This window comes from Qaidamihabitans albus (assembly GCF_016464705.1).
Lineage (GTDB): Bacteria > Actinomycetota > Actinomycetes > Mycobacteriales > Pseudonocardiaceae > Qaidamihabitans > Qaidamihabitans albus.
Genome location: NZ_JAEHOB010000001.1, coordinates 113,836 through 169,824 on the forward strand (window position 1 = coordinate 113,836; position 55,989 = coordinate 169,824).

Genomic DNA, 55,989 nt, shown 5'->3' on the forward strand with positions numbered 1-55,989 from the left:
CCAGTTCGTCTGGGAGCTGGCCGTTCAATTGAAAGGTCAGGCGATACATCACACGTTGATGCAATGGTGCCGGCCTCGGTACCACCGAGAGAACCCCCTCGACGAGCTCGTAGCGGAGCGACTCGTCCTGAGGTAGGTCGGCCCACTCCTCGAGGGTCAGGAGATGGTCGGGCCAGTGCACGGCACTCATCGTCTGCCCTTCATGCGGCGTTTGGTGTTGTCACCGACTGTATCGTGCCGCTCAGCTGAGCAGGTCCACGAGCTTGTCGACGGCGAGGTAGGTGAACAGCGCCAGGCACAGGGTCAGCAGCCCGTTCGACAGCCACCGCGAGCGGCACTCCCGTGGCAGCCGCCTCGAGTTCAGCATCACCAGCAGCGTCCCGGCGAGGAACGGCATGAACAGCGCGCCGAGCACGCCGTAGGTGACGGTGAGCTGGAACGGCTTGTCGAGGAACAGCAGTGCCATCGGCGGGAACGTCAGCCACAGCACGTAGCCGCGGTAGACCGGGCTGCGCACCCCGGCCTTGCGCTCGTAGTCCGCGCGGTCGTCCTCGACCTCCCTGGGCAGCCGCCAGGTGCGCCACCAGTCGGCGAACAGCAGGCTGACGCCGTTCCAGACGCCGACCAGCGAGCTGAACGAGACCGCGAAGAAGCCGACCAGGAAGGGGATCCGCGCCCACTGCCCGTAGTCGGCGGCCAGCGTGTCTCCGAGCATCAGCAGGCCCTCGTCACCGGACACGACGTCCTGCCCGAGCAGGAGTTCCGAGCCGACGATCAGCATGGCGATGACGAAGATGCCCGTGGTGACATAACCGGCCGCGTTGTCCAGCCGCATCATCGACAGCCAGCGCGCCGAGTGCCAGCCCTTCGCCATCGTCCAGTACCCGTACGCCGCCATCGTGATCGTGCCGCCGACGCCGCCGACCAGGCCGAGCACGTAGACGAGCGAACCGTCCGGGAGCCGCGGCACGAACCCCTTGCCGACGTCCAGCAGGTTGGGCGCCACGAGGATCGCGGTACCGACGACCGTGACGAACATGATGCCGACGAACGCGGTCATCACCTTCTCGATCAGCGCGTAGCGGCCGAACCACACGAGCAGAAACCCGAGCAGGCCGCACAGGATCGCCCAGTACCGCACCGAGATGTCGGGGAAGAGCGCATTGAGCGGCAGCCCCGAGGCGGACATCGCCGTGGCGCCGTAGACGAACCCCCAGACGACCGCATAGGCGCCGAAGTAGACCAGCACCCACCGGCCGAGCGTGCGCCAGCCGGACAGCAGCGTGTGTCCCGAGGTGAGGTGCCAGCGACCGACGGCCTCGGCGAGCGCGATCTTGACGACCGTGCCGACGATGACCGCCCAGAGCAGCACATACCCGAAACGGGAACCGGCGACCATGGTGGCGACCAGGTCGCCGGCGCCGACGCCCGTCGCGGCCGCCATGATTCCCGGTCCGATCTGGCGCAGCCGGGCACGCCACCCGACCGGAACGCCTGCCACGTCGTCGTGGCCGACCTGATTCGACATGCCGGGGAAGGTAACGCAGCTCACGTCCGTCGCGGAACACGGCGGTCCGGACCTTTACCTTCCCTTAGGACTGGCGCTGCTTCTCCACATCGCGCGGGCGCGAACTTTCAGGAGACCTGCGGCAGCTCGGTGCCCGGTGGTGCCTCGACGGCATCGCGCAGCGTGTCGAGGGGCAGGTCCACCGCGTCGGCGACGGCGGCGACCGTGAAGAACGCCGGGGTCGGGATCCGGCCGGTCTCGATCTTGCGCAGCGTCTCCACCGAGATCGCCGCCGACGCGGCGACCTCCACCATGCTCCGCGCGCCACGTGCGCGGCGGAGCACGGCGCCGAGCCGCTGCCCGCGTTCCCGCTCGGCCTCGCTCAACGGCACTCGCACCACGAGCCGATAGTAGTACCGCCGGCGGGAACGCGGGAGTTGCGCACAGCCTGTGGACAACTCTGTGCACAGGCTGTGGACCCCCGCTACGCGCCGGGGGGCACGGGCAGCGGTGTTCCGGGGCAGGTCGTGTCCTCCGGCACGACGCCGTCCACCAGATAGTTCTCCACAACCCGGTCGGCACAACCGTTGCCGCCCGCGTAGATGCCGTGGTCCCCCTCACCGGTGATGGTGAGCATCCGGGAGCCCTCGAACGCCCGGTGTGCCCGCCGGGCGCCCTCGATGGGCGTCGCCGGGTCGTGCACCGACTGCACGATCAGCACCGGCGGCACGCCCTCGCCGTCGATCTCCGGAAGCTCGATGGGCTTGTTCTTCCAGAAGATGCACGGCTGGACCAGCCAGCCCCAGCCGAGCAGCGGGTAGTGCCTGCCGAGCACCTCGGACTGCCGGACGACGCTGCCCCGGTTGCCGTACCACGGCCCCTCGTTGCACGGGATCGTCCAGAAGCTCGCGTCGTAGGCGTCGTCGTAGTCGAGCGGCACCAGCAGCGGCTGCGGTCCGAACGCCTCGACCTCGGGAATCCGCGCCTTGACCTTCTCGGCGGCCGAAGCCTGCTGCTCGGCGGAGGCCTCGGCACCGGTCAGGGTCCGCACGCTCACCAGGTATTCCGCGAGTCCGGGGAACGAGCGCTTGTTGTAGAGCATCCCGGCGATCGCGTTGTCCAGCTCGTTCGGGCCGACCTGCTCGCCGTCGAGCTCCACCGGCTGCTTCGCCAGCGCCGCGCGGACCCGCTCGTAGGTCTCCCTCGCCGCGTCGCCGGTGGGGCCGAAGTGGTACAGCGAGTCGTACTTGGCCATCCACGGCAGGAAGTCCGCGCGCCAGCGCCGCTCGAATCCCAGCGGCTGCCAGTCGAAGGAGCGCTGCCATGTGGTGGTGAACTCCGTCGCCGAGTCGAGCACGAACCGGCCGGTGTGCTCCGGGAACCGCTGCGCGTAGTGCGCGCCGAGCCACGTGCCCGCCGAGTAGCCGACCCAGTTGATCTTGTCGCGGCCGAGCAGCACGCGGAGCAGGTCCATGTCCCGGGTCGTCTGGTAGGTGTTGATCAGCGGGCCGAGCTCGCCGGAGTGCTGCTGGCAGGAGTCGGCGGCGTACTTCGTGGCGTCCAGGATGAGGTTGAGGTTCTTCCGGTCCCGGTCGCGCGGGTCGAGCGAGTCACCAGTGCCGATCGCGCCGCCGCACGTGATGTTCGTGCTCTTGCCCGTCCCGCGCGGATCGAAGCCGATGACCTCCTGGTGCTCCCGCAACGTGTCCTGGTTGCGCAGCCGCGCCGGGAAGATGCGGCCGGGTGCTCCTGGACCGCCGGGGTTGGTCAGCACGCTGGCGGTCGCCTCGCCGCCGGTCGCCTTGAGCCTGCTGACCGCGATGGTGATGTCGACGCGGTCCTCGGTGCGGTCCCAGTCGCGCGGCGCGGCGTAGGTCGCGCACTCCATGTCCTCCGCACCCGCCGGTGGCTGGGACGGCAACTCGTCACCTGAGCAGACGTGCCAGTCGAGCACCTGGTCGGCGTAGCGGGCGGGAATATCCGCGGAGCCGGCGGGCCTACTGCCCGCCGGCTCCGCGAGGGCCGGGGTGAGCCCGGCCAGCAAGGTGCCCGCCGTCGCCGGGATCACCACGGCGAGGCGAAGTCGTCTCATCTGGTTGTCCTCGTTCCTGTCGGCCGGAGGGAGCCCGGGGTCAGCCGGGGTAATTGAAGCGGGCCGCCGCCGCCGGGACAACCCGCCTTCGGTAGGCGAGTCGGGCGTCAGCGGGGCAACGGCGCGGAGCCGATGTCCCGCAGTGACGCCGTGACCGGGTCGGCGGTCTCCGCGTAGCAGGTGAGGTTGGTGAAACCGTGCCGCCAATTGGTCTGGTCCGGCCACCGCCAGGACGCGAAGACATCGTCCCTGGCACCCGTACCGAGATACTGGGCCAGCATCGTCCGGCAGGCCGGCCGGGCGGCGGCGTCGAACTCCTCGGCCGAGGGCAGCGGATCGGTCGGCTTGCCCATCGGCAGCACGCCGATGGCCTCGCCGACGTGGGGTTCGGCACAGGGCACGCGTTCCGGGGCCGACCTCGACGGCTGCACCGCCGAGCAGATCTGGAACTCGTAAAGGTTCTCACCGGCCAGGACGCCCTTCGCCGAGCCGGTACGGGGCATCGCCTCGCCGTCGACGCTCAGTTGCGCAACCCCGCAGCGGTACCAGCGGTCGCCGCGGCGCCAGTCGTCCTCACCGGCCCACATGAGCCAGGCGCCGAGCGTCGTGGCGTCGTAGCCGTCGTTGCCGAGATAGCGGGCGGCCACGGTTCGGCAGGTGGGGAACACCGCCTCGAACACGGTCGCCTTCTCCGGCGGTGTATCGCCGAACTCGCCGCCGAACCTGCCGACCTCGGTGATCTCCACGGTGTGTTCTTCCGCGCAGTCCACCGCAGAAGGGTCGTTGCCGGACACACATTCGCCTGGCTGGGCCAGTTCGCGGGCCGGATCGCCGGACGCGGGCGGCGTGGTGGTGGCCGACGCCGAGCCGCGGTCCGGACCGGACGCCGCCGTGCCGCCGACCTCGGTGGTGCACGCCGCGAGCGTGACGGCGGCGAGTGCGGCGGCCGCGAATCCTGCTACCCCATGTCTGGACATCGGGGATGACCCTACCGAGGGACCACGGACACCACTTAAGGTCGACGCCGCGTTACCCGCAGGTTACCTGAACGACGGCGAAGGAACTGGTGAGGCGACATGTCGGTACGAGGCGGCGGGAAGGGCCAGGGGCTGCGGTTCAGCCCGTGGAACCTGCTGTTGATCATTCCGTTCTGGATCCTGATCACCCCGATCTACAACCGCGAGGGGCCCGCGCTGTTCGGGATGCCGTTCTTCTACTGGTTCCAGTTCGTGGGCATCGCGGTAGGCGTGATCTGTACCGCCACCGTCTACCGGATGACGCGCGACAAGCCGACGGTCCCTGCACCGGGCCGGGACCTCGACGTCGACGACCTGGATGAGGGGAGCGCCCGGTGAACGAACTGCAGTGGCCCGAACTCATCATCTTCGGCGGGCTCTTCCTCCTGGTCACCGTGCTCGGCTTCGCGGCGTCCCGCTGGCGCGCCGGCCGCACGCTCGACCACCTCGACGAGTGGGGACTCGGCGGCCGCAAGTTCGGCACGTGGATCACCTGGTTCCTGATCGGTGGTGACCTCTACACCGCCTACACGTTCGTCGCGGTGCCCGCGCTGCTGTTCGGAGCCGGGGCGATGGGCTTCTTCGCGATGCCGTACACGATCATCGCCTACCCGCTGGTGTTCCTGCCGCTGCTGCGCCTGTGGTCGGTGTCCCGCTCGCGCGGGTACGTCACGCCCGCCGACTTCGTGCGCGGCCGGTACGGCTCGCGGGTGCTGGCCACGCTCGTCGCCGTCACCGGCATCGTGGCGACGATGCCCTACATCGCGTTGCAGCTCGTCGGCCTCGAGTCGGTCCTGCGCACGATGGGCTTCAACGCGGGCGGCCTGCTCGGTCATCTGCCGTTGCTGATCGCGTTCGTGATCCTGGCGGTCTACACCTATCAGTCGGGGCTGCGCGCTCCCGCGCTGATCGCGTTCGTCAAGGACACGCTGATCTACGTGGTGATCATCGTCGCGGTGCTGTACCTGCCTGCGAAGCTCGGTGGCTGGGACAGCATCTTCTCCGCCGCCGAGGCGAAGTTCGCCGAGACCGAGTCCACGAGCGACGGTGTCCTGCTCAACCCGAACAACCAGCTGCAGTACGCCACGCTCGCGCTGGGCTCGGCGCTCGCGCTGTTCCTCTACCCGCACGCGGCCACCGGCGTGCTCGCCTCGCGCGGCCGCAACGTGCTCAAGCGCAACATGTCAGCGTTGCCCGCGTACTCGGTGCTGCTGGGCCTGCTGGCACTGCTCGGCTTCGCGGCCGTCGCCGCGGGGACGGAGGCACTGACCAACGCGGCGACCGGCCGGGTCGACACGAACACGATCATGCCGAAGCTCTTCGACGACATGTTCCCGTCCTGGTTCGCCGGCATCGCCTTCGCCGCGATCGGCATCGGCGCACTGGTGCCCGCCGCGATCATGTCGATCGCCGCGGCGAACCTGTGGACCCGCAACGTCTACAAGGAGTTCCTGCGGCGCGACGCCACCCCGGCGCAGGAGGCGAAGCAGGCGAAGCTCGCCTCGCTGATCGTGAAGTTCGGCGCGGTCGCGTTCATCCTGTTCATCGACCCGCAGTTCTCGATCGACCTGCAGCTCATCGGCGGCGTGATGATCCTGCAGACGCTGCCGGCCGTGGCGATCGCGCTCTACACGCGCTGGTTCCACGTGTGGGGCCTGATCGCCGGCTGGTTCGTCGGGATGTTCTGGGGACTGTCGCTGCTCTACGGCATTCCGAACCCGGCGGCGGGCAAGGAGCACTTCGGCGGCTCGGCGCTCGCGCTGGACAAGCTGAACATCCTCGGCTGGCAGCCGTTCGCGGGTTCGCAGGTGCAAATCTACGTCGGCATCGTGGCGCTGGTGGCGAACCTGGTGGTCGCGGCGGTCGTGACCCCTCTCGCGCGGCGGGCGAAGGTGTTCAACGGCACCGACTCCACCGAGCCCGCCGACTACCACGCCGACGAGGGAGACAAGGACCTCCGTCCCATCGCCTCCGCCGGCTGACGCTCGTGAGTGCGCACACGAGTTCTAACTCGTTTGCGCACTCACGAGTCGGGCCGGGTGCAGGCGGCGAGGCGGCGGCGCAGGAACCGGTGCCGTGGTTCCGGTCCGGGCAGCGCGAGTGCCCTGCGGTAGTAGTCCGCGGCCCGGTCCAGCCGCCCCGCTCGCAGCCACAGCGCGCCGAGCGCGGCGGGCAGCGGTGGGTACCCGGCGAGCTCATCCTCGGTCTCGATCAGTTGAAGTTCGGCGATCCCCGCGGCCGGCCCGTTGGCCATCGCCAGCGCGATCGCCCGGTTGAGCCGGGTGACCGGCGACGGGCGCAGCGCGACGAGCTGGTCGTAGAGCCCGAGCACGCGTTGCCAGTCGGTGCCGTCCGCGCCGCTCGCCGCGTGACACAGGGCGATCGCGGCCTCGACGTGGTAGGCGGACAGCTCCGGGCCGGTACAGGCGACGGCGAAGATCCGGGTGCCCTCGGCGATCAGCGTCCGGTCCCAGCGGGCACGGTCCTGCTCGTCGAGCAGCAGCACGTCACCGGCCTCGTCGGTCCTCGCAGGCAACCGGCTCGCCTGTAGCAGCATCAGGGCCACCAGTGCCCTGGCGCGCGGCAGGTCGGTGCGCCGGTCGGCCAGCAGCAGCCGGCCGAGCCGGATGGCCTCACCGCACAGCTCGCCGCGCACGGCGACGTCCCCGGCGCTCGGGTCGTAGCCCTCGTTGAACAGCAGGTAGAGCACCGCGAGCACGCTGTCCACGCGAGTCTCGATCGACCCCGTGGGCGGCAGTTCGAGAACGTGGTCGTTCTCGCGCAACCACCTCTTCGCCCGGGTCAGCCGTTGCGCGATCGTCGCGGGCCTGGCCAGCAGGGCGGCGGCGATCTCGCCGACGCCCAGGCCGCCGACCGTCTTCAGGGTGAGCGCCACCTGTGACGCCTGCGGCAGCTCGGGGTGGCAGCAGAGCAACATCATCGCCAGCTCGGCGTCGCCGGTATCCGGTTCGCCCGAGAGGTCGAGGTCCGCGAGCGCGGGCAACTTCGCCCGCAGTGCCCGTTCGCGGCGGAGCAGGTCGAGCGCACGGTTGCGCGCCGCGCGGAACAGCCAGCCGCGCGGATTGTCCGGTACGCCGGTGTGCGGCCACGTGCGCAGCGCCTGCTCCAGCGCGTCGGCCACCGCCTCTTCGGCCAGGTCGAGCCGCGCCGGGCCGAGAGTGCGGGCCAGCGTGGCGATCATCTGCCCGGCGCTGTGCCGGAACAGATGCTCGACCACACCGGCCGCACGCACGCTCAGTCCTCGCAGCCGTTCTCGCCGACCTTGCGCACCTCGATCGGCCCGAACCGCAGATGCGGATGCGTGCCGAAGATCTTCTCCGCCTGGTCCAGATCCCCGGCCTCGATCACGATGAACCCGCCGACGACCTCGGTCGCCTCGGTGTGCGGACCGTCGGCCGAGGCCAGCACACCCTCGGTCAGCCGGACCACCCGGCCACCGCGGGCCAGCCCGTTGCTGATGACGAGCCCGCCTGCCTTGTCCATGTCCTCGCTCCACGCGAGATAGCGTTCGAGGGTCCGCTGCGCCTCGTCCGGGCCGAGATGTGCGTGCGAGTCGGCCGTGCCACGCAGGAATCCGACGTAGTTGGGCATATCTGCCTCCAATCCTCGGTGTACGCCACACAGACGAACGAGGACGCCCGGAATCGACACGGTTAGCGTGGCAGACATGAATGAGGATGTGAGCAGGTTCGGCACGGTCGAACCGGATGAGCTGCCCGGTGACCTGCGGGAGCGGATCGAGGTGATCGCGGAGAAGTCGGGCTTCGTGCCGAACATCTTCCGCGCGCTGGGCCACCGCCCTGCCGAGCTGCGGGCGTTCCTGGACTACCACGACGCGCTCATGGACCGCTCCGACGGGCTGAGCAAGGCGGAGCGGGAGCTGGTGGTCGTGGCCACGTCGGGCGCGAATCACTGCACCTACTGCGTGGTGGCACACGGCGCGATCCTGCGGATCAGGGCGAAGGACGGCGAGCTGGCTGACCGGGTGGCCAGCAACCCGTGGCAGGCGGAGCTGGACGAGCGGCAGCGTGCCATCGTGGATCTCGCGCTGGCGCTGGTCCACGACTCGGCGCGGTTCGGCGAGCGGGAGCTGGCGGCGGCCCGCGAGGCGGGGCTGACCGAGGACGAGATCTGGGACGTCGGCGCCATCACCGCGCTGTTCGCCATGTCCAACCGGCTGGCCCATCTCACCGCGCTGCGGCCGAACTCCGAGTTCTACCCGATGGGCCGCTAGCCGGCCGCTGAACGGCGGGTTGCCCCTTCGGCAGGTCCCTCGCCCGAGCCAACGTGCTCGACCAACGGCTACCCGGAGGACCGGTCCTCAGCTCGCGGTGCTGGTTTGATGAGCGGCGTGTCCCGCGTGAACGGCCGGAACCCGACGCTGTAGTATAGCTCGCGCGCCTCGGGATGTCCCGGCGCACCGAGGCAGGCGACCGTCACCTGAGTGGCCCCGGCCGCCCGCGCCAGATGCATCCCGTGCAGCAGCATCGCTCTGCCCAGCCCCAGGCGCCGGTAGCCCGGATGCGTTCCGACCGGCTCGAACTCAGCGGTCTTGTTCGCTTCGTCGAGCCACATGATCGTCGAGGATGCCATCGCTCCGTCCGGCGTCTCCACCAGGATGTGCAAGTCGCCGCGGTACGCCGCCGTCTGCCGGACACCCTGGTAGCTCTCGGCCGTGTACGTCGAGGGAGCCCAGGCGTCCACATGGGCCTGGACCGCGGCCTCCGGCCCGGCCTCGTCGGCGGTGCGGAACCGGAAGCCGTCCGGCAGTGCCGGCTGGTCCACGTCGGTGAGGTCCCGCTCGTTGAGCTGGGTCCAGGACCCGGCGTCGCCGAGTGAGGCCGGGTCGGTCTCATAGCCGTGCGCAGCCCATCGGTTCAGGGCGAACTCGTCGGCGGCGCTCGGCATCACCGTACGCTCGACGTCCGCGGCCCTACCGTCGTACCAGTCGATCACCTCGTCAACCAGTCCGGCGTGGTCGGGATGGACCTGATACGCCAGGTAGGCGCCGGTGACGTCCTTCACCGACCCGTCGCTCCGCCTCACCCGGTGCGGAAGAAGGGCCCAGCTCCACGCCACCAGATCCCCGCCGGAAAACCACAGCCGACGCGGCCGGCTGGCGCCGTCGCCGGCGTGCCCTTTGCCCCAGTTCCAGGCCAGCTCGCCGAACGACGCGTCACTGTTCACCAGGTCCGGGCGGATGGCCGTGACACGCTGCGCCAGACCCTGCATGAGCTGCACGTCCGCGGCCGTCACCAGCTCGAAGTTCGCCATAGTGGCCACCGTGTCAGGACTCCGGAAAGCCGTCGAACCGTTTTCCTGGGCCGCCGACGCGGCGGCCGACAGCACTAGAGCTCTTTCCGCCAGGTCTCGGCGACCAGGTCGTGCCCCCAGCTGTGGTGCGGTTCGCTGCCGGTCAGCTCGAAGCCGGCCTGCTGGTAGATCCGCCGGGCGGCGGTGAGCACGCTCTGCGTCCACAGCTCCATCGCCGTGTAGCCGCGGCCGCGGGCGAACTCGACGCATTCGGTGACGAGCCGTTGGCCGACGCCGAGGCCGCGCGCGCCGGGCTCGACGAGAAGCAGCCGCAGTTTCGCGGTCTTATCGTCGCTGCCCGGGGTGCAGAACACCGACCCCACCGGCTCGCCGTCCAGTTCGGCGATCCACCCGGCCTGGCGCGTGGAGCCCTCGTCGGCCACGTAGTCGGCGATGATGCGGGCGACGAGCGCCTCGAATCCGGTGTCCCAGCCGTACTCGTGTGCGTACTGGACACCGTGCCGGTGGACCACCCAGCCGTAGTCGCCCGCTCGCGGTGGGCGGAGCACCAGCGGCCGCTCCCCGGAGCGCTCGCCGACGAGTTCGGTGATGGTGCGCATCGCGCCGAGCAGGCGCCGCTGGTCGTCCTCGGCGAGCGTGCCCAGCAAGTCCGCGATCTGCCTGCGCGTGCGCTGTTCGAGCGAGTCCTGTGCGAGCCTGCCTGCCTCGGTGAGGCTGACGGTCTGCCGTCGCGCGTCGGTCTCCGAGCGTTCACGGGCGAGCAGGCCCCTCGATTCCAGCCTGCTCAGCAGCCGGCTCGCGTAGCCGGCGTCGAGGTCGAGCCGGCGGCGCAGCTCGGTCACCTCGCGCACGCCCTGCTGCGCCAGTTCGTAGAGCATCCGCGCCTCGCTCAGCGTGTACGGCGTGCCGACAAGCCCCTCGTCGAGGACTCCGATGAGCCGCGTGTACTCGCGGTTGAAGGCACGAACGGCCGCGACTCGCTCGACCACCGCCGTATTCATTGACCACCCCAACAAATTGGTTGACTCAGTCAAGAGTACCGGCACAGTTGAGCCGAGGCCAGGAAAAAGGGGTGGCAGAAATATGGAAACCCCGTGATGCTGCCAGGTCGGGGGTCCGCCAGCATCACGGGGTCATGAGGGGTATCGACGCCGGAGCCGGCGGCGTTACACCCGAGCCAATTGTAATCTAGATCACACGAGAGTCCTGCCCGCGACGCGGGCGAGTCTGGGCGATCGCGATCAGTTCCTGGCGAACGGTCGCGGTGGCCGCGTTGTCGATCGCCCGGTTCAGTGCCCGGCGGGCACGCATCTCGGCACGGCGGGCGCGGAGCTTGGCGGCGATGTTGTTCATCGGTTTCTGCATCCCCTTGGGGGTCTCGATGGCTGTGCCTCCAGTATGCGCCTTTTTTCACAAAGTCTCCAATGATCGTCCGGTGATGCTGCTTACTGACCGAAGGATCATCGGATATTTCGGCGATATGCCGGGCATAGTTCGTGGCGCCGGTCACTCTCGCTGGCTATTCGGGAATATTTTGCTGAAGCTAGACAGTGCTAGACAGCGGCAGAAAGCTCAATCTTCGCCGCGGCCGAGCAGGTAGCTGCCGAAATGCGGCACCGTGAACGCGATGTGCCCGCGCTCCGCCGAGTACACGAGCCCCTTCTTCATCAGGCTGTCGCGGGCGGGCGAGAGCGAGGACGGTTTGCGCCCGAGGTAGACGGCGACGTCGGAGGTGCCGGCGCTCTCGTCCCTGCCCTGTGTCAGTTCCGCCATCGCGACCAGGTACTCACGCTCGGCCGGGGTCGCCCGCTCGTAGCGTGAGCCGAAGAAGCCCACCGCGAGCTCGGCCTCCGCCTCCGGCGCGGCGACCCGCACGTCCTCCGCGGTGATCGGGTCGGCGGGCGCGGCGTCCCAGGCCGCCTTGGCGTAGGCCTGGATGAAGTAGGGATAGCCGCCGGACGCGCTGAACAAGGTGTCCAGCGCGTCCGGAGCGATCTCGGCGTCCTCGCGCTCGACGGGTGCGAGTATGGCGCGGTCCGCCTCCGCCCGCTGCAGCCGGTCGATGCGCGCGTAACGGAAGAGCCGCTCGGAGTACGACTTCGACGCCGACAGCACCGCGGGCACGTGCGGTAGTCCGGCGCCGACCACCACCAGGGGTGCGCCGGACTGGGACAGCTCGTGGCACGCCGCGCACAGCGCGGATACGTCCTCCGGGGCGAGATCCTGCATCTCGTCGATGAGCAGCGCGACGCCGGTGCCGACATCGGCGGCGAGTTCCGCCACGTCCGTGAACAGTTCCACCAGGTCGATCTCGATGTCCCCGGAGTCGGCGCGGCCCTGCGCGGCGGGCACATCGATGCCCGGCTGCCAGCGGTCGCGCAATTTGGCGTCCGGGCGGTTGGCCCGCAGCGCGAACGCCTTCAGTACCGCGAGCACGTCGTCCACCCGGTCGGGTGCGCGATGCCGGACCGCGAGATCGCGGATCGCCCGGTGCAGTGCGGCAGACAACGGCCTGCGCAGTTCGGCATCGGGACGGGCCTCGATCTTGCCGGAGCCCCAGCCGCGGCGCAGCGCCATCGAGCGCAACTCGCCCAGCAGCACGGTCTTACCCACGCCGCGCAGCCCGGTGAGCACGAGGCTGCGTTCGGGCCGCCCACGCGAGACCCGTTCGAGCACCACCTCGAAGGCCTTCAGCTCACGTTCCCGCCCGGCGAGTTCGGGCGGCCGCTGTCCTGCGCCGGGCGCGAACGGATTCCGCACGGGGTCCATCACTACGACACTATTGGGTTTTCTAGCTGCAGCCCGATATTGCGGCAGAAAACGCTACCGGCGTGTCCCGGACATGTCCGGTTCTCCTGGCCGTCACCCACAGGTGTCAGGGTCCGTCCGGGAGGTCTCACTGATGACGAAACGTATGTCCACCGCGATCGCCGCGGTACTGGCGATGGTGCTGATCGGCACCGCAACCGCCGAGGCGGGCACCAAGGTGCACCGCAAGGAGCTCGACATCCAGGCCCATCGGGGCGGGATCGGGCTGACCGTCGAAGGCACGCTCGCGGCGTTCGGGCGCGCGATGGAACTGGGGGTCACCACACTCGAACTCGACATCCAGATCACCGCCGACGGGCGTGAGGTGATCACGCACGACCGCAAGATCAACCCGGCCAAGTGCGCCGACACCTCCCCGGTGACCGTGGGCGACCCCGACTTTCCCTACGCGGGCAAGTACGTCAAGGACCTGACGTTCGCCCAGGTGCGCACGCTGGACTGCGGGTCGCAGCGGCACCCGGGTCACCCGAACCAGCAGCTGTCCCCTGGTGCCAGGATGCCGACGCTCGCGGAGTTGTTCGACCTCGCTCGCAGGCACCACGCGTGGCACCTGCGCTTCAACATCGAGACGAAGGTCGAGGCGGGGGCGCCGGAGGAGACCGCGCCACGTGAGCAGTTCGTCGACCGGGTCATCCGGGAGGTGAGCCGTTCCGGTTTCGCCCGCAATGTCACGGTCCAGAGCTTCGACTGGGGCGCGCTCATGCTGCTGCGGGAGAAGGCGCCGTGGTTGCCGGTGGTCGCACTGACCGAGCCCGGCTTCCTGCAGGTGGGTCAGCCCGGCAGGTCGCCGTGGCTGGGCGGCATCGACATCGACGACTTCGGTGGCAGCCCGGTGCAGGCGGTGCGCTCCTTCGGTGCCGATGCGCTCTCGCCCGTGCACGGCAACCCGCAGGGCGGCACCGTGCACGACCCCGGCTACGTGCCGTTCACCACGAAGGCTCTCGTCGAGGAGGCACACCGGGCCGGGATCGAGGTCATCCCCTGGACGATCAACGATCGGGCGACGATGAACAAGCTGATCGACGACGGGGTGGACGGGATCATCACCGACTATCCCGACCGGCTGCGCGAGGTGGCGGCAGATCGGGGCTTCAAGCTGCCCAAGTCGTATCCGGCGAAGCGCTAGCGAGTTCTACCCTTGTCTAGTGCTTGCGCTAGACAAGGGTAGACGCTGCTAGCCTGCCGAGGAGTGAAGACGGCCGAGAACGGGTAGCTTCGGGGGCGCAACGATTCCCGGCTAGTTCAGGAAGGTCGCGATGATTCTCCGCCGAGTGGCGCGCCCGCTCCTCTCCGCCATCTTCATCTCGGGCGGCATCACCGCCCTGCGGGATGCCGAGGGCCACGCGCAGGTCGCCAAACCCCTGGTCGACAAGGCCGTCGCCCCGAACGCCGATGCGCTGCCGGATGCGGTGCCGACCGACCCCGTGAATCTGGTCCGCATCGACGGCGCCGTGAAGATCGCGGCCGGATCGATGCTGGCCCTGGGCAAGTTCCCCCGGCTCTCGTCGATACTGCTGCTCGGCAGCCTGACGTCCACCACGGCGGCCGCGCACCGCTTCTGGGAACACCAGGGAGAAGAACGGCAGCAACACATGGTGCACTTCATCAAGAACGCCGGGCTCGCCGGTGGCCTGCTGCTCGCGGCCGCCGACACCGAGGGCAAACCGTCGGTGGGCTGGCGCGCCAAGCGGACCGCCCGTGATGTCGGCAAGCAGGTGCAGGGCACCACCGGAGCCGTGCAGAAGCGCGCCGCCAAGGCCACCGGGAAGGCGAACAAGACCCTGGAGTCCGCCCTGCCCCGGTGACCCGGCCGGCCGTTCGCTACTTGCTGGCCACCCGGCGGTACTGCGCGGTGGCCAGCGGCGCGAAGATCGCGATGATCGCCACGCAGCTGAGGATCGCGTAGAGGGCCGCGTTCTCGGCCGGCCACCCGGACGGTTCCGGCCAGCCCGCCGGGCTGGGGTTGTTGAAGAGGTCGCGGGTGGCGTTGACCGCCGCCGTGAACGGGTTCCAGTCGGCGATCGGACCGAGGACGCCGGGCAGGCTCTCCTGCGGGACGAACGCCGACGAGACGAACGTCAGCGGGAACATCCAGATCAGGCCCGCGCTGTTGGCGACCTCGACGCTGCGTGCGATCAGGCCGATGTAGGCCCCGATCCACGACATGGCGAACGCGAACAGCAGGATCATCAGGTATCCGAGTACCGCGTCGAGGAAGCTGCCGCGGATCCGCCAGCCGATGAGCAGGCCGCAGGCCGACATGACCACGAGCACGACCACGCTGAGCACCTGGTCGGCGGTGGTCCGGCCCAGGATCACCGCCAGCCGGGACATCGGCAGCGAACGGAACCGGTCGATGATGCCCTTCTGCAGGTCACTAGCGAACCCGATCACCGTGTAGGAGGAGTTGAAGGCGACCGTCTGCGCGAAGATCCCGGCGATCAGGAACTCGCGGTACTGGCTGCTGTCACCGCCAGGACCGCCGATGGCGCCGCCGAAGACATACGCGAACATCAGCACGAACATGATCGGGAACGCGGTGGCACCGAGCAGCCACTCGGGATTGCGCCGCACGTTCATCACGTTGCGCCAGGTGACGACACCGGAGTCGGTGAATACCTTGGCGACGCGCGCCCTCGTCGAGATGTGCTCGGTACTGGCGGGTTTCGCCTGTATCGTCGCGGTCACTGTTCCCCCTCGCTCTCCGCGCGCGACCCGGTCAGCGACAGGAACACGTCGTCCAGCGTCGGCCGGTGCAGCGCCACGTCCTGCACCACGACGTTCTGTGCGTCCAGCAGGCGCAGGGCCTCCACGAGTGCCTTCGGACCGGTGTCCACGATCACGTCCACCCTTCGGGTGTGCTCGTCGATCGCCGGCTCCGCCGCACCGACCTCCGCGAGCACCTTCGCCGTCGCGGGCAGTTCGTCGACCGTGGACACCACGAGTTCGAGCCGCTCACCGCTGATCTGACTCTTCAGCTCGTCGGCCGTACCGCGGGCGATCACCCTGCCCTTGTCGATCACCACGATCGAGTCGGCCAGCTGGTCGGCCTCCTCCAGGTACTGCGTCGTGAGCAGCACGGTGGTGCCGTCGGCCACCAGCTCCTTGATGACCTCCCACATCTCGATCCGCCCGCGCGGGTCGAGCCCGGTGGTCGGCTCGTCGAGGATGACCACGGTCGGCTCCGCCACGAGTGCTCCCGCCAGGTCGAGCCGCCGCCGCATACCGCCGGAGTATCCCTTCGACGGCCGGTCGGCGGCCTCGTCGAGCTGGAACCGGGCGAGCAGCTCCCGGGCCCGCGCGCGGGCCGTGGCCTTGTTCTGGCCGTAGAGCCTGCCGACCATGTAGAGGTTCTCGAAGCCGGTCAGATTCTCGTCGACGGCCGCGTACTGGCCGGACAGCCCAATGACGCGCCGCACCGAGTCCGGCTCGGCGAGCACGTCACGGCCCGCCACCCAGGCCTCCCCCGAATCGGGTTTCAGCAGGGTGGTCAGGATGCGCACCGTCGTCGTCTTGCCCGCGCCGTTGGGCCCCAGCAGGCCCAGCACCTTGCCCGACGGGACCTCCAGGTCGACCCCGTCGAGGGCGCGGGTGGAGCCGTAGGTCTTGACGAGGTCGCGCGCCCGCACGGCGACCTGTCTGTCGTTCTCGGACATGGCGCCAGCCTAGGAGCGAGCACCGACAAAAGTCGCTCGATTTAGCGATCGGCGGAAATTACCTCTCCAGGATCGCTGTGACACCCTGGCCGCCTGCCGCGCAGATCGAGATCAGCCCGCGCCCGGAGCCCTTCTCGTGCAACAGCTTCGCCAGCGTGCCGACGATCCGGCCGCCGGTCGCGGCGAACGGGTGCCCCGCCGCGAGCGAGGAGCCGTTGACGTTGAGCTTGGCGCGGTCGATCGAGCCCGGTGGCGAGTCGAGGTCCAGCTTCTCCTTGGCGAACGTCGGGTCCTCCCACGCCCGCAGCGTGGCGAGGACCTGCGAGGCGAACGCCTCGTGGATCTCGTAGAAGTCGAAGTCCTGCAGGGACAGGCCCGCCTTCGCCAGCATCCGCGGGACCGCATAGGCGGGCGCCATCAACAGACCTTCCTCGCCGTGCACGTAGTCGACGGCCGCGGTCTGCGAGAACGTCAGGTATGCCAGCACCGGCAGCTTGCGCTGCTTCGCCCACTCCTCCGTGGCCAGCAGCACCGTGGACGCGCCGTCGGAGAGCGGAGTGGAGTTGCCCGCCGTCATCGTGCCCTCCTGCCCACCGAAGGCGGGCTTGAGCTTGCCCAGCTTCTCCGCGGTGGAGTCCGGCCGCATGTTCTGGTCCGTGGTGAGCTTCAGGTACGGCGTCACCAGATCGTCGAAGAAGCCGCGGTCGTAGGCGGCCGCGAGACGCTGGTGGCTCGTCGCGGCGAGCTCGTCCTGTGCCTCCCGGGGGATGTCCCACACGCTCGCGGTGAGCGCGGCGTGCTCGCCCATCGACAGCCCCGTGCGCGGTTCGGCGTTCTGCGGGATCTCCGGCACGATGTGCCCTGGCCGCAGCTTGGTGAGCAGCTTGAGCCGCTGGCCGACGGACTTCGCCGCGTTCAGCCGGACGAGCAGCCTGCGCAGATCGTCGTTGACGGCCAGCGGCGCGTCGCTCGTGGTGTCGACCCCGCCCGCGACGGCCGAGTCGATCTGGCCGAGGGCGATCTTGTTGGCGACGTTGATGACGGCCTGCAGGCCGGTGCCGCAGGCCATCTGCACGTCCGCGGCGGGTGTTGCCGGCGAGAGGGCGCTGCCCAGTACGCATTCGCGGGCGAGGTTGAAGTCGCGCGAGTGCTTGAGCACCGCGCCCGCCGCGACCTCGCCGAGCCGCTCACCCTGTAGCGAGAACCGGCTGACCAGGCCGTCGAGTGCCGCGGTGAGCATATCCTGGTTCGACGCGTCGGCGTAGGGTCCGTTGGATCGCGCGAACGGGATCCGGTTGGCGCCGACGATCGCGACCTTGCGGACACCCCGGGTGGATCCGGCCCTGCTCCTGCTCGACCTGGTCCGGCCGCTCGCCGGCTTCTGCGCTGAGGTCATGGCTCCTCCTGGTCAGCATTCTCGCATCCGCTGGCGAGTGTAACTTACTCGCCAGTAGGTTATGGTGTGCAGTGGCACAATCGGCACGGGAGGCATCCGATGGCGGACAGGTACCAGCAGTTCACCAAGACACCGATCGGCAGGTTGGTCGTGCCGAGGCTCGGCCTGCCGGACCCGCCCGTGCTGCGGCGCTACCGGCCGGGGCAGCCCGCTCTCGATGGTCCCGCATTCGTGGGCGCCGCGCCGGGTGGGCGGCTGGAGAAGACGCTTCGGTCGCGGCTGGCCGACGCCGGCATCGAGGTACTTGCCGGCCCGGCGGGCGACGACACGCGCTACGGCGCTCTCGTGTTCGACGCGACCGGCATCACCGATCCCGCCGCGCTGCGTGAGCTGTACGCGTTCTTCCAGCCGGTGATCCGCAAGGTCGGCGCTTCCGGCCGGGTCGTCGTCCTCGGCACGCCGCCGGAGCTGGCCGATGGCAGGGAACGGATCGCCCAGCGCGCGCTCGAGGGCTTCGTCCGCTCGGTCGGCAAGGAGCTCAAGCGCGGCGCCACCGCGCAGCTCGTGTACGTCGCCGAAGGCGCCGAGGACGCCATCGAGTCCACGATGCGCTTCCTGCTCTCGGCCAGGTCCGCGTTCGTCGACGCCCAGGTGATCCGGATCGGCACGGTCACCGTGCCGCGGGTGCAGCCGCCCGCGAACTGGGAGAAGCCGCTCGACGGCAAGGTCGCGGTGGTCACCGGGGCCTCACGGGGCATCGGTGCGTCGATCGCCGAGGTGCTCGCACGCGACGGCGCGCACGTCGTCGCGCTCGACGTGCCGGCGCAGGGCGGTGAGCTCTCGCAGGTCGCCAACCGGATCGGCGGCTCGGCGCTGCAACTCGACATCACGGCCGACGACGCGCCTGCGAAGCTCGCCGGCTACCTGCGTGAGCGGCACGGCGGCGTCGACGTCGTGGTGCACAACGCCGGCATCACCAGGGACAAGACCCTCGGCAACCTCACCGACGCCGGCTGGGACGCGGTGCTCGCCGTCAACCTCAACGCGGCGCTCGCGCTGAACGACAAGCTGATCGGCGACAAGGTGCTGAACGAGAACGGCCGCATCATCGGCGTCTCCTCGATCGCCGGGATCGCGGGCAACGTCGGCCAGACCAACTACGCCACCAGCAAGGCGGGCGTGATCGGCATGGTCCAGGAGGGCGCGCCGCGGCTGGCCGAGTACGGCGGCACGATCAACGCCGTGGCGCCCGGCTTCATCGAGACGAAGATGACCGCCGCCGTACCGCTGTTCATCCGCGAGGCCGGGCGGCGGCTCTCCAGCCTCGCGCAGGGCGGGCTGCCGGTCGACGTCGCCGAGACCATCGCCTGGTACGCCGGTCCCGCGTCGTCGGCGGTCAACGGCAACGTGGTCCGCGTGTGCGGCCAGGCACTGCTGGGAGCGTGAGATGACCGTCAAGGAGCTGCACACCACGCCGAGCCTCGCGACGCTCTACCCGAAGGCGGCGCTCGGCGGCCTGCGCAAGAGCGGCGGCGAGACGCTGCCGGAGATCGAGTACCGGCGGGCAGGCATCGTCGCCGATCCCGCGCACCTCGCGGCATACAACCGGGTCTGCGGGTTCCGGCTCTCCAGTGAGCTGCCCGCGACGTATCCGCACATCCTCGCGTTCCCGCTGCAGGTCGCTCTGATGACCGAGGACGCGTTCCCGTTTCCCCTGCTGGGCATGGTGCACGTGGCGAACCGGATCACCCAGCGAAGGCCGGTGCGCGTCGGTGAGGAGTTCACCCTGCGGGTGTGGGCGGAGCGGCTGCGCCCGCACGAGAAGGGCAGGCAGTTCGACGTGGTGACCGAGCTGGTGGCCGGCGAAGAGCCGGTGTGGACCGACGTGAGCACCTACCTGCGCCGCGGTGGCTCCGGTGGTGGTTCCGGCGAGAAGCGCGAACAGCTCGCGGCACCGTCGCCGAACGCGGTGTGGCGGGTGCCCGGCGACATCGGGCGCCGCTACGCCGAGGTCTCCGGCGACCGCAACCCGATCCATCTGTACCCGCTGACGGCCAAGGCGTTCGGTTTCCCGGCGGCGATCGCGCACGGCATGTGGAGCAAGGCGCGCTGTCTCGCCGCGTTCGAGGGCAGGTTGCCGGAGGCATACACCGTCGACGTGCGGTTCAAGCTGCCCGTGCTGCTCCCGGCGAAGGTCGCCTTCACGTCGTGGCAGGACGGTGACGGGTGGGCGTTCGAGTTGTGGAACGCCCGCAAGCCGAAGCCGCATCTCGAAGGCAGCCTCGTGAGTGCGTAACAGCGTTCCAACTCGCGGAGCCACTCACGACCCGTTACTCGACGGGCCGCCAGACCTCGCCCTCCACCAGGTCGTTGAATCCGAGCCAGACCAGGTTCATCAGCCACGAAGCCAGCACGCCGTCGGAGACGTCGGAGTGGTCCAGCCACCAGTCGGCGAGTGACTCCGCGGCGCCCACGAGCGCGGCGGCCAGCCCCTCACCGGAGAACTCGGCCTGGTGTCCAAGCCCCCTGCGGGCGCCTGCCGACACCACGAGTGTGGACACGAGCGCGACGGCCCTGCTCCGCATCACGTTGATCTCGTCGGCGAACGGGCCGCCAACGGTCAGCGCCTGCCGGTGCAGCACGATCCAGGACTCCCGGTACTCGGCGACGAAGCCGTAGAACGACCGCAGGCCGTGCCACAGCTGCATGTCGGGGGCCACGTCCGGCTTGATGCCCGCCTGCACCGCCTCCAGCAGCCGGTTGGCCTCCCGGCGGATGCAGTGGGTGAACAGGTCCTCCTTCGCGCCGAGGTAGCTGTAGATCATCGGCTTCGACACCCCGGCGACGTCGGAGATCTCGTCCATCGACGCGGAGTGGTAGCCGTAGCGGGAGAAGACCCGCACCGCGGCGTCCAGAATCTGTTTCTCCCGGACCGATCTGGGTAACCGTTTAGCCCGTTCGGGCGAACGCTTGGCTTCCTCCGACACGCGTACCTCCTGTGCTGGGAAACGCTACCTGTTCGGCCGGTTCCCTTCGCATTTCGGTGCGCTTGCCGGTCTCCCTACCCGCAAGTAACCTGAGGCCGTGTCCACGGAAAACTGGTGGCGCCGAGTCCGTTTTCCCCGGCGGTCACGTTACCCGGTGGCCGCCGCGCCGAATGGGCATGTGATCGACGACTTCGCCCGCGAGATCGACGTGCGGGCACTGACGGCCGGGCAGTTCGTCCGCCTGCTGGAAACGCTGCACATGCTGGGTGCGACGGGCGCCGGTATAGAACTGGGCAAGCTCTCCACCGAGGTGCTCGCCGATATCGTGCGGAACGCGTCGAAGGAGCAGATCAGGGGCATCGCCGAGCATCCGGAATTACGCCAGGTGTTTCTCGACGAGATTTTCCGCCGGATGTCGGACCATTTCGTGCCGGAAAAGGCCGGACCCGTCAACGTGGTGATCGGCTGGCGCTTTCCCGAAGGAGCCGGGGAGGACGGTTACGACCGGTTCCAGACCGTGATCGAGGAGGGCACGTGCGTGTCCAGCGCCGACCTCGGCCGCTCGCCCGACACGACCATCACGGTGGCGGCGGAGGACTTCATCCAGCTCGCGACGGGCAACGCGGCGGTGGCGACGATGTTCGTGACCGGCAAGGTCAAGGTCAAGGGCGAGTACGCGCCTGCCGTCCGGTTCAGCAACTACTTCGACATCCCGAAACCCGGGTAGGTCTCACCAGGAGTCGATCACCGGGTGTTGCGGAGGGTGCGGCGGCGGGTTCTGTTCGCGCCGCGGCTCGTCCACCACCTCGCTGTCGACGACGATCACCTGGTTGGTCCGGTAGGCGGCAGGCGCCCTTCGTTCGATCCGGCGCACCCAGGCGCGGCGGACGATGCCCCTGGTCGGCGGGAGCAGGAGCAGCAGGCCGGCGACGTCGCTGACGAAGCCGGGCAGCAGGATGAGGAGCCCGCCCAGCCCGACGAGCATGCCGTTGGTCACCTCGGCATGCGCGGGCCTGCCTGCGCGGGCGGTGGTCATGAAGGCACGCGCGGCCTTGCCTCCCTCGCGGCGGGCGAGCCACGAGCCGAGGAAGGCGCCGGCCAGCAGCACCCCCAGCGTCGGGATGAAGCCGATCGCGGACGCGACCGCCCAGACGGCGGCCACCTCGGCGATGACGTAGAGCAAAAACACGACGGCCATACCCATGACAACGTCTGGGCTGCCCGATTTGCTCCCGGCGCCGGTCGTGAGTGCCCACATCGCCCGGGTGCGGGTGTCCGCAAGACTCCGCAAGACACTGCGAACCCGCGCAGGCACTCACGACCGGACGCGGTCAGTAGGTGATGGCCACCGAAGGATCGGCGAGCAGCGCACCGACGTCGGCGAGGAACTGCGAGCCCTGCTGGCCGTCGACCACCCGGTGGTCGAAGCTCAGCGACAGCTGCATCACCTTGCGCACGGCGAGCTCACCGTCGACGACCCACGGCATGTCGCGGATGGCGCCGACCGCCAGGATCGCCGACTCTCCCGGGTTGATGATCGGCGTGCCGGTGTCGACGCCGAACACGCCCACGTTGGTGATCGTGAACGTGCCGTTCACCATGTCGCCGGGCGGGGTCTTGCCCTCGCGTGCGGTGCCGGTGAGCTCGTCGAGCGCGGCCGCGAGCTCGACCAGGGACATCCGGTCCGCGTCGCGCACCTTCGGCACCACCAGCCCGCGCGGGGTCGCCGCGGCGATCCCGAGGTGCACGTAGTCCTTGTAGACGATCTCGGCGGCCTCGGCGTCCCACACGGCGTTGACATCGGGCGTCCGCCGCACGGCCAGGCACACGGCCTTCGCCGCGAAGGCCAGCGGGGTCAGCTTCACGCCGGCGAAGGCCGGGTCGCGCTTGAGCTTCTCCCGCAGCTCCATCATCGGCGTGACGTCGATGGTCAGGAACTCCGTGACGTGCGGCGCGGTGAACGCGCTCTCCATCATCGCCTGTGCGGTGGCCTTGCGGACGCCCTTGACCGGAACCCGGTGTTCCCGCGCCCCGGGTTCGGTGATGGCCGCAGCCGGCGCGGCCGCCGCTCCGTTCGCGGCGCGCTCGACGTCCTCCCGGGTGATGACGCCGCCGTCGGCGGAGCCGGTCACCGTCCGCAGGTCCACGCCGAGGTCCTTGGCCAGCTTGCGCACCGGAGGCTTCGCCAGCGGCACGTACTCCCCCTCCGTTGCCATGAACGACTCGTTACCGGCACTTTTCGCCGGTAACGAGTCGTTCATGGCAGTTTGTGGCTGCGGGGCGGTGCGGGGGCGGCGCTTGGCGACGACCGTCTTCGAGCCGTACCCGACGAGGGGCTTCATCTCCTCCTCGCCCTCGGGTTCGGCGCTCTCGGGTTCCGCCGGTTTCGCCGGCGTCGCACCGTTGGTGTCGGCGGGCGGGCCCGCGGAGCCCCCCGGGTCGGTGTCGACGGTCAGGATCGGCGTACCGACCTCGACCGTCTGCCCCGGCTCGGCGAGCAACTCGGTGACCACACCGGCCCACGGGATCGGCAGCTCGACCGCCGCCTTCGCGGTCTCCACCTCCACGACGATCTGGTTGACCTGCACCTCGTCACCCGGCTGCACCCGCCAGTTGAGGATCTCGGCCTCGGTCAGCCCCTCGGCGGTGTCGGCGAGGGGGAACTGCTTGTAGTCAGGCATCTCTCGCTAACCCCTTCACCACGCCAGCGCACGGTCGACAGCGTGCAGTACCCGGTCGAGATCCGGGAGGAAGTGCTCCTCCAGCTTCGACGGCGGATACGGCGTGTCGAACCCGGTGACGCGCAGGACAGGGGACTCCAGCGAGTAGAAGCACTCCTGCTGGACGCGGGCCGCGATCTCCGAGGTGATCGACGACTCCGACTGCGCCTCGCTGACCGCGATCAGCCTGCCGGTACGGCGGACCGACTCGAACACCGGCTCGAGGTCCAGCGGGGACAGCGACCGCAGGTCGATCACCTCGAGTGAGGTGCCGTCCTCCTCGACCGCCGTCGCGGCGTCGAGGCACACCTTCACCGAGGGCCCGTACGCGACCAGCGTCGCGGTCGAACCCCGGCGCACCGTCCGCGAGGCGAACAGCGGGTCGGGCGTTGCCGTGGTGTCGACCGGCGCCTTCAGGGCACCCGAGTGGTACAGCCGCTTCGGTTCGAAGAACAGCACCGGATCGTCGCTCCGGATGGCCTGCTGGATCATCCAGTACGCGTCGACCGGGTTCGCGCACGAGACCACCTTCAGGCCTGCGATGTGCGCGAACAGTGACTCCGGCGACTCGGAGTGGTGCTCCACCGCGCCGATCCCGCCACCGAAGGGCACCCGGATCACCACGGGAGCTCTGACGCCGCCCTGGGTCCGGTAGTGCAGCTTCGCCAGCTGGCTCACGATCTGGTCGAAGCCGGGGAAGATGAAGCCCTCGAACTGGATCTCGCACACCGGGCGGAACCCGCGTACGGCTAGCCCGATGGCCGTGCCGATGATCCCCGACTCGGCCAGCGGAGTGTCCAGCACGCGCTGCTCCCCGAAGTCCTTCTGCAGGCCGTCGGTGATCCGGAAGACGCCGCCGAGCTTGCCGACGTCCTCACCGAGGATCAGCACCTTGTCGTCGGCCTCCATCGCCGCGCGCAACCCGAGGTTGAGTGCCTTGCCGATGGTCAGGTTCTGCACGCTCGACGGCGCGCCATCCGTTGTGGCTTTCACCGGTGCCGCCATCATCGCTCACCTGCCCCGGTGCTCGAGCCCGCGAGCGAGTCTTCGGTGGCGAAACCCTCCAGGTAGGCGAGGTACTCCTCGCGCTGGGCCTCCAGCGCCGGTGAGGATTCCGCGTACACGTTGGCGAAGATCCGCTCGGGCGGCGGGTCGGGCATGTTGAAACAGAAGTCGCGCAACTCCGCGGCGAACCGGTCGGCCTCGGCCTGCACATCGTCGAAGAAGGCCTGGTCCGCGCCGCCGGTGCGGGCCAGGTGCACGCGGACTCGTTCGATGGGGTCCTTGTGCTTCCACACCTCGAGCTCGTCGGAGAGCCGGTACCGCGTCGGGTCGTCGGTGGTGGTGTGCGCGTCCATCCGGTAGGTGAAAGCCTCGATCAGCACGGGTCCGTTGCCGTGCCTGCACTCGTCGAGTGCCCAGCGGGACACGGCCAGGCACGCGAGGACGTCGTTGCCGTCGACCCGGATGCCGGGGAAGCCGTAGCCGCGGGCGCGCTGGTAGAGCGGCAGGCGCGACTGGCGTTCGGTCGGCTCGGAGATCGCCCACTGGTTGTTCTGGCAGAAGAACACGACCGGTGCGTCGTAGACCGCGGCCCAGACGAATCCCTCGGCCACGTCGCCCTGGCTGGTGGCGCCGTCGCCGAAGTAGACGATGGTGGCCTCCCCGTCGTCGTCGCCGACCTTGCCCTCGAACTTCTGCCCCATCGCGTAGCCGGTGGCGTTGAGGACCTGGTTGCCGATGACGATCGTGTACGGGTGGAAGCCGTGCTTCTGAAAGTCCCAGCTGCTGTGGTCGGTGCCGCGGAAGATGCCCAGGAGCTCCCTGAAGTCGATGCCGCGCGTGTAGGCGACGCCGTGCTCCCGGTAGCTGGGGAAGGCCATGTCACTGGGCCGCAACGCGCGGCCGGAGCCGACCTGTGCGGCCTCCTGGCCGAGCAGCGGTACCCAGATGCCGAGCTGGCCCTGCCGCTGCATCGCGTTGGCCTCCCGGTCGGCGCGGCGGACCAGCACCATGTCCCGGTAGAGCTCGCACAGCGCCGTGGCGTCGATGTCGGCGACGTAGCTGTCGAAGGGGGAGGAGGCGAGCCGCTCGCCTTCGGGGGTGAGCAGCTGAGTGAGCTCAGCGCCACCTTCTGTTGTTGCTCGCAAACCCGCTATCACCTGCTCTGGAGTCGGTTCCGCCGCTGTCGCGGCCGGTCCGGCGCCAGGCTCCGGGTGCGTCCACTGTTCGGGGGACGACATGCGCTTGTCTCCTTGATGTCGTGCCGCGCGGCCACTTGTGGCGGCCGCTACGACTGCGCCGACGCCCACCTGCGCATCGGATCCGTTGCGCTCGGGTGTCCGTCGGCGGTGACGGTTCACGCCGCCATCCTGGCATGAACGGGGCCGCGCTGGTGACCCCCTGATTCCGATTTGTTGTTCAAAACCGGTAGCTGAGCTGCGAAAACGCTCGGAAGACCGACCGTGTGCCCGCCAAAAGTCGGGTTTGCGAGCCGCCGCCAACCAGCCCTCGTGAGTGTTCACCCGAGTTAGAAGGCGGCTGGGCACTCACGAGCCGGCGCGCACTGTGACGTGTGCCACAACGGTTTCGTGTCACGATCGGGGCATGGACGAGCGACTGGTGCGGGAGACGGTACGCGGACTGTGGGGGCGCGAGGCGCTGACGAGCCTGGCGGGTTTCGTCGAGATCCCGGCGCTCTCCCCGGCGTTCGACTCGGCCTGGCAGCGGACCGGGCAGCTGCACGCGGCGGTTGAGCACGTGCGCGCCTGGCTCGCGCGGCGGCCGATCGGCGGCGCCTCCGTCGAGGTGCTCGAGCTGCCCGGCCGCACGCCGGTGCTGCTGCTCGACGTGCCCGCCCGCGACGCCACCAACCAGGAGACCGCCGTCGTCTACGGCCACCTGGACAAGCAGCCCGCGGCGGGCGAGTGGTCGCCGGGGCTCGGCCCGTGGACGCCGGTGGTCAAGGACGAGCGGCTCTACGGCCGGGGCGCGGGAGACGACGGTTACGCCGGATACGCCGCGGCCGTCGCGCTGGAGGCGCTGCACGCGGCGGGCGGCAGGCACGCGCGCACGGTGGTGCTGCTGGAGACCGGCGAGGAGTCGGGCAGCCCGGACCTGGCCGCCTACCTGGATCACCTCGCCGGGCGGCTTGGCCGGGTCGGGCTCGTCGTGTGCCTCGACACGGCCGGCGCCGACTACGAGCGGCTGTGGCTCGCCACCTCGTTGCGCGGCATCGCGTTCCTCGACCTCACCGTCCGGGTCCTCGAATCCGGGGTGCACTCCGGGCACGGCAGCGGCATCGTGCCCAGCTCCTTCCGCGTCCTGCGGGAGCTGCTCGACCGGATCGAGGATCCGCGAACCGGCGAGATCAAGCTCCCGGAGTGCGTCGTGGAGATCCCGGCCGACCGGCTCGAAGAGGTGCGGACCGCGGTGGCGGAGGGACTGCTCGCGCTGCAGCTCCCGCTCGCCGACGGCGTGCGCCCGGTGACCGCCGACCCCGTCGAGCTCGTCCTGAACAACACCTGGCGCACGACGCTGTCGGTGACCGGTGCGGCCGGCCTGCCACCGCTGGCCGACGCAGGCAACGTGCTGCGGCCGTTCACCAGCCTCAAGCTGAGCTTCCGGCTGCCGCCGACCGCCGACTCGGGCGCCGCGCTGCGGGCGATCGAGAAGGCGCTCACCGCGGATGTTCCCTTCGGCGCGCAGGTGGAGATCGGCAGGGCCGAGGCCGCCGACGGCTGGAACGCCACCGCACGGGCTCCGTGGCTGGAGACCACGCTGGACGAGGTGGGCGCCGAGGTGTTCGGCAAGCCGTGGCGGGCGCTCGGGCTCGGTGGCACGATCCCGTTCCTCGGGCTGTTCGGCCGCGCCTACCCGGACGCGCAGTTCGTCGTCACCGGCCCCCGCGGGCCCGGCAACAACGCCCACGTGCCGGACGAGTGGCTGCACCTGGAGCAGACCGAACGGGTCACCGAGGCGGTGGCGCGCATCCTGCACGCGCACGCCACCGCCTGAGCACGGTTACGTGTCGGACTTCTTGAACTCGAACTTCCCGGCCGCCTCGGAGCTGAAGTCGTACTTCAGCGTGGCCAGGCCGAACGGCTTGCCCGGATCCACCGAGTACAGCGTGGTGGACCGGGGCGGGTTGCGCGTGTCGGCCGGACCGTACTCGTAGTCACCGGTGAGCCCGTCGAACGACACCGTGCCGAGCTCCTGGCTCGCCTGGAGCAGCCCGTCGCGGGAGAGGTCGCCGCGCTCCACCGCCTTCTCCAGCAGCGCGGTCATCGCCCTGGCCTGGTTGTAGCCGAACGCGAAGTAGTAGTCCGGCTGCTGCTCCGGCGCGTACTGCTCCACCCGGTCGATCATGTCCTTCATGCCGGGCACCGACTCGTCGCCCCACTCCGTGCCCTCGGCCACGATCGTGACGTACTGCTGCATGTACGGCGCGACGGCCGACTTGGCGAGCGCCCCGACGAAGCTCGGCGACTGCCCGTACCACCGCGGCGCGAACTGCGCCTGCGCCGCCGTGCCCCAGATCTTTCCCGCGTCCGTGGGGGTCGCGGTCAGGAAGACCATCTCGCAGCCCGCACCCGCGAGCGCACCGATCTGGCCCGCGTAGTTCTCGGTGCCGACCTTGAACCGCTGGGTGTTGGCGACCGTGAACCCGTACTCCTGCGCCGCGAACTCGATGCCCTGCTGCCCGGCCTCGCCGTACACGTCGTCCTGCACCATCGTGCAAATCTTCGAGTCGGGCGAGCCGCCGCCCTCGTTGAGGTAGTGCTCCATCGCGTTGATCGACTGGATCTGGTACGGCGCGCCGATCGGCAGCAGGTTGTCCTCCCGCACCCAGATCGCGTCGAGCGACGCGGGCGCGGCGATCATCTTGTCGCTCTCCAGCAACGGCAGCACGGCCAGTGTCGGTGCCGTGCCGAGGATCTGGGTGAACGCGACGACGTCGCCCTTGGTCTTGTTGTACTGCTGCACGGTGACGTCGGGCTTGTAGAGGGTGTCCTCCTGCACCAGCTCGACCTTGTACTTGCCTGCGACGCCACCCTGGGAGTTGAGGTGGTCGAACCAGACCTTGTTCCCCGCGGTCAGTGGCTGGCCGATCACGGCGATCGGCCCGGACAGCGGGCTGAGCACGCCGAGCTTGATCGTCGTGCCGTCGAAACCGGCGGTGGTGCCGGGTTCGCCCGCCTGGCCACCCCCCGAGCCGCCCTCCTCTCCCGCGCCGCCGCACGCCGCGGCGAGCAGCGCCGTGGCGGCGAGTGCCGTCGTGATCTTCCATCTCTTCGTGCGCACCATGACGCCTCCTTGAGTCAGTAAGAGAACGGCCAGGCCTTGAAGTAGGCCTTGATCCGCAGCCAGATGCCGGCCAGTCCCCGCGGCTCCAGCACCAGGAACAGAACGATGAGCAGGCCGAAAAGGGCCTGGTTGAGCGCGAAGACGCTGACGAAGCCCTCGCCGCCGACGCTCGTGCGCACGCCGGGGATGGCGTCGCTGTAGCGGTCGATGAGCGCGGGCAGCGCGCCGACGAAGATCGCCCCGAGCACAGAACCGAAGATCGTGCCCAGCCCCCCGACGATCACGATCGCGATGTACTGGATGGACAGCAGCAGGTTCCACTCGTCCGGACTGACGAACTGCTGGTACGACCCGAACAGCGCACCCGCGACGGAAGCGATCGCGCTGGAGAGCATGAACGCGCCGATCTTGTAGCGGCCCGCGCGGACGCCGATCACCTCGGCGGCCTGGTCGCGGTCGCGCACCGCCTGCAGCGCCCGCCCCGGCCGTGTGCGCACGAGGTTCTTCGCGAGCAACGCCACCAGCGCGACGAGTGCCCACACCAGCCAGAACCAGCCCTGGTTGCGCGAGTAGCTCTCGCCGAGCAGCGTCAGCCCACCGAAGTCGATTGGCCCGATCGCGGGCTGCGCGTTCACCGACGTGCCCGAGTTGCCGCCGGTGATCGGGGTCAGGTTGCGCCACAGGTGCTCGCCGATGAAGATCAGCCCGAGGGTGACGATGGCGAGGTAGTGGCCGCGCAGGCGCAGTGCGAACGGTCCGATCAGGCCGCCGAGCACGGCGCCCACCACGCCGGCGGCCAGCAGCCACACCGGTAGCGGCAGGCCGAGATCGCCACCGATGCGGGCGGTCACGTACGCCCCGGCGCCGATGAAGAAGGCGTGCCCGAGGGAGATCTGCCCGCAGTAGCCGGTGAGCAGGTTCAGCCCGAGTGCGCCGATCGCGGTGATCCCGACGTAGATGAGCACCGACAGCCAGAAGTCGTCCTGCAGGATCGTCGGCAGCAGCAGGAAGACGGCGATCATGGCGACCAGCCCGAAGCGCGCCAACGGCGTGCCGAACAGCCGCAGCTCGTCGGCGTAGCCGCGGGTCATGTTGCGGTGCGCCCCGGCCATCAGATCCGCCTTACTTCCCTGGTGCCCAGCAGTCCGTACGGCCGGATCAGCAGGATCACGATCATCAGCAGGTAGGGCACGATGACGGAGACGTTGTCGCCCGCCCAGGAGAACAGCCGGTCCTGGTAGCCGCGGGTGAGCGCCTCGGCGAGGCCGATGATCAGCCCGCCGAGCACGGCGCCCGCGGGCGAGTCCATCCCGCCGAGGATCATCGCCGGGAAGGCGGCCAGCGCGATGAACCCGATCGACGGCGTCAGCCCGCCAGGACCGGCCGCCATCAGGATCCCGGCGAGCGCGGCCAGTGCCGCCGCGATCGCCCACGACACGGCGTAGACCCGCCGTGCGCTGATGCCCTGCGCGAGCGCCGCCTCCGGGTCGAACGCGGTGACCCGCATCGCGAGTCCGAGCGAGGAGAACCGGAAGAAGAGGAAGAACGCGAGCACGACGGCCGCGGTGAGCCCGATCGTCCACAGGTCCCGTACACCGAAGACGAGCCCGAACGCCTCGACGGTGCGGATGTTCCACGGGTTGTTCACCTGCTTGTGCTCGAAGCCCCAGATCGCGGTGATGAGCGGTTCGAGTACGAACAGCAGGCCGATGGTGATCATGATGACGGCGAACGGCGGCTGGCCGACCATGCGGCGCAGCACGATCCGCTCGAACGTGGCACCGACGAGCGCGGCGCTCACACAGCACAGCAGCACCGCGACGGCGAACGCGACGGCCAGGTTGTTGGAGAAGGTGTAGCCGAGGTAGGCACCCAGCGCGAGCAGCCCGCCCTGCGCGAAGTTGATCACGCCGGTCGACTTGTAGATCACCACGAAGCCCAGCGCCACGAGTGCGTACGTGGAGCCGAGCGAGAGGCCCGCGAAGCAGTTCTGCAGAAAGGTCGTCACCGGTACATCGCCTCGATCTCGGTCTCGAAGCGGCGCTCGACGGCCCGGCGCTTCACCTTCTGCGTCGCGGTCAGCTCGCCGTCGGTGTGATCGAGTTCCTTGGTGATGAGCGTGAAGCGCTTGAGCTGCTCGACGCTCGCCAGCCCGTGGTTGATCTCGGCGACCACGCTCTCGACGAGTGCGCGCACCTCCGGCTTCGCGGACAGGTCCGCGTAGGTGGTGTAGTCCAGCCCGCGGCGCCGGGCCCAGTCCCCGACGGTGTCCAGCTCGATGCCGATCAGTGCGGTGAGGTACTTGCGGCGGTCGCCGATCACCACGGCCTCGCGGATGTGGGGCGAGACCTTGAGCCGGTTCTCGATCTCCGAAGGGGAGATGTTCTTCCCGCCCGCGGTGATGAGGATGTCCTTCTTGCGGTCGGTGATCCGCAGGAACCCGTCGTGGTCGATCTCCCCGACGTCCCCGGTGTGCAGCCAGCCGTCCTCGTCGACGGTCGCCGCCGTGGCCTCCGGATTGTCGAGGTAGCCGGAGAACACGCCCGCCGAGCGGGTCAGGATCTCGCCGTCCGCGGCGATCCGCAGCTCCACACCGGGCAGCGCGGTGCCGACCGAGCCGAGCCGCACGTCGCCGGCCGGGGTGAGCGTGCAGATCGCCGTGTTCTCGGTCTGCCCGTAGCCCTCGCGCACCGGCACCCCGATGGCCCACAGGTACTCCAGCACCTGTGGCGCGATCGGTGCCGCACCGCTGACCGCCACGCGCACCCTGACCAGGCCGAGCCGTTCCCGCAGCGGCCGGAAGACGAGCAGCTCGCACAGGGCGCGCAGCATCCGGTCGGCGAGGGTCGCCTCGCCGCGCATCCGCCGTGGCGCGATACGCCTGCCCTGGCGCAGGCAGAAGCGGTAGGTCGCGCGCTTGAGCCTGCTCGCGTCCGTCATCCGGCTCTCGACGCCGGCGAGCATCTTCTCCCAGACCCGCGGCACGCCGAGAAACACCGTGGGCTGCACGTCGCGGAGGTCGTGGGCGAAGGAAGGGCCGCCCTCGCCGAAGTTGACCACCGACCCCGCCCACACCGAGTCGATCACCGACGTCAGCCGCTCCGCAATGTGGCAGAGCGGCAGGTAGCTGAGCACCTCGTCGTCCGGCCTGCCGCCGAGCGCCTCGACGAACGTGCGGCCCGAGGCGACCAGGTTGGCGTGGGAGATCAGCGCGCCCTTGGGCGGTCCGGTGGTGCCGGAGGTGTAGACGATGATCGCGGTCGCGGACTCGTCGAGCGCGGCGACGGACCCGGCGTAGGCGGCGGCCGGGTCGGTGGCCGCCGCACCGCGTTCTTCGAGGTCCGCGAACGTGACCGGCCCGGAGGCCGCCAGGTCGACGCCGCGCGGGTCGATCAGCACGATGTGTTCCAGCGCGGGCAGCCGGTCGAGCACGGCGACGGCCTTGTCGAGCTGTTCCTCGTCCTCGGTGACGAGCACCCGGCAGCGGGAGTGCGCGAGCAGGTACTCGACCTCGGCCTCCGGCGAGGTCGGGTAGATGCCGACGCACTGCGCCCCGAGGCCCTGCACGGCGAGGTCGGCGATCACCCACTCCGGCCGGTTCTCGGCGTGGATCGCCACGCGGTCGCCGGGCCCGACGCCGAGCTCCCGCAGCCCGGCGGCGACGTTGGCGACCCGGGCGGCGTACTCCGCCCACGTCCACTCGCGCCAGAGCCCGCGGTGCTTCTCGCGCAGCGCCACCGCGGAGCCCCGGTCGCGGGCGTTCTCCAGCAGCTTGCCGGGCAGCGTGGCTCGTGAGTGCGCACCCGAGTTAGAACTCGTGTCGCCACTCACGACCGCGTGCGCACTCATGCCGCACCGCCGAGGTAGGCCTCGATCACCTGCGGGTTCTCCTGTATCTCGCCCGGCTCGCCAGTGGCGATGGCGACCCCGAAGTCCAGTGCCAGCACCCGGTCGGCGAGATCCATCACCAGGCTCATGTCGTGCTCCACGAGGATCATCGCGAGCCCCAGCTCGCGGCGGGCTTCGAGGAGGTAGCGGGCGGTGTCCTCGGTCTCCTCGAGGTTCATCCCGGCGACGGGCTCGTCGAGCAGCAGTAGCCGCGGCCGCATCGCCAGCGCGCGGCCCAGCTCCGTGCGCTTGGCCACGCCGTAGGGCAGCATCCCGGCGGGCATCCGGCGGTAGGGCTCCAGTTCGAGCAGCTCCACGATCTCCTCGACCGCGGCCCGGTGCGCCACCTCCTCGCGTTTGGCCCTGCCCCACCAGAACATCCCCGAGAAGAACCCCGTCCGCATCAGGTGGTGCCTGCCGAGCATCAGGTTCTCGACGACGGTGAGGTGCCCGAACAGGCCGAGGTTCTGGAACGTGCGCGCCACGCCGAGGGTGGCGATCTCCGCAGGCGCCCGTCCGAGCAGCGAGCGGCCGTCCAGCGCGATCGTGCCCCGCTGCGGGCGGTAGACGCCGTTGAGGCAGTTGAAGATGGAGGTCTTGCCTGCACCGTTCGGGCCGATCACCGCGAACAGCTCGCCCCGCCGCACCTCGAAGCCGACGCTGTCCAGCGCCGTCACGCCACCGAAGTGCAGGGTGAGGTCGCGCACCTCGAGCAGCGCGCCCGTTTCCGACGGCTCACTCACGCGCTCCATCGCTTCTTCCTCCGGTAGCTCTTGACCTTGGCGAAGGAGCGCCGTTCGCCGCCGGCCGAACCGAGATAGAACTCGCGGATGTCCTCGTCGGCCAGCAGCTCCGCGGCCGGGCCGTCCTTGACGACCTGCCCGGTCTCCAACACGTAACCCGAGTCGGCGATCTCCAGCGCCATCACCGCGTTCTGCTCCACCAGCAGCACGCTCGTGCCCTGCCGGTTGATCTGCACGACGATGTCGCGAACCTGCTCGACGAGCTTCGGCGCGAGCCCGAGCGAGGGCTCGTCGAGCAGCAACAGCCTGGGCTGTGCCATGAGCGCCCTGCCGATCGCGAGCATCTGCTGCTCGCCGCCGGACAGGTAGCCCGCGACGGACCTGCGGCGCTGCGCCAGCACCGGGAACAGGTCGAGCACGCGGGTGTAGGACTCCTGGATCTCCGCGCGCGAGCGGCGGGTGTACGCCCCGGCCCGCAGGTTCTCGTCGACGGTGATCTCGGCGAAGACCCGCCTGCCCTCCATGACCTGCGCGATGCCCTTGCGCACCACGTCGGCAGGGTCGGCCGCGGTGATGTCGGCGTCCCCGAGCCGCACCGTGCCCTTGGTGATCTTGCCGCGGTGCGGCGTCAGCAGGCCGGTGACCGCACGCAGGAGAGTGGTCTTCCCGGCGCCGTTCGCGCCGAGCAGCGCGACGATCGAGTCCGTGGGGACTCGCAGGCTCAACCCGCGGAGGACGAGCACCACGTCGTCGTAGACGACTTCGAGGTTGCTCACGGAGAGCATGGGTGGCGCCAAGGATCCACTCCTTAGTTGCCAAAGTGATGTGGATCACAACGAATACGGACGTTATGCGCTTACCATGCGTGCGAGCAAGAGCCGAGCCGAACTGTGACCTTCCAGCCGGATGGCAGGATGGCGGCGTGGAATCGCGAACCGTACGAGACACCGTTCGAGCGCTCTGGGCCGACGACATCCTGCCCAGCCTGTCCCGCCTGGTGGAGATCCCTGCCCTTTCGCCGTCGTTCGATCCCGACTGGGCGGGCACCGGGCACCTGGACGCCGCCGTCGGCCACGTCAGGAGCTGGCTCGCCGCGCGGGAGATCCCCGGCGCGCGCGTCGACGTGGTCCGCCTCGAGGGCCGCAGCCCGGTGCTGCTGCTGGACGTCCCGGCGACCGAGGGCGCCGAGGACCGGGGAACCGTGCTGCTCTACGGCCACCTCGACAAGCAGCCGCCGCTCGGGGGCTGGTCCGACGGTCTGGGCCCGTGGACCCCGGTGGTCCGCGACGATCGTCTCTACGGCCGGGGATCGGCTGACGACGGCTACGCAGGCTACGCGGCGACGGCCGCGCTGGAGGCCGTCCGCGCGGCCGGTGGCGGGCACGCGCGGGCCGTCGTCCTGCTGGAGACCGGTGAGGAGTCCGGCAGCCCGGACCTGCCCGCCTACCTCGACCACCTCAGCGACCGGCTCGGCCAGGTCTCGTTCGTGGTCTGCCTCGACTCGGGCGGCAACGACTACGAGCGGCTGTGGCTGACCACGAGCCTGCGGGGCCTGCTGCAGGTGCACGTGACCGTGCGCGTGCTCGGATCCGCGCAGCACTCGGGTCTGGCCGGCGGGATCGTGCCCAGTTCCTTCCGGGTGCTGCGCCGGCTCCTCGACCGGCTCGAGGACGCCGAGACGGGCGAGATCACCCTGGCAGAGTGCAACGTCGAGATCCCGGCGAACCGCGTGGCGGAGGCGAAGGCCACCGCCGAGGTCGCCCCCGGGGCGGTCAGGGGCTCGTTCCCGCTGCACGGCGACACCAGGACCGTCGCCGAGGACGAGGTCGAGTTGCTGCTGAACAACGGGTGGCGGCCCTCGCTGTCCGTCATCGGCGCCTCGGGACTGCCCGAGGCGGCCGACGCGGGCAACGTGCTGCGCGATTCCACCACGCTCGCGCTGGGCTTCCGGCTGCCACCGACCGCCGACTCGGCGGCCGCGCTCGCGGCCGTGCGGAAGGCGCTCACCACCGACGTCCCGTACTCGGCGACGGTCGAGATCGTCGGCGACGAGAGCGCCGACGGCTGGAATGCGCCCGAGACGGCGCCCTGGCTGGCGGCCGGGCTGGACGCCGTGAGCGACGGCGTGTTCGGCGCCCCGTGGCGGGCCGTCGGCCTCGGCGGCTCGATCCCGTTCATGGGCCTGCTCGGCAAGAAGTACCCGGACGCGCAGTTCCTGGTGACCGGTGCGCTCGGCCCGGACTCCAACGCCCACGTGCCGGACGAGTGGCTGAACCTGCCCCACGCGCAGCGGGTGACCGAGGCCGTCGCCCACCTGCTGCACGCCCACGCCACCTCGTGACCCTCGTTGCGGCCAGCTTTTCCCGCAGGTAGGACAGTGCTCCCTTCGGTTATGATCGCGGTCATGAGTTTCTTCTTCCGAGTCTGACGCGGCCGCTGGCGAGTCGCGGACATCCCCTCGCCAGCGATGCGGAGCGGTGCGGCAGACCGCTCCGGGTCGCGACGTGGGAGAAGATCAATGATCTTTCGGGTACCGGCGCGCCCGCGCGCCGGCGCTGCACCGCGTCCAGGCGCCGTCGTCACGCCGTGACGGCCGCGCGCCTGGTGGCGCGGACGATTCGGGGCATCGAGCCGGTGGTGGCGGAGGAAATTCGCTGTGGCGGGCTGGGCCGGGTCGAACACCTGGGACATCGCGAGGTGTGGTTCCGCTGCGCCGCGCCCGGTCCGGCGGTGCTCGGCCTGCGCTGCGCGGACGACGTGTTTCTCGTGGGGGCCACGGTGACGGGGATCGGCCGCAGCCGGGCCGACCTGCGGCTGCTGGCGCGGGCAGCCGGGGAACTGCCGGTGCGGCCACTGCTGGCTCTTCGCCGTCGATGCGGAGGTGCGGCTGCGCCGGGCAGCGTGGACGTCTCGGCGTCCTTCCTCGGACGCCGCAACTACACCCGGTACGACATCGAAGACGCGGTCGGTGAGCCACTGGCCGCCGGCACCGGGTTGCCGTACCGCAGCAGGCGTGGCGGAGTGGCTCCACCGCCGGGCGGGCTCTCCTGGCGGGTCACGGTGGCCGACGACCGTGCCGTCCTGGCGCTGCGAATCGGCGCGCGTCCTGCGCACCGGAGGGACTACCGCCGGATATCCCGCCCGGGCAGCCTGCATCCGCCGTTGGCGGGGGCACTGGTGCGGCTGGCCCGCCCGGTCAACGGTGCCCGGCTGCTGGATCCCTTTTGCGGGGCAGGCACCATCCCGATCGAGGCGGCGCTGACCGAGCACACGCTCTCCATCGTCGGCTACGACCGCGACCCGGCGGCGGTGGCGGCGGCGACCGCCAACGGTGCGGGCACCGGCGTCGGCTGGGCGGTGGCCGACGCCGGCCGGCTACCGGTGCCGACGGGCACGGTCGACATGGTGGTGAGCAACCCACCGTGGAACCGGCAGGTGCCACCGTCCGGGACACTTGCCAGGAACCCCCGGTGGTTCTGGCGAGAGCTGCGCAGGGTGCTGCGGCCGGACGGCACGACGGTGCTGCTGCTGCCGGACCCCGACCGCCACCTGGCCGAGGCGGCGAGGGCCGGGCTGGTGCCGCGGGAGCGCCGTCCGGTCAGCCTGTCCGGGACGCATCCGGAGATCGTCCGGCTGGAACCGGTCCGGCCACCTCGTGAGTGCCCACCCGAGTTCTAACTCGCGTAGGCACTCACGAGTCAGGCGAGCCTGGTCAGCTCTACCGAGACGTCCAGGTGCGACTTGGCCCCGCCGGTGAAGATGCCCTTCAACGGTGCCACGTCGGCGTAGTCGCGGCCGGTGGCGACCCACACGTGCCGAGGTCCGACGCCGATCGCGTTCGTCGGGTCGTGCGCCCACCAGCCGCCGGTCCACACGTCCACCCACGCGTGGCTCTCCCCCTGCACGGTCTCGCCGAGCGCGGCGGAGGGCCGCGTGTGCAGGTAGCCGGAGACGTAGCGCGCCGGGATGCCGATCGCCCGCAGCATCACCAGCGTCACGTGCACGTAGTCCTGGCACACGCCCTCGCGGGCCCGCCACGCGTCGGTCGCCGTGCTGTGCACGCCGGTGCTGCCCGGCCGGTAGGTCAGCTGGTCGTGCACCCACTGGGAGATCGCGAGCGCGGTGCCCGTCGGGTCCCTGCCCTTGCGCAGCTCCCTGGCCACGGACGCAAGCTCCCGGTCCCGGGGCGTGTACTTGGTGGTCTCCAGGTACTCGGTGTGCTCGTCGATCACCGCGTCCGAGCGCAGGTCCCGCCAGCTCGCGTCGCGGATCGGCTCCGTGGCCTCGTTCGTCTCCACCACCGACGTCGCCAGCACGGTGAACTCGGTGTGCGGCGCGTGCAGGTCGAACGACGTGACCACGGTGCCCCAGTAGTCGGTGTAGCGGTAGGCGCGGGTGGCAGGCGTCGTCTCGATCCGGGTCGCCACCACGCTCTGCCGCCGGTCGGAGCGCGGGGTCAGCCGCGCCTCGTTGTACGACTGCGTCGCGGGCGACGCATAGTGATAGCCGGTGCTGTGCACCACCCGGATCTGCCAGCTTTCCTCGCTCACAGCGATACCTCCGCGCCACGCCACGCCACCCAGGGCGAGGAGTGGAAGTACTGGACCGAGACCGCCTCCCCGACGTCCCGGATCGCGGTCTGCAGGCTGATCAGCCTGCGCGGCAGCTCGTCGAGCAGGTCCGAGGGCCGGAGGAACTCCAGCTCGCTGCGGGCCCGGCCGAGCAGGCGCAACGCCTCCGACTTCTCGTTGCCCCGCCCCGGTTGCCCCGCACTGCCGCGGTCGAGCTGGTCGAGGCAGGACTCGGCCTGCCGCAGCGCGTAGAACACCGACCGGGGGAACAAGGTGTCGCGCAGCAGGAACTGCACGACCCGGCTCGCGTCCAGCGCGCCCCGGTAGGTGCGCAGGAAGGTGTCCTGCGCGCCGGCCGAGCTGAGCACGGTGACCCAGCCCGGTGAGGACGCGCGGTCCTGTACGCGGGAGAGCAGCAGCCGCACCACCATGTCGGCGCGCTCGACGGAGCGGCCGAGCACCATGAACAGCCAGCCGTCGTCGCGGCTCATCGTCGAGTCGGCGAGCCCGGCGAACATCGCGGCGCGCTCCTCCACGAAGGACAGGAACGCGTGCGGACCGGCGCGGCGGGCGTAGCGCTGCCGCTCCGGCACGGCGTTCCAGGTGGCGTTCAGGCACTCCCACAGCTCGGTCGAGACCACCTCGCGGGCGCCGCGGGTGTTCTCCCTGGCGTTGGTGATCGAGCCGACAATCGAGCTCGCGTTGTCCTTGGTGTAGGCGACCAGCTCGGTCAGCTTCCAGACGTCCAGCTCGGCTAGCTCCCCCGGTGCGATGCCGAGCACGGCCAGCAACTGGCGGCTGGCGTAGTCGGGATCGATGCTCGCGTCCTCCAGCAGCTGGTGGACGGACACGTTGAGGATGCGGGCCGTGTCGTCGGCCCGCTCCACGTACCGGCCGATCCAGTACAACGATTCGGCGTTTCGTGCGAGCACTATCCCTCCTTACGGCTTACTGCGAAGACTGCTGTTGCTGTTGTTGTTGCTGCTGCTCCGTGCTCAGCTCGGGTCCCTGCTCGACGGCGAGTCCGTCCACAGTAGAGGTCTCCGCCAGTGCGGGTGAGGCCAGCTCGCGCTCGGCGCTCGACGAGCGCGCGGCCAGCACCCACGTGTCCTTGGAGCCGCCACCCTGCGACGAGTTCACCATCAGGCTGCCCTCCGGCAGCGCCACCCGGGTCAGCCCGCCGGGCAGTACGAAGATGTCCTTGCCGTCGTTGACGGCGAACGGGCGCAGGTCGACGTGGCGCGGCGCGACCTTGCCTTCCACTTTGGACGGTACTGTGGACAGCTGCACCACCGGCTGCGCGATCCAGTCGCGGCGTTCGGTGCGGATCCTGCGGCGCAGCGCCGCAAGCTCGCGCTGGCTCGCCGTCGGCCCGAACACGATGCCGTACCCGCCGGAACCCTCGACCGGCTTGATCACCAGCTCGTCCAGGTGCCGGAGCACGTGATCCAGCTCGTCCGGCAGCCAGCAGCGGTAGGTGTCCACGTTGGGCAGCAGCGGCTTCTCACCGAGGTAGTAGCGGACCATCTCGGGCACGTAGGTGTAGATGAGCTTGTCGTCGCCGATGCCGTTGCCGACCGCGTTGGCGATCACCACGTTGCCCGCGCGGGCGGCGTTGAGCACCCCCGCCACCCCGAGTACGGAGTCGGGCCGGAAGTGGACCGGGTCGAGGAACTCGTCGTCGATGCGGCGGTAGATCACGTCCACCGCCCGCTCGCCCTCGGTGGTGCGCACGTACACGATGTTGTCCCGGCAGAACAGGTCGCGGCCCTCGACCAGCTCCACCCCCATCTGCCGGGCCAGCAGCGAGTGCTCGAAGTAGGCCGAGTTGTGGATGCCGGGCGTGAGCACCACGACCGTCGGGTCGGCGACGTTGGGCGCGGCCGCCGCCCGCAGCGACCGCAGCAGGTGTGTCGAGTAGTCGCCGACCGGCCGGACCCGGTGCTTGGCGAACAGGTCGGGGAAGACCCGCGCCATCGTGCGCCGGTTCTCCATCACATAGGACACCCCTGACGGGTTGCGCAGGTTGTCCTCCAGTACGCGGAAGGAACCCTCCTCGTCGCGCACCAGGTCGACGCCCGCGACGTGGATGCGCACGCCGTTGGGCGGGTTGACGCCGAAGGCCTCCCGGTGGAAGTGCTTGCACGAGGTGAGCAGCCTGCGCGGCAGGACGCCGTCGGCGAGGATCTGGGCGTCGCCGTAGATGTCGGCGAGGAACGCCTCCAGCGCGCGTACGCGCTGCGCGACCCCGCGTTCCAGCTTCGACCACTCCGCCGCAGGGATGACCCTGGGCACCAGGTCGAGCCCGAGCGGCCGCTCCTGCCCGGACAGCGAGAACGTGATGCCCTGATCGACCATCGCCCGGTCCAGCGCGGCCGCGCGGGCGGTCAGGTCGGCGCTGTCCATGCCCGCGATCGACTCGTACAGCGCCCGGTACGGCGAGCGCACGACGCCGTCGCCGTCGAACATCTCGTCGTAGGCGGTCGGGAAGGGCCTGCCCGGCCAGAGGTAGCCGTCGAACTGTGCGCCGGGCCTGCCGTTGGTCCTCGCGCGCGCCGATCGCGCCCGGCGGCCGGCCGGAGGCAGCCTCGGGGCGGAGCTGTTGTTCATGGTGCCCATCGTCGCTCACCCGCGTGCGCTGCCCGGCAGGGGCATGTCACGGAGCGGTTACCGAGCCACTACGCGACGTCGCCGCAACGGGTCCGTAACGCCCCGATGCTGTGCACTGGCACTCAAGAGTGGCAGTATGCGTGCACTCAACCAGTAAGAACTACTAGGAGTGACAAGTGGCGCGTCGAAGCAACCTCAGGGCGCTCATCCTGATTCCCGCGCTGGCCCTGGTCGCCACCGCGGCCGGCTGCGCGGAGCAGGTGAACACAGGCGGTGACACGCAGGCCGGTGGCGAGGTCTCGCTGATCAACGAGGGCCAGCTGACCACCTGTACCCACCTGCCCTACCCGCCGTTCCAGTTCACCGAGGGTGGTGAGACGGTCGGCTTCGACGTCGACCTCGTCGACCTGGTGGCGAAGGACCTCGGGGTCGAGCAGTCGATCTTCGACACCTCGTTCGAGGGCATCGAGTCGGGCGCCTCGTTCGAGACCGGTCAGTGCGACCTGGCGGCGGCCGCGATGACCATCACCGAGGAGCGCGAGAAGGTGATGGACTTCTCGAACGGCTACTTCGACGCGAATCAGGCGCTGATCGTCAAGAAGGACTCCGGCATCAAGACCATGGAGGACCTGCAGGGCAAAACCCTGGGCGTGCAACTGGGCACCACCGGCGAAGAGTACGCCACCGAGAACAGGGAGAAGTTCGGCTACACGACGCGCCAGTACGAGGACCTCGCGCTGCTGCAGACCGCGGTGAAGACCGGCCAGATCGACGCGGGCATCAACGACAACTCGGTGCTGTTCTACTTCGCCAAGGAGAACACCGACACCGAGGTCACCGAGGAGTTCGAGACCGGCGAGGAGTACGGCATCGCCGTGCGCACCGGCAACGGTGCGCTGCTGGCGAAGGTGAACGAGGTGCTCGACAAGGCGAAGAGCGACGGCACCTACGACAAGATCTACGAGAAGTGGTTCGGTACGAAGCCGGAGAGCAAGTAGCCGACGTCTCGTGAGTGCGTGGCCGGGTTAGCACTCGGTTACGCACTCACGAGCCATTTCTCGAGGAGTTCGCTTCATGGCGATGTCGCGGCGCAAGCGCGCGCAGGCATTCCGCAACGCCCAGTACGCCGTCCTCGTGCTCGGGATAGTGGCCGTCGGCGTCCTCGCCGACTGGGACACGATCCTGCAGGCCTTCTTCAACGTCGACGCGGCGGCCAGACAGATCCCGGCGATCTTCACGACCGCGCTGGTCAACACGGTCATCTACACCACGCTCGGGTTCGGCCTCGGCCTCGGCGTCGGCCTGGTGCTGGCGCTGATGAAGCTGTCGTCGGTGGCACCGTACCGGTGGATCGCCACGGTTTACATCGAGTTCTTCCGCGGCGTCCCGGCCCTGCTGGTGTTCATCGCGCTGGGCTTCGGCGTGCCACTGGCCTTCAACATCAGGTTCGAGATCTACTCCACCGCCGCCATCGCGCTGGGCCTGGTCGGGTCCGCCTACATCGCCGAGACGCTGCGCGCCGGCATCCAGGCCGTGCCGAAGGGGCAGGTCGAGGCGGCCCGCTCGCTCGGTATGTCGCCGGGACGGACCAACCTGACCGTGGTGATCCCGCAGGCGTTCCGGATCATCCTGCCGCCGCTGACCAACGAGCTGATCCTGCTGACCAAGGACTCGTCGCTGATCTATCTGCTCGGCCTCACCCGCGACGAGTACGAGCTGGCCAAGTTCGGCCGCGAGGGACTCAACGCGACGAACTCGCTGACACCGATCCTGCTCGCCGGGCTGTGCTATCTGCTCATCACGATCCCGCTGGGCCACCTGTCGCGTTACCTCGAGGGCAGGGCCGGCCGCAAGCAGGAACAAGGGTTGAAGGTGACCGCATGAACGAGGCGATCGTCGAGGTCGTCGACCTGCACAAGTCCTTCGGTGAGCTGGAGGTGCTCAAAGGCATCGACATGAGCGTCCGGCGCGGCGAGGTCGTGTGCATCATCGGCCCTTCCGGATCGGGCAAGTCCACGCTGCTGCGGTGCGTGAACTTCCTGGAGGAACCGAACGCGGGCAGGATCGTGGTGAACGGGTTCGAGGTCACCGACCCGGACGTGGACATCGACCGCGCCCGCCGGGGCATCGGGATGGTGTTCCAGGCGTTCAACCTCTTCGGCCACCTTTCCGTGCTGGAGAACCTCACCATCGCCCAGCGCAAGGTGCTCAAGCGCGACCGGGCGGAGGCCGATGCGGTCGCGCGGAAGAACCTGGAGAAGGTCGGGCTCGCGGAGAAGGCCGGCGCGATGCCCGCCCAGCTGTCCGGTGGGCAGCAGCAGCGGGCCGCGATCGCCAGGGCATTGTCGATGGACCCGGCGGTGATGCTGTTCGACGAGCCGACGTCAGCGCTGGACCCCGAGCTGGTCGGGGACGTGCTCTCGGTCATGCGGCAGCTCGCCGAGGAGGGTATGACGATGCTCGTGGTGACCCACGAGATGCAGTTCGCCCGCGAGGTGGCCGACAAGGTGCTCTTCATGGACGACGGCGGGATCGTCGAGGAGGGTCCGCCCGCCCAGGTGATCGGCGAGCCGCGGCAGCAGCGCACGAAGGGCTTCCTCGCTCGCGTGCTCAATCCGACCCACGTGCCGGTCACGGGGGCAGAGACTTAGGCCGCTGGTCAAGGGGCGGGCGGCGGCTGCTCCAGCAGGGCGAGGGCGGCACGTACCGACAGCTCCCGCAGCTCCGCGGGCGGGATGTCCGTGAGCAGGGTCGCCGACCGGCTCAGCCCGTTGGCCGCCATCACCGCACAGATCCGGCGCCAGCTGCTGGCGTCGGGCCCGGCCAGCAGTCGCTGGAACTCCTGGGCCAGCCGCGGCACCCAGTCCTCGGCGTCCACCTCCGCGAGTCCGCTCGGGTCGCGGAGCAGGGCGAGGAACACCGTCCGGTTGCGGTAGTTCAGGTCAAAGAACTGCTCGAGCAGCTCCCGGGTGGTCAGCCGGGCGTCGGCGGCGCCGGCCAGAAACGCGTCGACCTCGTCGATAGCCGGTTGCACCGCGCTGCGTACCAGGTCGGCCTTGGTGGGGTGGTGGTAGTAGAGGGCCGACTTCGTCAGCGCAAGCCGGTCGGCGATGTGCTGCATCGTGGTCTTGCCGAAGCCCTGGCTGATGAACAGTTCCAGCGCCACCTCGTGGATCCGCGTGGCGGTGTCGGTGCTACGCCCGTCCCGGCGGACACGGTCGGTTACCGCCTTCGCGCGCGACATTCCCGCCTCCCTGCTGCTGCTCGGCGCCGCATGGCTCCGCTGTACCCGCAGGGCATGGTAGCCGATCCTTGACCGACGGACTGGTAACTGACCGACGCGTCGGTTAGTATGTGATCGTGACCACACCGGCGAGAAGGGCGACACAGACGCAGGTGGGGATCGTGGGCGGCGGGCCGGTCGGGCTAGCCCTCGCCCTTGGCCTGGCCCGGCATCGGGTGCGATCGGTGCTGGTGGAGTGCAAGCCCTCGCCGAACCGGCAGTCCCGTGCTCCCGCGCTCCACCTGCGGAGCATGGAGATCCTCGGACAGTGGGGGGGTGGCCGGGGAACTCCACGCCGCCGGTGCGTTGAAGCGCACGATGCCGATCCACCCAGGGCCGACGAGCCACCGACCGCTGCTGTCCTTCGACTTCACCGAACTGGACCAGGAGGCCGACCGGGCCGGCGTGTTGTTCCTGGAGCAGGGGGAGACCGAGCGGTTGCTACTGGCAGCCGTGCGCGACTCCGGCTGGTGCGATGTCCGGTTCGGCACGGAGGCGGTGGCGCTCGATGCCCGCCCCGACGGCGTGCAGCTGACCGTCGACGAGGGTGCGGCGACTCGTACGCTGACTGCCGCGTTCGTGGTCGGCTGCGACGGCACCGGCAGTTTCGTGCGGGACGCGGTGGAAATCCCGTTTCCCGGCGTCACCTTCCCGCTCCGGCCCACCCTCGCCGACGTGCGCATCGATGACGACCGGGACGCCCTGCCCTGGCCTCGGTTGCACAACGGCCGCCGCGGCATCACCGGTGCGCAGCGACTGAGGCCGGGACACTGGCGGATCATCCGGGTGGAGTCCGGAGCGCCCGTGCCCGGCGAGCCGGTACCGGGATCGGAGGTCCGAGCCCGCGCGGCCGAGGTTCTCGGCGACGGCCCGGTCGAGGTGGTCTGGGCCAGCCGGTTCCAGTTCCAGCGCCGCGCCAGCCCCCGGTTCCGCTCCGGCCGCGTGCTACTGGCGGGCGACGCCGCCCACGCTTTCCCGCCCGCCAACGGTCAGGGCATGAACGCAGGAATTCAGGACGCCCACAATCTCGCGTGGAAACTGGCCAACGCCGTGCGTGGCGGCGACCTCGACGGGCTGCTCGACTCGTACGAGGTCGAGCGCCGAGCCATGGTCGGTAGGGTGTCCCGGCACGTCAGCCTGCTCACCCGGATCGGCCTCCAGGCCCCGCGCCCGGTCCGCGCCGCCGTGTTCCAGCTGATGCGGCTGGGCCTGGCCGTCCCGGCCAGTCGCCGGGAACGGCTCCGCAACCTCGCCATGATCGACCTACGGGTGCCGGCCTCCCCGCTGCTGGACGGCGCCGAGCGGGCGGCCGGGGTTCGGCTGCCCAACCCGGTGCTGCGCTCTCCCACCGGCGCCACGACCCGCCTCTACGATCTCGTGGACGCCGGACCGTGTCTTCTCCAGCTGGCCGGTGCGACGGAACGGGCGGTGCGGGTGCCAGGGGTCACGACGGTACGGATCGGGCCGGGCGGGCACCGTGACCCGAGCGGTTCCCTGGCCCGGCTGCTCGGTGGCGACACCGGCTGGCTGCTGGTACGGCCGGACCTGCACCTGGCGTGGGCGCGCACCGGGGCCGCCGGGCTGCGCGCGGCGGTGGCGCGGGCACTGGGCTACCGGGCAACGCTGTAGGAGCAACCTGAGGAATCGGTTGTCCGCTGTGCACGTCCTGCCGTACGCCTCGCCGACGTCGTTCGGTGATCTGCGTTGCCGTAAGGCCGGCGGGAACCGGGTGCGGGCGGTATGCGTCCGAGTGCGCGCAGTGGACGCGAGCAGAGGAGCCGTAGATGCCGGGCTTTCGCCGCCTCGGTACGCGCGAGTCCGGTGACGCCGAGGACGGCCAGCCGGCAGGCGGGGACACGGAACGCCCGCCGCTCGACCCGTTCGATCCCAACCCCGGCAAGGCGTACGAGGTCAGGGCGGCCGACCTGCTGCGCCCGTTCCTCGACCCGGACACCGGCGGGCTCCGGCGCTGGCGCAAGCAGGCCACGAACGCGCCGATCGTGCAGGTCGAGGACGCCTACATCACCGGAAGGCTCGACCTGCGGGCCGCCGACCTGCAGTACCTCTTCCGGTTCGAGCGCTGCCGCTTCGAGCAGCCGCCTGACGTGCGCGAGGCCAACCTGCTCGGCCTGGTGTTCCGCAAGTGCTGGCTGCCCGGGCTGAAGGCGCGCAACCTGCGCAGCCGCAACGACGTCCGCCTGATCCGTAGCATCGTGGAGGTCGAGACCGGTGGCCGCGCCGACAACGAGACCACCGTGCGCAGGGCCGTCGACAAGGAGCGGGGCGTCCCGGACGCCGCGGTCAACTTCACCGACGCGGTGATCGAGGGCTCGGTGGTGCTGACCCGCACCCGGGTCGTGCACCCGCGCGGCAAGGCGATCCAGGCCGACCGCCTGGTGATCACCGGCGCGCTGCTCGCCTACCGGCTGGAGGCCAGCGGCGAGGTCCGGCTGCCCGGCCTGCGCACCGGCGGCAACATCAACTTCTCCGGCGCCACACTGGACAATCCCGACGGCTTCGCGCTCAACGGCAACGGCCTGCACGCGGGCGGCAGCCTGCTGTGCGAGGTGGACAGCTTCGGCCAGGCCGCGCAGCGACGCCGGTTCACCGCGAATGGCATGCTCTTCCTGCCCAGCATGAAGGTGGACGGCGACATCATCTTCCGCGGTGCCGAGCTGGTCGTCGACCAGACCGGCGAGATCGTCGTCGACGCGTGGAAGACGGGCGACTGGTACGTCGATCCGCGACCGGCGATCATCGCCGACCGGCTGCACGTGGGCGGTAACGTCGAGCTCAGCGACCAGCTCGACGTGACCGGCACCGTCCGGATGGTCAACGCCCGCCTCGGCGGCTCGTTGCGGCTGGCCGGGGCGCGCATCCACGTACTGCGCGGCAAGACCCCGCCCTACCACGACCGGGCGCTGCACCTGGACGGCAGCGAGATCAGCGGAGACATCGACGGGGCGGACCTGTGGACCGAGGGGCAGATCCGCTTCGCCGACGCCACGGTGCGCGGCAACGTGCTCATCTCGAACGCGACGTTCTTCCATCCCGAGCGCGATGTCGTCTCGGCGCGGCGCACCAAGGTGTCGGGCGACCTGAAACTGATCGGCTCGGAAGTGTCGGGCACGTTGCGGCTGCAGGGTGTCGAGGTCGGCGGGAGCATCGAGCTTTACGGCACCGACTTCCGGCAGCCACGGGTGACCGAGTCGAGCAGCTGGTCGGTGGACCTGCGCTCGGCGAAGGTGGAACGCAGCCTGCTGCTCAGCTCTTTCCAGCATCGAGTGTTCCGGGCACAGGGTGGTGTGACGCTGGACGGCGCGGTCGCCTCGAGGCGGATCGACCTGACCGGGGCCGAGCTGCAATCGATGCCGCGGCACGGGATCGCCCTCGACACGGGAGACGCGGCCGCCGAGGAGTTCATGTTGACGCCTGCCCGGCCGCCGCAGGGCAGGGTCGTGCTCCGCGGCGCCAGGTGCGGCACCCTCGACGACACGCCCGCGCTGTGGCAGGCGAGCGGCGGGGTCGAGCTGGAGGGCTTCCGCTACGACGCACTGGAGACGCCGATCCCGCTGCGCGACGACGACGCGGTGGCGCGGCGGATCGCGATGCTGCGCTCCGCGATGGGCGGCTACCGGCCAGGGCCCTACGACCAGCTGGCGACGATGCTGCGCACGAGCGGTAACGAGGAGCACGCCGACACTGTGCTGCTGAAGAAGCAGCAGTACCGGTACGAGTCGCTGTCCAGTGGTTACCGGATGCTCGGCTCGGGGGTCCGGCTGTGGAGCTGGCTGCAGCGGTGGATGGTCGGCTACGGCTACCGGCCGGTGCGTGCGCTCGGCTGGCTGGCGATGCTGCTCGTCGCGGGCAGCATCTGGTTCGGCTCCGGTGGCGACGACTGCACGAGCCTCGGGCTCGCCGACCTCGGCGAGCGGTGCGCGGTGAACGCCGACGACACCGGTCTCGACTGGAACCCCGTGCTCTACACCGTCGACCTGCTGGTGCCGATCGTCGACTTCGGCAACAAGGGCCGCTGGTACATGGACGGCATGGACAAGTGGGTGGCCACCGGGTTCACCGCGATGGGCTGGGTGCTCGCGACGACGGTGGCCGCGGGCGTGACGCGCACGTTGAAACGTAACGGTGGTTGACGTCCGGCATACCGGCGGTATGTTCGGTGCATGGAGCCGAACGCGACGGGGCGGATCGACATCGACGCGCCGGCCGAGCGGGTGTACGCGCTGATCAGCGACCCGGGCGTGCTGGCGGAGCTGGCCGGCGAGTACTCCGGCTACCGCTGGCTGGGCGGTGCCACGGCGGCGCGTCCGGGCGCCCGTTTCCGCGGGAGCAACCGCAACGGCTTCCGGCGCTGGCGCACGGACTGCACCATCGACGAGGCCGCCGAGGGTGAACGCTTCTCCTTCGAGGTCACGGCCGGGCCGCTGCCGGTCGCACGCTGGCAGTACGACATCGCGCCCGCGGGCGACGGTTGTCAGGTCACCGAGAGCACGTGGGACCGGCGGCCGGGCTGGCTGAAGACCGTGTCAGGGCCGCTCATCGGCATCCGGGACCGCGACGCGCTGAACCGGCGCAACATCGCCACCACGCTGCGGCGGCTCAAGGAACGCGCTGAGTCGTAACGTCGTGGCCGCCGGTGACGATGGGGGAATATCGTCCTTCCCCTACTGAAGCACAGGCATCTGATGCGATACGCCGTTTCGATCGTCGCCGTGCTCGCGCTGGCCGGCTTCGCCGCCGGCTGTGCTGAGCAGGGCGCGCAGAACCACCCCGCGTCGTCCGCGCCCAAGCTCTGGCAGACCGGCACCAGGGCGCCCACGGTCACCCTCACCGAACCGGCGGGCGGCCCCACTCGCGACCGGTAGTCGCACACCACACATCGGGACCCCGGTGGGAAGCCGGCCACGGGACGTCGCGTTGAGTACGGGTGTGACCGCATCAAAGGAGACCCCGCGCGTGCGCGCGCCCGAGCTCGCCGGTTCCGGCTGGCTGAACACCGGCGGCGAGCGGATCCGGCTCGCCGAGCTGCGCGGCAAGATCGTGCTGCTGGATTTCTGGACATCGGGCTGCATCAACTGCCTGCACGTCCTGGACGAGCTGCGCCCGATCGAGGAGGAGTTCGCCGACGTGCTCGTCACGATCGGCGTGCACTCGCCGAAGTTCCAGCACGAGGGTCAGGCCGGCGCGATCGAGGCAGCCGTCGAGCGCTACGGCGTGCGCCATCCCGTGCTCAACGACCCGGACCTGGAGACCTGGCAGCAGTACGCCGTCAAGGCGTGGCCGACGCTCGTCGTCGTCGACCCCGAGGGCTACGTGGTGCACGTCGCCGCGGGTGAGGGCCACGCGGAGGCACTGCGCCGGGTGCTCGGCGAGCTGGTGCGCGAGCACGAGGCCAAGGGCGGCCTGCGCCGGGGCGGCAGCCCGTACGTGCCGGCGGAGACCGAGTCCACCGAGCTGCGCTTTCCCGGCAAGGCCGTGGTCACCGCCGAGGGCAGGGTGCTCGTCGCGGACACGGCCAACCACTCGGTCGCGGAGTTCGCCTCCGACGCCGAGACGCTCGTGCGCCGCTTCGGCAGCGGCGAGCGGGGCGATCGCGACGGCGCGTTCGACGTGGCCGCCTTCGCCGAGCCGTCCGGTCTCGCGCTGCTGCCCGCCGAGGTCGCCGACCAGGTCGGTTACCACCTGGTGGTCGCCGACACCGCCAACCACCTGCTGCGGGGGGTCGATCTGCGGACCGGCGCCGTGACGACCGTGGCCGGGACGGGCAGGCAGTGGCGCGAGGGGACGGAGCCGGGCGCCGCCCGCGAGGTGGACCTGACGAGCCCGTGGGACGTCGAGTGGTGGGCCGAGGCGGGCGGTGTCGTGATCGCGATGGCCGGTAACCACACGCTCGGGCTGTTCGACCCGGTGGCGGGCACGGTCCGCCGGTTCGCGGGCACGACGGTCGAGGGCCTGCGGGACGGCCCCGCCGGCGAGGCGTTCTTCGCCCAGACCTCCGGGCTGGCCGCGGCGGGCGAGCGGCTGTGGCTCGCCGACGCCGAGACCTCGGCGCTGCGTTGGGTGGAGCGAACGGGCGAGACGTTCACCGTGCACACCGCGGTGGGCACCGACCTGTTCTCCTTCGGCCACCGCGACGGTCCCGCGGCGCAGGCGCTGTTGCAGCACCCGCTGGGCGTCGCGGTGCTGCCGGACGGTGCGATCGGCGTCGCCGACACCTACAACGGCGCCGTCCGCCGGTACGACCCGGCCGACGGCCGCGTCTCCACGCTCGTGCGCCGGGTGGCCGAACCGTCCGGGCTGCTGGTGACCGAGGGCCGGGTGCTTGTGGTCGAGTCGGCGGCACACCGGCTTCGGCCGCTCGGCGACGGCACCACGGAGGAGGTCGCAGGCGACGCCCACGAGGTCCGCAGGCCGCCCGCCGTGCTCGCGCCAGGTGAGCTGGACTTCTCCGTGGTCTTCGTGCCACCGCCCGGCGAGAAGCTGGACGACCGGTTCGGCCCGTCCACCCGGCTGGAGGTGAGCGCGTCACCGCCCGAGCTGCTCGCCGACGGCGCGGGCAGCGGTACCGAGCTGGCCCGCACGATCGTCTTCGCCGACGGGCCGCGCGAGGGCGTGTTGCAGGTGGTGGCGCAGGCGGCGAGCTGTGCCGAGGAGGCCGAGCATCCGGTCTGCCGGGTGACCCGCCAGGACTGGGGCGTGCCCATCCGGCTCGACCCGGAGGGCGACGGCGAGCTGCGCCTCGTGATGGCCGGTGACCCGTAACATGAACTCCGTGTCAAACGGCAGCGGATCACTCGGAACGGACGCGAAGTTCGAGATCCAGATGCTGCACGACCGAGTGCTCGTCCGGGTGCCGGACGAGGACGGGGAGCGGCGCAGCAACGGCGGCATCGTGATTCCGGCGACGGCGCAGGTCGCGCGCAGACTGTCGTGGGGTGATGTACTGGGCGTGGGCAACAATGTACGCAACGTGAAGACCGCCGACCGGGTGCTGTTCAACCCGGAGGACCAGCTCGAGGTGGAGATCCAGGGCCAGGCGTACCTGGTGCTGCGCGAGCGGGACGTGCACGCGGTGGCCAGCGAGCGCACCGAGCACGGAACGGGCCTTTACTTGTAGGAACCGGTGGAGGGGCCATGTCGGACAGCGACGCGGATCTCGTCGACGAGTTGTTCGACGGCCCCTCGCCTGCCGGGACCCCGGCGCCGCCAAGCCGGTTCCGCCGGATGCTCGGCCGGGTCTTCCTGCTCACCGGCGGCGCACTCGCGCTGTTCGTGGTGCTCTACGCCGCCGATCTCATGTCGAGCGCCGGTGATGTGCCGCGCGGTGTCGCCGTCGCCGGGGTGGACGTCGGCGGGCTGAGCCGTGCCGCCGCCGAGGCGAGGCTCCACGAGGAACTGGAACCACGCCTGACCGAGCCGGTCACCGTGCGGGCGGGCGATGTCGAGGCCGAGCTCGATCCCGCCGAGTCCGGGCTCGGTGTCGACTGGCCGGGGACGCTCGAACTGGCCGGCAGCCAGCCGCTCGATCCGCTCGTGCGCATCAGGTCCTTCTTCACCACCCGCGAGGTGGACGTGCGGACCACCACCGACGACCGCGCACTGCGGGCGGCGGTCACCGAGCTCGCGCGGGACCGGATCGACCGCGCGGTGATCGAGGGCGACATCCGGTTCGAGGCGACCGAGGGCGGGGACGGTCTGGTGGACGCTTTCGCCGTCGAACCGCGCCAGGGCCAGCGGCTCGCCGACGTCGACGGCGCGGTGGCCGCCATCGAAGACGGCTGGCCGGAGCGGCACCGGGTCGAGGTACCGGTGGAGGTCACGCCGCCGGAGGTGACGTCGGCGGAGGTGCACGCGACGCTCGACGACACCGTCCGGCCGCTGGTCTCCGGCCCGCTGCGGGTTCGTGGCGACGATGCCGAGGCCGTGCTCCGGCCCGGCCAGATCAGCGGCGCGCTGGACTTCACGGCCGTGGACGGTGGGCTGGAGGTGGAGATCGATCGCTTCCGGCTGCAGCAGGCGGTGCGCGGGCCCCTCACCTCGACCGAAGAACCTGCGCGGGACGCCCGGATCGTCTTCGCGGGGTCGGCACCGGCCGTCCGCCCTGCCGAGCAGGGCAGGCGGATCGACTGGGAGCGGACCTTCGCCCCGCTGCTCGACGTCGGCACCCGGGCCGAGAACCGGGAGCTGGACGTCGTCTACGAGATGCGCGAGCCGGAGGTCACCACCGCCGAGGTGGAGGGGCTCGGCATCAAGGAGGTGATCGGCGAGTTCACCACAAGCGGCATGTCAGGTGCCGTCGCGCGCAATGTCGCGACGATCGCGCGTGCGGTGAACGGCGCGATCGTGACGCCCGGCGAGACGTTCAGCCTCGACGAGCGGACCGGTCCGCGCACCGCGTCACAGGGCTACGTCGTGGCGCCGGTCAACGAGGACGGCACCGGCCGCAGGGTGATCGGCGGCGGGGTGTCCCAGTTCACCAGCACCCTCTACAACGCGGTCTACCTGGCCGGTCTCGCCGACGCCGGGCATACCGAGCACCCGTACCACCTCGGCCGCTACCCGGTGGCGCGGGACGCGATCTCGCTGCGGCCGGACGGATCGCGGGTCGACCTGGCCTTCACCAACGACGCGCCGACCGGCATCGCCATCCAGACCAGCGCGACCGGATCGACGGTGAGGGTGAAGATCTGGGGCACCGAGCGCTACCGCGTCGAGAGCGTCACCGACGGGCCGGACGACATGGAGCGGCCGCCGATCGAGTGGGAGCGGGGCGAGGACTGCCGGCCGGTCGACGGCGTGCCCGGGTTCCGCGCCACGAACACGCGCATCCTGTCCGACCCGGACTCCGGTGAGGAGGTCGGCAGGCAGACGCGCGAGGTGCGCTACGCGCCGAGACCGACCGTGCGTTGCCGGTCGGTGCTCATCGGAGGATGACGCAGTCGCGGGCCACCAGCTCGTCCAGCCAGTGCGGGACACGCAACGACGGGTTCCAGCGCAGGTCGAGCTTGTCCAGCCGGGGCAGGTCGAGCAGCGCCTCCGGTAGCTCGACGAGCCCGTTGTCCCGCAGGTCGAGCAGTCGCAGGTCGGCGAGCCGCCCGATCGACGCCGGCAGCCTGCTGATCCGGTTGCCGCGCAGGTGCAGCTCCCGCAGCGCGCGGAGCTCGCCGATCGACTCGGGCAGTGCGGTCAGCCGGTTGCGGTACAGGCGCAGTTCCCGCAGTGCGGCGAGGCCGGAGAGATCGTCCGGCAGTGCGGTGAGCCGGTTGTCGGTCGCGCCGAGGTAGCGCAGCCCGCCGAGCCGGCACAGCTGTTCCGGCAGGGCGGTCAGCCGGTTGTCGCTGAGGTAGAGGTACTCGGTGAGATTCGGCAGGTCGCCGAGTTCGCCGGGCACGGTGGCCAGGGCGTTGTGCGCCAGGTCGAGCGTGTGCACGGAGCGCAGCCGCGCGATGCGCGGCGAGATGTGCGTGAGCTCGTTCTCGGCGAGGATGAGCACGCGCAGGCCGGTGAGGTCCCACAGCGAGTCCGGCACTGTCCGCAGGCGGTTGCGCCAGAGGTTCAGCGTCTCCCAGTCGTCCCGCCCGCCGATGTCCGCGGGCAGCTCCGTGAGCCCCCGCCCGCTGAGGTCGAGCGTGCGTCCCTCCACTGGCGGAAACTAGCAACGGGCCCGCGCACCGGAGTGCGCGGGCCCGTTGGCCGATGCGGTAGCGGCTCAGTGTTTGATCTTGCGTGAGCCGCCCTTGGAGTACATGCCTGCTGCCAGCGAGACACCGACGCCGGCCACCACGAGCTGCGTGATGAACTCCAGCCAGTCCCATCCGTCGGTGTCGGCGTAACCGATACCCCGCGCGATCGCGGTGCCGACGAACGCGGCCGCGATGCCGACCAGGATGGTCAGCCAGATCGGGATGTTCTGCTTGCCCGGGGCGACAAGCCGGCCCAGCACACCGAGTACCAGCCCGATCAGGATCGCGGAGATGATTCCCGAGACAGCCATGGCGTTTCTCCTATGCTGTTGAATGGATGACTCCACCGGGCTACCCGCTCCACTCGGCGGAAACTACTCCGAAAGCACTAAAATGCCCTCCGGTTGCGTAGAGCGCAACCGGAGGGCCACTTTTAGGTGCAGGTGAGCCGGTCAGAACGCCGCTTCGTCGATGTCCATCAGGTCGTTGTCGGCCGCCTCGACGATCGCGCGCCGGGCGGAGAGCTCCGGCAGCACGGTCTTGGCGAAGAACGAGGCCACGGCCACCTTGCCCTCGTAGAACGGGGTGTCCTTGGCCGAGGCGCCCTCGTCGAGCCTGGCCGTGGCCACCTCGGCCTGGCGCAGCAGCTGCCAGCCGACGAGCAGGTCACCCGCCGACATCAGCAGCCGCACCGTGTGCTGGCCGACCTTGTAGACGTTGCGCGGGTCCTCCTGCGACGCGGTGAGATTGCCGATCATCGCGCCGAGCATGCCCTGCGTGTCGTCGAGGGCCTGCTTGAGCAGCGCCCGCTCCGCCTTCAGCCTGCCGTTGCCCGCCTCCGACTCGATGAACCGGGTGATCTCGCCCGCGATGTGGGTGAGCGCCTGGCCCTTGTCCCGGACGATCTTGCGGAAGAAGAAGTCCAGCGACTGGATGGCCGTGGTGCCCTCGTAGAGCGAGTCGATCTTCGCGTCGCGGATGTACTGCTCGATCGGGTAGTCCTGCAGGAAGCCGGAGCCGCCAAGTGTCTGCAGCGACTGCACGAGCTGTTCGGTGGCGCGCTCGGACCCGACGCCCTTGACGATCGGCAGCAGCAGGTCGTTGACCCGCTCGGCCAGCTCCAGCGCCTGCTCGTCGCCGTCGGCGGTCCAGATCTGGTCCTGGTACGACGCCGTGTAGAGGTAGACGGCGCGCAGGCCCTCCGCGTAGGCCTTCTGCAGCATCAGCGACCGGCGCATGTCCGGGTGGTGCGTGATGGTCACCCGCGGTGCGGTCTTGTCCACCATGTTCGGCAGGTCGGCACCCTGCACGCGCTCCTTGGCGAACTCGAGGGCGTTCAGGTAGCCGGTGGACAGCGTCGCGATGGCCTTCGTGCCGACCATCATCCGGGCGTACTCGATGACCTGGAACATCTGCGCGATGCCGTCGTGCACCTCGCCGAGCAACCAGCCCTTGGCCGGCACGCCGTGCTGGCCGAAGGTCAGCTCGCACGTGGTGGAGACCTTGAGGCCCATCTTGTGCTCGACCCCGGTGACGAAGGCGCCGTTGCGCTCGCCGGGCTCGCCGGTCTCGGAGTCGAAGTGGAACTTCGGCACGAGGAACAGTGAAAGACCCTTGGTGCCCGGCTTGGCCTCGATTCCGGGGCCTTCGGGCCGGGCCAGGACGAGGTGCATGATGTTCTCGGTCATGTCCTGGTCGCCCGAGGTGATGAAGCGCTTGACGCCGTCGAGGTGCCAGGAGCCGTCCTCCTGCAGCACGGCCTTGGTGCGGCCCGCACCGACGTCCGAGCCGGCATCCGGCTCGGTGAGCACCATCGTCGCGCCCCACGCGCGGTCGATCATGATCCGCGCCCAGCGCTTCTGCTCCTCGGTGCCGTTCTTGTCGACGATCATCGCGAAGTTCGGCCCGGCCATGTACATGAACAGCGCGGGGTTGGCGCCGAGGATGAGCTCGGAGGCGGCCCACTGCACGGTGGGCGGCAGGCCGAAGCCGCCGAGGTCGTTGGTCAGGCCGATGCGCCACCACTCGCCGTCCCACAGCGCCTGGTAGCTCTTCTTGAACGACTCCGGCAGCGTGGCCGAGAAGGTCTTCGGGTCGTACACCGGCGGGTTGCGGTCCGCGTCGGCGAAGGACTCGGCCAGCGGGCCGACGGCGAGGTTGTTCAGCTCGGTGAGCACGCCACGGGCGGTCTCCTCGTCCGACTCCTCCAGCACGCCCTTACCCAGGCGGTCCTGGACACCGAGCACCTCGAACAGGTTGAACTCGAGGTCTCGCACGTTGCTCTTGTAGTGGCCCATGTCGTCACTCCGTACGGTCGTTCGGCACTCCGGCTGGGCGCTGCCTTGGGCGGATCACCGCCCTTACTGGCCGGTAACATGCAGGGTATTA

At 70.1% G+C, this 55,989-nt stretch carries 53 protein-coding genes and 1 pseudogene (1 of these 54 only partly in view); 22 read left to right on the forward strand and 32 right to left on the reverse strand.

Translation table 11 applies throughout. From position 1 onward, the window contains the following. The 5 genes from JAP66_RS00535 to JAP66_RS00555 all read right to left on the reverse strand — a co-directional run. Nucleotides 1-190: the 5' end (the start) of a Uma2 family endonuclease gene (locus JAP66_RS00535; RefSeq protein ID WP_199429010.1), read on the reverse strand. It extends 374 nt beyond the left edge of the window; 190 of the gene's 564 nt are visible here — the first part of the coding sequence; the start codon lies at nucleotides 188-190; the stop codon falls past the left edge of the window. 51 nt (nucleotides 191-241) lie between these two features. Continuing rightward, nucleotides 242-1,528: an Nramp family divalent metal transporter gene (locus JAP66_RS00540; protein WP_199429012.1), complete on the reverse strand. Its 1,287-nt coding sequence runs from the start codon at nucleotides 1,526-1,528 to the stop codon at nucleotides 242-244. Between the two features lie 107 nt (nucleotides 1,529-1,635). After that, nucleotides 1,636-1,908, reverse strand: a complete 273-nt coding sequence (locus JAP66_RS00545) for a helix-turn-helix domain-containing protein (RefSeq protein ID WP_199429014.1) — start codon at nucleotides 1,906-1,908, stop codon at nucleotides 1,636-1,638. 83 nt (nucleotides 1,909-1,991) lie between these two features. Beyond that, on the reverse strand, nucleotides 1,992-3,599 hold the full coding sequence (locus JAP66_RS00550) for an alpha/beta hydrolase (protein ID WP_199429016.1): 1,608 nt from the start codon (nucleotides 3,597-3,599) through the stop codon (nucleotides 1,992-1,994). Between the two features lie 107 nt (nucleotides 3,600-3,706). Then, entirely contained in the window at nucleotides 3,707-4,576 is an 870-nt protein-coding gene (locus JAP66_RS00555) for a septum formation family protein (RefSeq protein ID WP_199429018.1), read from the reverse strand. Nucleotides 4,577-4,675: 99 nt separating this feature from the next. On the opposite strand from JAP66_RS00555, the gene JAP66_RS00560 reads away from it, so the two are divergent. Both JAP66_RS00560 and mctP read left to right on the forward strand, forming a co-directional pair. Next, nucleotides 4,676-4,954 carry a DUF3311 domain-containing protein gene (locus JAP66_RS00560; protein ID WP_199429020.1) on the forward strand — a complete coding sequence of 93 codons (279 nt, stop codon included), beginning with the start codon at nucleotides 4,676-4,678 and terminating at the stop codon, nucleotides 4,952-4,954. Next, the gene (gene mctP / locus JAP66_RS00565) at nucleotides 4,951-6,597 is read left to right on the forward strand and encodes a monocarboxylate uptake permease MctP (RefSeq protein ID WP_199429022.1); all 1,647 of its coding nucleotides are present in this window, start codon (nucleotides 4,951-4,953) and stop codon (nucleotides 6,595-6,597) included. Before JAP66_RS00560 ends, mctP begins: the two co-directional genes overlap by 4 nt. 41 nt (nucleotides 6,598-6,638) lie before the next feature. Here the strand turns inward: mctP and JAP66_RS00570 are convergent, their stop codons facing one another. Both JAP66_RS00570 and JAP66_RS00575 read right to left on the reverse strand, forming a co-directional pair. Beyond that, entirely contained in the window at nucleotides 6,639-7,868 is a 1,230-nt protein-coding gene (locus tag JAP66_RS00570; RefSeq protein WP_307849378.1) for an RNA polymerase sigma factor, read from the reverse strand. Nucleotides 7,869-7,870: 2 nt separating this feature from the next. Beyond that, a complete protein-coding gene (locus JAP66_RS00575) occupies nucleotides 7,871-8,227 on the reverse strand; it encodes a YciI family protein (RefSeq protein ID WP_199429024.1) in 357 nt (118 codons plus the stop codon). Between the two features lie 76 nt (nucleotides 8,228-8,303). On the opposite strand from JAP66_RS00575, the gene JAP66_RS00580 reads away from it, so the two are divergent. Beyond that, nucleotides 8,304-8,870 carry a peroxidase-related enzyme gene (locus JAP66_RS00580; RefSeq protein WP_199429026.1) on the forward strand — a complete coding sequence of 189 codons (567 nt, stop codon included), beginning with the start codon at nucleotides 8,304-8,306 and terminating at the stop codon, nucleotides 8,868-8,870. A 68-nt stretch (nucleotides 8,871-8,938) separates the two neighbouring features. Here JAP66_RS00580 and JAP66_RS00585 read toward each other — a convergent pair whose 3' ends face one another. The 4 genes from JAP66_RS00585 to JAP66_RS00600 form a co-directional block, all read right to left on the reverse strand. After that, nucleotides 8,939-9,910: a GNAT family N-acetyltransferase gene (locus JAP66_RS00585; protein ID WP_199429028.1), complete on the reverse strand. Its 972-nt coding sequence runs from the start codon at nucleotides 9,908-9,910 to the stop codon at nucleotides 8,939-8,941. A gap of 74 nt (nucleotides 9,911-9,984) precedes the next feature. Then, nucleotides 9,985-10,911: a bifunctional helix-turn-helix transcriptional regulator/GNAT family N-acetyltransferase gene (locus JAP66_RS00590; protein WP_199429030.1), complete on the reverse strand. Its 927-nt coding sequence runs from the start codon at nucleotides 10,909-10,911 to the stop codon at nucleotides 9,985-9,987. Between the two features lie 187 nt (nucleotides 10,912-11,098). Continuing rightward, complete coding sequence (locus JAP66_RS00595; RefSeq protein ID WP_199429032.1) at nucleotides 11,099-11,263, reverse strand: hypothetical protein; 165 nt, start codon at nucleotides 11,261-11,263, stop codon at nucleotides 11,099-11,101. Between the two features lie 219 nt (nucleotides 11,264-11,482). Beyond that, nucleotides 11,483-12,679, reverse strand: a complete 1,197-nt coding sequence (locus JAP66_RS00600) for an ATP-binding protein (protein WP_199429034.1) — start codon at nucleotides 12,677-12,679, stop codon at nucleotides 11,483-11,485. A 133-nt stretch (nucleotides 12,680-12,812) separates the two neighbouring features. Between JAP66_RS00600 and JAP66_RS00605 the strand changes: the two genes are divergently transcribed. Both JAP66_RS00605 and JAP66_RS00610 read left to right on the forward strand, forming a co-directional pair. Continuing rightward, entirely contained in the window at nucleotides 12,813-13,865 is a 1,053-nt protein-coding gene (locus JAP66_RS00605; protein WP_199429036.1) for a glycerophosphodiester phosphodiesterase family protein, read from the forward strand. 145 nt (nucleotides 13,866-14,010) lie between these two features. Then, nucleotides 14,011-14,544, forward strand: coding sequence for a DoxX family membrane protein (locus JAP66_RS00610; RefSeq protein ID WP_307849379.1), 534 nt, complete (start codon nucleotides 14,011-14,013; stop codon nucleotides 14,542-14,544). Nucleotides 14,545-14,560: 16 nt separating this feature from the next. Here the strand turns inward: JAP66_RS00610 and JAP66_RS00615 are convergent, their stop codons facing one another. The 3 genes from JAP66_RS00615 to JAP66_RS00625 are packed head-to-tail and all read right to left on the reverse strand — an operon-like array spanning nucleotide 14,561 to nucleotide 17,791. Then, entirely contained in the window at nucleotides 14,561-15,385 is an 825-nt protein-coding gene (locus JAP66_RS00615) for an ABC transporter permease (RefSeq protein WP_307849414.1), read from the reverse strand. A gap of 38 nt (nucleotides 15,386-15,423) precedes the next feature. Continuing rightward, on the reverse strand, nucleotides 15,424-16,395 hold the full coding sequence (locus tag JAP66_RS00620; protein WP_199429045.1) for an ATP-binding cassette domain-containing protein: 972 nt from the start codon (nucleotides 16,393-16,395) through the stop codon (nucleotides 15,424-15,426). Between the two features lie 58 nt (nucleotides 16,396-16,453). After that, complete coding sequence (locus tag JAP66_RS00625; RefSeq protein ID WP_199429047.1) at nucleotides 16,454-17,791, reverse strand: acetyl-CoA C-acetyltransferase; 1,338 nt, start codon at nucleotides 17,789-17,791, stop codon at nucleotides 16,454-16,456. 99 nt (nucleotides 17,792-17,890) lie between these two features. Between JAP66_RS00625 and JAP66_RS00630 the strand changes: the two genes are divergently transcribed. Next, nucleotides 17,891-19,237, forward strand: coding sequence for a 3-oxoacyl-ACP reductase (locus tag JAP66_RS00630; protein WP_199429049.1), 1,347 nt, complete (start codon nucleotides 17,891-17,893; stop codon nucleotides 19,235-19,237). A 1-nt stretch (nucleotide 19,238) separates the two neighbouring features. Further along, a complete protein-coding gene (locus JAP66_RS00635; protein WP_199429051.1) occupies nucleotides 19,239-20,087 on the forward strand; it encodes a MaoC/PaaZ C-terminal domain-containing protein in 849 nt (282 codons plus the stop codon). Nucleotides 20,088-20,121: 34 nt separating this feature from the next. On the opposite strand, the gene JAP66_RS00640 is transcribed toward JAP66_RS00635, so the two are convergent. After that, complete coding sequence (locus JAP66_RS00640; RefSeq protein WP_199429053.1) at nucleotides 20,122-20,778, reverse strand: TetR/AcrR family transcriptional regulator; 657 nt, start codon at nucleotides 20,776-20,778, stop codon at nucleotides 20,122-20,124. Nucleotides 20,779-20,959: 181 nt separating this feature from the next. Between JAP66_RS00640 and JAP66_RS00645 the strand changes: the two genes are divergently transcribed. After that, on the forward strand, nucleotides 20,960-21,505 hold the full coding sequence (locus tag JAP66_RS00645) for an SCP2 sterol-binding domain-containing protein (RefSeq protein ID WP_307849415.1): 546 nt from the start codon (nucleotides 20,960-20,962) through the stop codon (nucleotides 21,503-21,505). A 3-nt stretch (nucleotides 21,506-21,508) separates the two neighbouring features. Here the strand turns inward: JAP66_RS00645 and JAP66_RS00650 are convergent, their stop codons facing one another. The 4 genes from JAP66_RS00650 to pdhA form a co-directional block, all read right to left on the reverse strand. Next, complete coding sequence (locus JAP66_RS00650) at nucleotides 21,509-21,976, reverse strand: FxsA family protein (RefSeq protein ID WP_199429055.1); 468 nt, start codon at nucleotides 21,974-21,976, stop codon at nucleotides 21,509-21,511. A gap of 133 nt (nucleotides 21,977-22,109) precedes the next feature. Further along, nucleotides 22,110-23,459, reverse strand: coding sequence for a dihydrolipoamide acetyltransferase family protein (locus JAP66_RS00655; protein WP_199429057.1), 1,350 nt, complete (start codon nucleotides 23,457-23,459; stop codon nucleotides 22,110-22,112). A gap of 15 nt (nucleotides 23,460-23,474) precedes the next feature. Beyond that, a complete protein-coding gene (locus JAP66_RS00660; RefSeq protein ID WP_199429059.1) occupies nucleotides 23,475-24,503 on the reverse strand; it encodes an alpha-ketoacid dehydrogenase subunit beta in 1,029 nt (342 codons plus the stop codon). Beyond that, complete coding sequence (gene pdhA / locus JAP66_RS00665) at nucleotides 24,503-25,741, reverse strand: pyruvate dehydrogenase (acetyl-transferring) E1 component subunit alpha (protein WP_199429061.1); 1,239 nt, start codon at nucleotides 25,739-25,741, stop codon at nucleotides 24,503-24,505. The genes JAP66_RS00660 and pdhA overlap by 1 nt, the downstream gene beginning before the upstream one ends. Before the next feature lie 364 nt (nucleotides 25,742-26,105). Here pdhA and JAP66_RS00670 point away from each other — a divergent pair, with 364 nt between their 5' ends. After that, the gene (locus JAP66_RS00670) at nucleotides 26,106-27,515 is read left to right on the forward strand and encodes a M20/M25/M40 family metallo-hydrolase (RefSeq protein WP_199429063.1); all 1,410 of its coding nucleotides are present in this window, start codon (nucleotides 26,106-26,108) and stop codon (nucleotides 27,513-27,515) included. A gap of 6 nt (nucleotides 27,516-27,521) precedes the next feature. Here the strand turns inward: JAP66_RS00670 and JAP66_RS00675 are convergent, their stop codons facing one another. From JAP66_RS00675 to JAP66_RS00700, 6 genes are read right to left on the reverse strand one after another with little or no spacing between them, the layout of a single operon-like run. Continuing rightward, nucleotides 27,522-28,805, reverse strand: a complete 1,284-nt coding sequence (locus JAP66_RS00675) for an ABC transporter substrate-binding protein (RefSeq protein WP_199429065.1) — start codon at nucleotides 28,803-28,805, stop codon at nucleotides 27,522-27,524. A gap of 14 nt (nucleotides 28,806-28,819) precedes the next feature. Then, a complete protein-coding gene (locus JAP66_RS00680; protein WP_199429067.1) occupies nucleotides 28,820-29,917 on the reverse strand; it encodes a branched-chain amino acid ABC transporter permease in 1,098 nt (365 codons plus the stop codon). Next, nucleotides 29,917-30,813, reverse strand: a complete 897-nt coding sequence (locus JAP66_RS00685) for a branched-chain amino acid ABC transporter permease (protein WP_199429069.1) — start codon at nucleotides 30,811-30,813, stop codon at nucleotides 29,917-29,919. The genes JAP66_RS00680 and JAP66_RS00685 overlap by 1 nt, the downstream gene beginning before the upstream one ends. After that, on the reverse strand, nucleotides 30,810-32,654 hold the full coding sequence (locus tag JAP66_RS00690; RefSeq protein ID WP_199429070.1) for an AMP-dependent synthetase/ligase: 1,845 nt from the start codon (nucleotides 32,652-32,654) through the stop codon (nucleotides 30,810-30,812). Before JAP66_RS00690 ends, JAP66_RS00685 begins: the two co-directional genes overlap by 4 nt. Next, entirely contained in the window at nucleotides 32,651-33,445 is a 795-nt protein-coding gene (locus JAP66_RS00695) for an ABC transporter ATP-binding protein (RefSeq protein ID WP_199429072.1), read from the reverse strand. The genes JAP66_RS00690 and JAP66_RS00695 overlap by 4 nt, the downstream gene beginning before the upstream one ends. After that, nucleotides 33,433-34,221 carry an ABC transporter ATP-binding protein gene (locus JAP66_RS00700; RefSeq protein WP_199429998.1) on the reverse strand — a complete coding sequence of 263 codons (789 nt, stop codon included), beginning with the start codon at nucleotides 34,219-34,221 and terminating at the stop codon, nucleotides 33,433-33,435. The genes JAP66_RS00695 and JAP66_RS00700 overlap by 13 nt, the downstream gene beginning before the upstream one ends. Nucleotides 34,222-34,358: 137 nt before the next feature. Here JAP66_RS00700 and JAP66_RS00705 point away from each other — a divergent pair, with 137 nt between their 5' ends. Next, nucleotides 34,359-35,777, forward strand: coding sequence for a M20/M25/M40 family metallo-hydrolase (locus tag JAP66_RS00705; protein WP_307849381.1), 1,419 nt, complete (start codon nucleotides 34,359-34,361; stop codon nucleotides 35,775-35,777). 245 nt (nucleotides 35,778-36,022) lie between these two features. After that, on the forward strand, nucleotides 36,023-37,114 hold the full coding sequence (locus tag JAP66_RS00710; RefSeq protein WP_199429076.1) for a methyltransferase domain-containing protein: 1,092 nt from the start codon (nucleotides 36,023-36,025) through the stop codon (nucleotides 37,112-37,114). Between the two features lie 20 nt (nucleotides 37,115-37,134). Here the strand turns inward: JAP66_RS00710 and JAP66_RS00715 are convergent, their stop codons facing one another. Genes JAP66_RS00715 through JAP66_RS00725 form a run of 3 tightly spaced genes read right to left on the reverse strand, consistent with a single transcriptional unit; the run spans nucleotide 37,135 to nucleotide 40,617 of the window. Continuing rightward, nucleotides 37,135-37,986, reverse strand: coding sequence for a transglutaminase family protein (locus JAP66_RS00715; protein ID WP_199429078.1), 852 nt, complete (start codon nucleotides 37,984-37,986; stop codon nucleotides 37,135-37,137). Continuing rightward, entirely contained in the window at nucleotides 37,983-38,939 is a 957-nt protein-coding gene (locus tag JAP66_RS00720; RefSeq protein WP_199429080.1) for an alpha-E domain-containing protein, read from the reverse strand. Before JAP66_RS00720 ends, JAP66_RS00715 begins: the two co-directional genes overlap by 4 nt. A 16-nt stretch (nucleotides 38,940-38,955) precedes the next feature. Then, nucleotides 38,956-40,617: a circularly permuted type 2 ATP-grasp protein gene (locus JAP66_RS00725; RefSeq protein ID WP_372448922.1), complete on the reverse strand. Its 1,662-nt coding sequence runs from the start codon at nucleotides 40,615-40,617 to the stop codon at nucleotides 38,956-38,958. A gap of 176 nt (nucleotides 40,618-40,793) precedes the next feature. Between JAP66_RS00725 and JAP66_RS00730 the strand changes: the two genes are divergently transcribed. From JAP66_RS00730 to JAP66_RS00740, 3 genes are all read left to right on the forward strand, one after another. After that, on the forward strand, nucleotides 40,794-41,615 hold the full coding sequence (locus JAP66_RS00730) for a basic amino acid ABC transporter substrate-binding protein (RefSeq protein WP_199429084.1): 822 nt from the start codon (nucleotides 40,794-40,796) through the stop codon (nucleotides 41,613-41,615). 76 nt (nucleotides 41,616-41,691) lie between these two features. Beyond that, the gene (locus JAP66_RS00735) at nucleotides 41,692-42,501 is read left to right on the forward strand and encodes an amino acid ABC transporter permease (protein ID WP_199429092.1); all 810 of its coding nucleotides are present in this window, start codon (nucleotides 41,692-41,694) and stop codon (nucleotides 42,499-42,501) included. Continuing rightward, entirely contained in the window at nucleotides 42,498-43,268 is a 771-nt protein-coding gene (locus JAP66_RS00740; RefSeq protein ID WP_199429094.1) for an amino acid ABC transporter ATP-binding protein, read from the forward strand. Before JAP66_RS00735 ends, JAP66_RS00740 begins: the two co-directional genes overlap by 4 nt. 8 nt (nucleotides 43,269-43,276) lie before the next feature. Here the strand turns inward: JAP66_RS00740 and JAP66_RS00745 are convergent, their stop codons facing one another. Beyond that, complete coding sequence (locus JAP66_RS00745) at nucleotides 43,277-43,861, reverse strand: TetR/AcrR family transcriptional regulator (protein ID WP_199429096.1); 585 nt, start codon at nucleotides 43,859-43,861, stop codon at nucleotides 43,277-43,279. 152 nt (nucleotides 43,862-44,013) lie between these two features. Here JAP66_RS00745 and JAP66_RS32645 point away from each other — a divergent pair. The 8 genes and pseudogenes from JAP66_RS32645 to JAP66_RS00780 form a co-directional block, all read left to right on the forward strand. After that, a pseudogene (locus JAP66_RS32645) lies at nucleotides 44,014-44,151 on the forward strand (FAD-dependent monooxygenase); the annotation flags it as partial. A gap of 25 nt (nucleotides 44,152-44,176) precedes the next feature. Beyond that, complete coding sequence (locus JAP66_RS31890) at nucleotides 44,177-45,529, forward strand: FAD-dependent monooxygenase (RefSeq protein ID WP_307849382.1); 1,353 nt, start codon at nucleotides 44,177-44,179, stop codon at nucleotides 45,527-45,529. 155 nt (nucleotides 45,530-45,684) lie between these two features. Next, nucleotides 45,685-48,051 carry an oxidoreductase gene (locus JAP66_RS00755; protein ID WP_199429104.1) on the forward strand — a complete coding sequence of 789 codons (2,367 nt, stop codon included), beginning with the start codon at nucleotides 45,685-45,687 and terminating at the stop codon, nucleotides 48,049-48,051. A 30-nt stretch (nucleotides 48,052-48,081) separates the two neighbouring features. Further along, the gene (locus tag JAP66_RS00760) at nucleotides 48,082-48,540 is read left to right on the forward strand and encodes an SRPBCC family protein (protein WP_199429106.1); all 459 of its coding nucleotides are present in this window, start codon (nucleotides 48,082-48,084) and stop codon (nucleotides 48,538-48,540) included. Between the two features lie 63 nt (nucleotides 48,541-48,603). Further along, nucleotides 48,604-48,783 (forward strand): hypothetical protein, encoded by a 180-nt coding sequence (locus JAP66_RS00765; protein WP_199429108.1) that lies wholly within the window; start codon nucleotides 48,604-48,606, stop codon nucleotides 48,781-48,783. A 91-nt stretch (nucleotides 48,784-48,874) separates the two neighbouring features. Further along, nucleotides 48,875-50,680, forward strand: a complete 1,806-nt coding sequence (locus tag JAP66_RS00770; RefSeq protein WP_199430000.1) for an NHL domain-containing thioredoxin family protein — start codon at nucleotides 48,875-48,877, stop codon at nucleotides 50,678-50,680. 1 nt (nucleotide 50,681) lies between these two features. Next, entirely contained in the window at nucleotides 50,682-51,035 is a 354-nt protein-coding gene (locus JAP66_RS00775; RefSeq protein WP_199429110.1) for a GroES family chaperonin, read from the forward strand. A 17-nt stretch (nucleotides 51,036-51,052) separates the two neighbouring features. After that, the gene (locus JAP66_RS00780) at nucleotides 51,053-52,852 is read left to right on the forward strand and encodes a VanW family protein (protein ID WP_199429117.1); all 1,800 of its coding nucleotides are present in this window, start codon (nucleotides 51,053-51,055) and stop codon (nucleotides 52,850-52,852) included. Here JAP66_RS00780 and JAP66_RS00785 read toward each other — a convergent pair. The 3 genes from JAP66_RS00785 to JAP66_RS00795 form a co-directional block, all read right to left on the reverse strand. Further along, complete coding sequence (locus JAP66_RS00785; protein WP_199429119.1) at nucleotides 52,839-53,561, reverse strand: leucine-rich repeat domain-containing protein; 723 nt, start codon at nucleotides 53,559-53,561, stop codon at nucleotides 52,839-52,841. The genes JAP66_RS00780 and JAP66_RS00785 overlap by 14 nt on opposite strands. A gap of 66 nt (nucleotides 53,562-53,627) precedes the next feature. Continuing rightward, the gene (locus tag JAP66_RS00790) at nucleotides 53,628-53,912 is read right to left on the reverse strand and encodes a GlsB/YeaQ/YmgE family stress response membrane protein (protein ID WP_199429121.1); all 285 of its coding nucleotides are present in this window, start codon (nucleotides 53,910-53,912) and stop codon (nucleotides 53,628-53,630) included. Between the two features lie 141 nt (nucleotides 53,913-54,053). Further along, entirely contained in the window at nucleotides 54,054-55,898 is a 1,845-nt protein-coding gene (locus tag JAP66_RS00795) for an acyl-CoA dehydrogenase (RefSeq protein ID WP_199429123.1), read from the reverse strand. Nucleotides 55,899-55,989 lie beyond the last annotated feature (91 nt).

Bases quoted from the DNA above. Each gene is read 5' to 3' on its own strand.
- JAP66_RS00540 (WP_199429012.1), bottom strand. From the start codon at position 1,528: ATGTCGAATCAGGTCGGCCACGACGACGTGGCAGGCGTTCCGGTCGGG.
- JAP66_RS00550 (WP_199429016.1), bottom strand. From the start codon at position 3,599: ATGAGACGACTTCGCCTCGCCGTGGTGATCCCGGCGACGGCGGGCACC.
- JAP66_RS00555 (WP_199429018.1), bottom strand. From the start codon at position 4,576: ATGTCCAGACATGGGGTAGCAGGATTCGCGGCCGCCGCACTCGCCGCC.
- JAP66_RS00560 (WP_199429020.1), top strand. From the start codon at position 4,676: ATGTCGGTACGAGGCGGCGGGAAGGGCCAGGGGCTGCGGTTCAGCCCG.
- JAP66_RS00575 (WP_199429024.1), bottom strand. From the start codon at position 8,227: ATGCCCAACTACGTCGGATTCCTGCGTGGCACGGCCGACTCGCACGCA.
- JAP66_RS00580 (WP_199429026.1), top strand. From the start codon at position 8,304: ATGAATGAGGATGTGAGCAGGTTCGGCACGGTCGAACCGGATGAGCTG.
- JAP66_RS00585 (WP_199429028.1), bottom strand. From the start codon at position 9,910: ATGGCGAACTTCGAGCTGGTGACGGCCGCGGACGTGCAGCTCATGCAG.
- JAP66_RS00590 (WP_199429030.1), bottom strand. From the start codon at position 10,911: ATGAATACGGCGGTGGTCGAGCGAGTCGCGGCCGTTCGTGCCTTCAAC.
- JAP66_RS00595 (WP_199429032.1), bottom strand. From the start codon at position 11,263: ATGAACAACATCGCCGCCAAGCTCCGCGCCCGCCGTGCCGAGATGCGT.
- JAP66_RS00600 (WP_199429034.1), bottom strand. From the start codon at position 12,679: ATGGACCCCGTGCGGAATCCGTTCGCGCCCGGCGCAGGACAGCGGCCG.
- JAP66_RS00605 (WP_199429036.1), top strand. From the start codon at position 12,813: ATGACGAAACGTATGTCCACCGCGATCGCCGCGGTACTGGCGATGGTG.
- JAP66_RS00620 (WP_199429045.1), bottom strand. From the start codon at position 16,395: ATGTCCGAGAACGACAGACAGGTCGCCGTGCGGGCGCGCGACCTCGTC.
- JAP66_RS00625 (WP_199429047.1), bottom strand. From the start codon at position 17,791: ATGACCTCAGCGCAGAAGCCGGCGAGCGGCCGGACCAGGTCGAGCAGG.
- JAP66_RS00630 (WP_199429049.1), top strand. From the start codon at position 17,891: ATGGCGGACAGGTACCAGCAGTTCACCAAGACACCGATCGGCAGGTTG.
- JAP66_RS00635 (WP_199429051.1), top strand. From the start codon at position 19,239: ATGACCGTCAAGGAGCTGCACACCACGCCGAGCCTCGCGACGCTCTAC.
- JAP66_RS00650 (WP_199429055.1), bottom strand. From the start codon at position 21,976: ATGGCCGTCGTGTTTTTGCTCTACGTCATCGCCGAGGTGGCCGCCGTC.
- JAP66_RS00655 (WP_199429057.1), bottom strand. From the start codon at position 23,459: ATGCCTGACTACAAGCAGTTCCCCCTCGCCGACACCGCCGAGGGGCTG.
- JAP66_RS00660 (WP_199429059.1), bottom strand. From the start codon at position 24,503: ATGGCGGCACCGGTGAAAGCCACAACGGATGGCGCGCCGTCGAGCGTG.
- pdhA (WP_199429061.1), bottom strand. From the start codon at position 25,741: ATGTCGTCCCCCGAACAGTGGACGCACCCGGAGCCTGGCGCCGGACCG.
- JAP66_RS00670 (WP_199429063.1), top strand. From the start codon at position 26,106: ATGGACGAGCGACTGGTGCGGGAGACGGTACGCGGACTGTGGGGGCGC.
- JAP66_RS00675 (WP_199429065.1), bottom strand. From the start codon at position 28,805: ATGGTGCGCACGAAGAGATGGAAGATCACGACGGCACTCGCCGCCACG.
- JAP66_RS00680 (WP_199429067.1), bottom strand. From the start codon at position 29,917: ATGGCCGGGGCGCACCGCAACATGACCCGCGGCTACGCCGACGAGCTG.
- JAP66_RS00690 (WP_199429070.1), bottom strand. From the start codon at position 32,654: ATGAGTGCGCACGCGGTCGTGAGTGGCGACACGAGTTCTAACTCGGGT.
- JAP66_RS00695 (WP_199429072.1), bottom strand. From the start codon at position 33,445: ATGGAGCGCGTGAGTGAGCCGTCGGAAACGGGCGCGCTGCTCGAGGTG.
- JAP66_RS00700 (WP_199429998.1), bottom strand. From the start codon at position 34,221: ATGCTCTCCGTGAGCAACCTCGAAGTCGTCTACGACGACGTGGTGCTC.
- JAP66_RS00725 (WP_372448922.1), bottom strand. From the start codon at position 40,617: ATGAACAACAGCTCCGCCCCGAGGCTGCCTCCGGCCGGCCGCCGGGCG.
- JAP66_RS00735 (WP_199429092.1), top strand. From the start codon at position 41,692: ATGGCGATGTCGCGGCGCAAGCGCGCGCAGGCATTCCGCAACGCCCAG.
- JAP66_RS00740 (WP_199429094.1), top strand. From the start codon at position 42,498: ATGAACGAGGCGATCGTCGAGGTCGTCGACCTGCACAAGTCCTTCGGT.
- JAP66_RS00745 (WP_199429096.1), bottom strand. From the start codon at position 43,861: ATGTCGCGCGCGAAGGCGGTAACCGACCGTGTCCGCCGGGACGGGCGT.
- JAP66_RS00755 (WP_199429104.1), top strand. From the start codon at position 45,685: ATGCCGGGCTTTCGCCGCCTCGGTACGCGCGAGTCCGGTGACGCCGAG.
- JAP66_RS00760 (WP_199429106.1), top strand. From the start codon at position 48,082: ATGGAGCCGAACGCGACGGGGCGGATCGACATCGACGCGCCGGCCGAG.
- JAP66_RS00765 (WP_199429108.1), top strand. From the start codon at position 48,604: ATGCGATACGCCGTTTCGATCGTCGCCGTGCTCGCGCTGGCCGGCTTC.
- JAP66_RS00775 (WP_199429110.1), top strand. From the start codon at position 50,682: ATGAACTCCGTGTCAAACGGCAGCGGATCACTCGGAACGGACGCGAAG.
- JAP66_RS00780 (WP_199429117.1), top strand. From the start codon at position 51,053: ATGTCGGACAGCGACGCGGATCTCGTCGACGAGTTGTTCGACGGCCCC.
- JAP66_RS00790 (WP_199429121.1), bottom strand. From the start codon at position 53,912: ATGGCTGTCTCGGGAATCATCTCCGCGATCCTGATCGGGCTGGTACTC.
- JAP66_RS00795 (WP_199429123.1), bottom strand. From the start codon at position 55,898: ATGGGCCACTACAAGAGCAACGTGCGAGACCTCGAGTTCAACCTGTTC.